Genomic DNA, 56585 nt, shown 5'->3' with positions numbered 1-56585 from the left:
CCGACCGCCGGCTGCCTGAGGCAACCGGCGGTCAGGCCGCCCGCAGGTCACGACTACCGGTGCACCGGCCGCACGCCGGACCGGCCGCGGACCGACCGTCAGTCGGTGGCCGCAACCGCCTCGTCGACCGTGGTGTGAATCGGGAACACCTTGGTCAGACCAGTGATCCGGAAGATCTTGAGAATGCGCTCCTGGTTGCAGACCAGGCGCAACGAGCCCTCATGGGCCCGGACACGCTTCAGGCCGCCCACGAGCACGCCGAGGCCGGTGGAGTCGAGGAAGTCGACGCCTTCCATGTCGACAACCAGGTGGTAGCTGCCGTCATTCACCAACTCGACCAACTGCTCGCGCAGCTTGGGCGCGGTATACACATCAATCTCGCCACCGACCTCGACGACCGTACGGTCGCCACCAGGGCCGGACACATTGCGAGTCGACAAGGACAGGTCCACGGATCCTCCAGCACCTTGCTATCGAGCGGTCGCCCCTCGGTCTCCCCGGCGGAGCCAGGGGACGGATCGCCAGCCGCGATGGCATTCAATCACTTACCAGCAGCCATGCACGACGCCTTGGGACCATTGTCCGTCACGCCAGTGACACACTCGGTGCCGATGGCCAAGAATCACCGCCCCAGTCGACCACCCGAGAACAGGGACTCCCGCCCCTCTCCCGCCATGGTCCTCGACCGGCTCGCCGCAGCGGCGGGCCGGTCCGCGCGCATCACTCATACGGAGCACTTGCCCCCGCGTACGGGAACCCATGCCATCTGGCCCGATCGCATCCGGCCAGAAGTGATCGCCGCGATCCAAAAGGCCGGAATCGACCACCCTTGGGCGCACCAGGCGGCCGCCGCCGAGCACGCCCTGGACGGCGAATCCGTGGTCATCGCCACCGGCACGGCGTCCGGCAAGTCGCTCGCCTACCTCGCCCCGGTGCTCACCGCACTGCTCGACGGCTCCGAGGCCCCGAACGGCCGTGGCGCGACCGCCCTGTATCTCGCCCCCACCAAGGCCCTGGCCGCCGATCAGAGGCGTGCGGTGAAGAAACTTGCGGCACCGCTCGGCACCGCCATCAGGCCCGCGGTCTACGACGGCGACACCCCGGTCGAGGAACGCGAATGGGTGCGCCAGTACGCCAACTACGTCCTGACCAACCCCGACATGCTGCACCGCGGGATACTCCCTTCCCACCCCCGCTGGTCCTCCTTCCTACGCGCCCTGCGCTTCGTCGTCATCGACGAGTGCCACACCTACCGGGGTGTCTTCGGCTCCCACGTCGCCCAGGTGGTGCGCCGACTACGCCGTCTGTGCGCCCGCTACGGAGCGGATCCGGTCTTCCTCCTCGCCTCGGCCACCGCGGCGGAGCCCTCCGTCGCGGCGGGCCGCCTCACCGGTCTCCCGGTCAAGGAGGTCGCCGACGACGCCTCTCCGCGCGGCGAAATGGTCTTCGCCCTGTGGGAGCCGCCCCTTACCGAGCTGCACGGCGAGAAGGGCGCGCCCGTGCGCCGTACCGCCACTGCCGAGACAGCCGACCTCCTCGCCGATCTGACCGTCCAGGGCGTCCGCTCGGTCGCCTTCGTCCGCTCCCGGCGCGGCGCCGAACTGATCTCCGTCATCGCCAAGGAACGCCTCGCCGAGGTGGACCGTTCCCTGCCCGCCCGGGTCGCCGCCTACCGCGGGGGTTATCTCCCCGAGGAACGCCGCGCCCTGGAGCGCGCCCTGCACTCTGGTCGGCTGCTCGGCCTGGCCGCCACCACCGCCCTCGAACTCGGCGTCGATGTCTCCGGCCTGGACGCCGTCGTCATCGCGGGCTATCCCGGCACCAGGGCATCGCTGTGGCAGCAGGCGGGCCGCGCCGGACGCTCCGGCCAGGGCGCCCTGGCCATCCTGGTGGCCCGCGACGACCCGCTGGACACCTTCCTCGTCCACCATCCCGAGGCGCTCTTCCAGCAGCCCGTGGAGTCGACCGTCCTCGACCCGGACAACCCGTACGTCCTCGCCCCGCACCTGTGTGCCGCCGCTGCGGAGCTCCCGCTCACCGAGCCCGATCTGGAGCTCTTCGGCCCGGCCGTGGCCGAACTGCTGCCGCAGCTGGAAGCCGCGAAGCTGCTGCGCAAACGCGCATCGGGCTGGCACTGGACCCGCCGCGAGCGCGCCGTCGATCTCACCGACATCCGCGGCGAGGGCGGCCGCCCCGTCCAGATCGTCGAGGAGGGCACCGGTCGGCTGCTGGGCACCGTCGACGAATCGGCCGCGCACACCGCCGTCCACGAAGGCGCCGTCCACCTCCACCAGGGCCGCACCTATCTGGTCCGGAAGCTGGACCTGGAGGACTCGGTGGCCCTGGTCGAGGAGGCCAACCCGCCGTACTCGACGACCGCACGCGACACCACCGCCATCGCCGTCCTGGATACCGACACCGAGATCCCGTGGGGTGACGGGCGGCTCTGCTACGGCTCCGTGGAAGTCACCAACCAGGTCGTCTCCTTCCTGCGTCGCAAACTGATCACCGGCGAGGTCCTCGGCGAGACCAAACTGGATCTGCCGCCCCGCACTCTGCGCACGCGCGCCGTGTGGTGGACGGTCACGCAGGACCAGCTCGACGCCGCCCGTATCAACCCGGAGATCCTGGGCGGCGCCCTGCACGCCGCGGAGCACGCATCGATCGGGATGCTGCCGCTCTTCGCCACCTGCGACCGATGGGACATCGGTGGCGTCTCCGTGCCGTTGCACCCGGACACCCTGCTGCCCACGGTCTTCGTGTACGACGGTCATCCGGGCGGTGCCGGATTCGCCGAGCGGGCCTTCCACACCGCCCGTACGTGGCTGACCGCGACCCGCCAGGCCATCGCGTCCTGCGAATGCGAGGCGGGCTGCCCGTCCTGCATCCAGTCCCCCAAGTGCGGCAACGGCAACGATCCGCTGCACAAGCGGGGCGCTGTGCGCCTCCTCAACGAACTTCTCCGGTCCGCGCCGCCGGACCCGGGGGAGCCGGGCCCTCCGGAACTGTCGGAGGCAACGGATCCAGGGAGCCGGGAGCAGCCGCCGGAGGGCCGGCCCGGGACCTGACCGCCGGTTCGTACGGCCCGAAACTCACCCGGGCCGTCACATCGGCGATCTCTCCACGCACAGTGCACCGCACCACCACCGCCCCCTGTGCCGCGGCCACATCCTCGGCCGCCCCGCACGCCTCCCCGGGCCACTGCAGGGCCCGGTCGGCCGCAGCCAGGGCTGCCAGGTCCGCCGCGCCGCCGGCCCGGTGCCGGGCGACCACCACCTGTCCGAGTGCCAGCACGACCGCGAACACCGCGCACAACGTGGCCGTGGTCATAGCCACCCACACCGTCGCCAGGCCTCTGTCCCGGTCCGGGGCCCGACCTCGATTCCGACCGTGATCCCCCCTCCTGTGCAGCCACCCGAGGACGGCCTTCCGGGCTCCCCCTCCTGTCCCGGTCACGGCGTCACCCCCACCGTGTCCTCTGCAAGTGCTGCCGCCTCCGCACGGAGCTTGAGGGCCAGTGGACCGGGTCCGGGCATCGGCGCCGCCACTCGTACCCGCCACAGCTCCCCGGCCCGCTCCATCGCGACTTCCGCCCCGTCGGGTGCCGCCGAACGAGTGGCTTCCAGCACCTGCGCCTCGGGTTCCGAGCGGGCCGCCGCCCTCGCCCCGGCCCGGGCCGCGTCCACGCAGCGGATCTGGGCGGAGGCGGCCATCAGCGCCCAGACCAGCGCCAGGGCGAACACCGCCAGCACCGGAATCGCCATAGACGCTTCCGCCGTCACCGCCCCCCGGTCTCCGCCCCCGCACACGGTCCTGGAACGACCTCCGGCGCACGCCCCGGAACTGCTCCTAGAACTTCGCATCGAGCGCGTCCTTGAGCAGCGACTGCAGTGCGGACATGACCGGCTGGCTGGTGACCACCTTGTAGAGCACCGCCGCGAACGCACAGGCCGCGATTGTCCCCACCGCATATTCGGATGTCGTCATTCCGTTGTCCGACCGGACTCGGCGCACCATGCTCCGCACCCAGCCCCTGATTCGCTGCGCCATTTCAACCCCCACGAAATACATAATTCACATTGAATAGATACTTACTAGTATTTTTCTTTCACCCGCTGTGAAGCAGGCCGGTTGCCAGACCGATCACCACCGGCGCCACTCCGACCGCCAGGAAGGCGGGCAGAAAGCAGAGCCCGACCGGTGCGGTGATCAGCACGCCTGCCCGCTGGGCGCGCGCCACGGCCGCGCTCGCCCGCTCCGCCCGCATCGCCTCGGCCAGCCGCGCCACCGGCTCTGCCGCCGGAGCCCCGGTCGATCCCGCCCGATCCAGGCAGCGGGACAGCGCACCCGCGCCCGGTATCTCCCCGAACCGCCCCCAGGCCACCGCAGGTTCACCACCGAGCCGAATCTCCGCGGCCGTCCGCGCCAGACGCACGCCGACCGGTCCGCCCAGCGACTCCCCCACCGCCTCCGCTGCCTCTCGGGGCCCGGCTCCGGCAGAGATGCAGGCCGCCAAGAGGTCTGCTGCCAACGGGAGTTGACGTGAGACCTGCGCCGCTTCCACAGCACCGACCCCCGATTCGCGGCTACGCCGGGCCCGCTGCCACCTCCAGGCGCCGTACACCCCTGCCAGCCCGGCCGCGAACCCTGGCAGGCCGCCGATCATGACCACGCCTGTCGCCAAAGCACCCAGTGGCGCGATCCATTCCTTCACCCGGGGGCCGGAAACCGTCCGCCCGCGCCGACGCCTCTCCGGGCCGATGGCCAGCAGCACCACACCTCGACGGTGTACCGTCCGCCTCCGCCGCCGTCTCGCCAGGGCGAGGGCCAGATACGCGACCGTGCTCAGAACCGCCCACACTGCCGCCGCCCGGTGGACGACTTCGCCGGTGACCCCGTTCACGCCGCCTCCCCCGCCCGCACGATCCGGCCGGCCCAACAGAGCCCGGCCGCCTCCAGCAACCCACCCGCCACCAGACAGACCAACCCGGCCGGCGTGTGCAGCAGCACCCTCAGTGGATCGGCCCCTAGCGCCGCCCCCAGCCCCAGACCCAGCACCGGCAGCAGCGCCAGCACGGCCACCGTCGACCAGGCACCGGCCAGTTGGGCCCGTAACTCCTCCCGTCTGCGTCGCTCCGCCCGCAGCGCACCCTCCAGGCGGTCCAGGCCTGCCGCGAGCCCGGTCCCGCCGTCCACCGCCACCCGCCAGCAGGCCGCCACCCCGGCAAGCCCGTCCAGACCCGGCTCCCGAGCCGCCTGCCCCAGCGCCCCCGGCACATCGCCGCCGAACAGCGCGGCAGCGGACACAGCGGCCTCCGCCGTTCCCATCACCCCGGTCCCGCGGACAGCGACGAGCAACGCCTGCCCCGGCTCGCGCCCGGCCCGCAGCTCACCCACGACGGCGCCGCACAGCGCCACCACCCCATCGGCCCGGCGTTCGCGCTCCTGCGTCAGGGCCCGTCTCCGCAGCCACCGCCGCACCAGCGGCACCGCCACCGCCACCGCCAGCACCGGCAGCACGGATTTCCCCAGCACGGCGATGGCCAGCGCCACCGGCAGGCAGAGCCACTCCCGCCGCACCCGCAACCGCTCCTGGAACCAAGCCCGAATCCGCTCCCAGCGCTCACGGAGCGGCGACTCCATCACCCCGTCGAACAACAACACCCGCGCTCGCCGACGCCCCTGGTCCTGCACCACCACCAGCCAGGCCGCCACCCCGACGCACAAGACCGCTGCACAGCTCGCGCCGGGGGCCAGAACCGCCGTCGCGCCACCGCTCACAGCGCACCCCCGGTCATCGACCGCAGCCGTTCCCAGCCTCGCTCCTGCGTAAATCCGTCGGTGCCCCAGCGCAGTGCCGGCACAGTCACCACCAGCCCAGCCGCATCCCGCTCCAGGACCTGCACCTCGGCGATCCGCCGCTGCCCGGCCCGGTCCCGTACGAGATGGACCACCACCGACAGCGCGGCCGCCAACTGGCTGTGAAGTGCCGTCCGGTCCAGTCCCGCCGCCGTCCCCAATGCCTCAAGGCGGGCCGGGACATGCTCGGCTGCATTAGCATGAACCGTCCCGCAGCCGCCCTCGTGGCCAGTGTTCAGCGCGGCCAGTAGTTCGGTGACCTCGGCGCCCCGCACCTCCCCGACCACCAGCCGGTCGGGCCGCATCCGCAGTGCCTGCCGCACCAGGTCCCTCAGGGTCACTCGCCCCGCCCCCTCCTGGTTGGCAGGGCGCGACTCCAGGCGCACCACATGCGGATGGTCCGGCCGCAGCTCCGCCGAGTCCTCGGCGAGCACGATTCGCTCACGCTCCCCGACCGCACCCAGCAGACTCGACAAGAGGGTCGTCTTCCCGGCCCCCGTCCCCCCACTGATCAGATACGAGACCCTGGCTTCCACCAACGCCCTCAGTACCCGGTCACCGCCCGGCGGCACGGTCCCCGCCGCGACCAGCTCCGTCAGCGAGAAGGCCCTGGGCCGCACCACCCGCAGTGACAGACACGTCGAGCCGACGGACACCGGCGGCAGTACGGCATGCATACGGGTACCATCCGGCAGCCGCGCATCTACCCAGGGCCGGGCGTCGTCCAGCCGCCGACCCGCGACGGCCGCCAGCCGCTGTGCCAGTCTGCGCACCGCCGCGGCGTCCGGAAAGGTCACCCCGGTGAGTTCGAGCCCGCCGCCCCGGTCCACCCACACCCGGTCCGGCGCGGATACCAGGACATCCGTCACGGCCGGGTCGGCGAGCAGCGGTTCCAGCACCCCGGTGCCGACCAGTTCGCCGCGCAACTCATCGGCCGCGCCGAGCACTTCGGCATCTCCGAGCAGCCGCCCCTGGGCCCGAAGAGCTGCCGCGACCCCGGCCGGGGTCGGCGCCGCGCCGCTCTGTGCCAGCCGCTGCCGTACGGCGTCGAGCAGCGTCTCCGTCATGACGCACCCCCACCGGTGCGTCCCCCTGCAGCCTCCGGGGCGAGTGCCCGCTCCCAGAACGCCGCGCAGAACCTGGCCAGTGGACCGCGCGCACTGCCTCCGGGCGGTGCGCCGCCGTCCTGGGTGGTCAGCAGCCCGGATTCGAGCGGGAGTTCACCGGCAAGCGGCAGCCCCAGCGCCTGCGCCACCCACCGCTCGTCGAGGCCCGCCGCGTACGGGCCACGGGCCACCACCCGCAGGTCATCCAGCACCATCCCGGCCATCGACGCCACCCGCTTCGCCGCCGCGACTGCGCGAAGTTCTCCGGGAACCACCAACAGCCCCAGGTCCAGCTGTGCGAGCGCCTCGGCGACCGACTCGTCGACCCGGCGGGGCAGATCGACGACCACCACCCCGCCGAGCCTGCGCGCGGCGGCCAGCACGGCCTGTATGGCCTGTGGCGGGATGACCACCCAGTCGTCGCGGCCCCAGCTGAGCACCCGCAGACCGTGCAGTGCGGGCAGCGACTCCTCCAGTGCGCCTCCGCCGACCCGCCCTTTGGAATGGGCGAAATCCGGCCACCTCATTCCCTCGGCCCGTTCGCCGCCGAGCAGCACATCGATGCCCCCGCCGAGCGGGTCACCGTCGATCAACATGGTCCGCCGTCCGGCCCTGGCCGCGGTCACCGCGAGGGCGCAGGCCAGTGTGGATGCGCCGGATCCGCCCCGTCCGCCGATCACCCCGACGGTGAGTGCCGGCCGGCCCACACCTTCCGCCGCGTTGGCGATCTGATCGACGAGCCAGCCCTCCGAATCGGGCAGCCTCAGTACATATTCGGCCCCGATCTCCACGGCGCGGCGCCAGACATCCGGGGCGTCCTGGTCTCGGCCTACGAGCATCACACCGCGCCTGCGTGCTGCTCCGCGGCACCGCTGGGCGGCATCGTCCCCCACGAGAACCATCGGGGCCTGCTCCCAGCCGCCTCTGCGTTCGGGCAACGAGTGATGAACTTCTGGCTCCGCTCCGGCGGCCGCGCACAGCCGCAGCAGATCGTCGAGAAGTTCCACATCCTCGGTCACGATCAACGGTCCGCTCCGTCGTACCCCGACGGTCGGCAGACGATCCCGTGCGATGGATTCAGCCACGATCTCAGCCCCTTCTCACTGCACCTTCATCGCGGTTCGCGGTGATCTCGGAGCGTTCCGAGATCGGCGATTCCGCAAGCCGCGGACTTCGCGGCTGGAATCACCGTGCAGCGCTTCGGGAAATCGTGTGGATCTTGCTCAAAAACTGTGGACAACTCCGCCGTTGTGAATATCTCTGTCGCTCATACCGGCGACTTCCGGAGAGCAGTACTTCCGCTACGCACCGTGACGAGTCAAGATGGTGAGGGACGGAACGAGAAGCGGGTCATCGCGGCCGAAATGGAGGCAGAATGCTTGATTCCGAACGGCAGAAACGCGTCCGGACATGCGACGACCCCCGCCGGGGGGGAGAGCGGGGGTCGTCCCCACGGCCGACTCGGGGGGGGAGGAGCCGGACCGGGTTAGCACGGTCGCGAACGATCCGTGACTTCCATGGTGTACCCGAGAGCCTTCTCAGGCAAACCCACGCGCCAGAGTTTACGCCGAATGGTGGGCCCCTATGCTCAGCCTTGTGGAAAACCGCTTCTTGCCGCGCACAGCAGCCTTCTTCGACCTGGACAAGACGGTCATTGCGAAGTCTTCGACGCTGACCTTCAGCAAGTCCTTCTACCAAGGCGGACTGATCAACCGCCGCGCTGTACTGCGCACTGCGTACGCACAGTTCGTGTTCCTTGCCGGGGGTGCAGATCACGACCAGATGGAGCGGATGCGGGAATATCTCTCCGCGCTCTGCAAGGGTTGGAACGTCCAGCAAGTGAAGGAAATCGTCGCCGAGACCCTGCACGATCTGATCGACCCGATCATCTACGACGAAGCGGCGACGCTCATCGAGGAGCATCACACCGCCGGACGCGATGTGGTGATCGTCTCGACCTCGGGCGCCGAGGTCGTCGAGCCGATCGGCGAGCTGCTCGGCGCCGACCGAGTCGTCGCCACCCGGATGGTCGTCGGTGACGACGGCTGCTTCACCGGCGAAGTGGAGTACTACGCGTACGGGCCGACGAAGGCCGAGGCGGTCAAGGCGCTCGCAGTGTCGGAGGGATACGACCTGTCGCGCTGCTACGCCTACAGCGATTCCGCGACCGATGTACCGATGCTGGAGTCGGTCGGCCACCCGCACGCAGTGAATCCGGACCGCGCTCTGCGGCGCGAAGCGACCCTTCGCGAATGGCCGATTCTCGCCTTTGAGCGACCGGTCCGACTCAAGCAGCGACTGCCGACGTTCTCGATGCCGCCACGCCCGGCGCTGGTCGCTGTGGCAGCCCTGGGCGCAGCCGCCGTCACAGCGGGACTGGTCTGGTACACCTCCCGCCGCCGCACCACCACAACCTCCGCCTGATGTATGAGCCGGGCGGCGGCGCACCTACGCACCCCCCTGGGCCCCGCCGCCCGGCCCGATCAATGGGATCAAGCAGGGCGACCGATCAGTCCAATTCATCCGGCCGAACCGATTTGTCCAACTCGCCCGTAATTGAACCTAAAAGTAAAGAAGTGTGGCCAGCACTACCGCTCGCCCCGGCTCTGGAGTACAAAGGACTCAACGGCCCGCGAGACCAAGGACATCCGAGAGGATTACCTGATAACGCAGAGAAGGCCCCACGGACCGAGCATGAAAACCGAGCACCCACGCGACGTCGACCCGTCGATTACGGGCCAGCCGCACCAGGGAACGGGCAAAGCCCCCGACCTGATGGGCACATATCGAGGACGCATGGTAACTGGGTAGACATGCCAGCGGCGGTACCGAGGACGGTACCGCCGCAACCCTTTTACCGGGCAGTGAAGTTACGGCAGTGGAGTTACCGCGCTGGAGTTGCCGCGGTGAAGTCATCGATTGGCCGCACCCGCTTGTCACGCCCAGCCCGCGGAACCGACCTTAGTCATGCCCAGCCCGCGGAACTGACGCACCCTGCTACGCAGCGCCGCGCTGCAGCGCCTCGCACACCGCCGTCGATTCCCTGACGCCCAGCTCCACGGCGCGCCCGCAGTGCGCGATCCAGGCCGCCATACCCTCCGGCGTCCCCGACAGGTAGCCCTCGAACGAAGCGATGTACGCCGCCCGCCCCTGCTCGGCATGGCCCACCTCGGCGGGGCAGATCGATTTGGGGTCGAGGCCGCTCCCGATCAACACGATCCGCTCGGCGGTACGCGCGACGAGGCCGTTGTACGCACCGAAGGGACGCAGGGCCAGCAGTTCACCGTGCACGACCGCCGCCGTCACCAGCGCGGGCGCTGCAGTACCCGAAAGGATCAATCCGGAGAGCCCTTCCAGCCGCCCCGCCACTTCCTCGGCGTCCGGCAGCGGCGCTTCGATCAGCGGCTCGTCCACGGGTTCGCCTGCCAGCCGTGGCCGGCCGACAGCGTCCTCGGGCGCCGCACCACCGGCCGCAACCAGATGCAGCCGCGCCAGGACACGCAGCGGCGACTGCCGCCAGATGGAGAGCAGTTGACCCGCTTCGGCGGTGAGCCTCAGGGCCGCTCCGATCACATGCGCCTCACCGTCACCGCTGAAGTCGGTACGCCGACGCACCTCCTCCAGATTCCAGTCGGCACCGGACAGCGCCGCCGAGCCACGGGCGCCGCGCAGCGCCGCTTCGGCGGTGACCTCGTTGCTGCGTCGCCGCATGACGCGGTGACCGTAGACCCGGTCGACGGCCTTGCGTACGGAGTCCACCGCGTCAGCGACCCCCGGCAGGGTGCCCAGGGTGGCGAGCGGATCAGAGGCAGTCGTACTCATAAGTAGCGAGGCTACGCGCCCCCTACACCGATACCGCCCGAGAGTGGCCTTCTTCACGAAGCGCGACAACAGAAAGCAATCGCACCGCTACCCTAGGTGAACATGAAGATCGCTTTCGTAGGGAAGGGCGGCAGCGGCAAGACCACGCTGTCCTCGCTCTTCATCCGCCACCTTGCCGCCAATGAAGCCCATGTCGTCGCGGTGGACGCCGACATCAACCAGCACCTCGGGGCCGCGCTCGGCCTCGACGACCAAGAGGCTGCAGCGCTGCCCGCCATGGGAGCCCAGCTGCCTCTGATCAAGGAGTATCTGCGCGGCAGCAATCCCCGTATCGCCTCCGTCGAGACGATGATCAAGACGACTCCACCCGGCGAGGGCTCGCGGCTGCTGCGGGTCCGCGAGAACAACCCGATCTACGACGCGTGCGCCCGCACGGTCCGGCTCGACGACGGGGAGATCCAGCTGATGGCCACCGGGCCATTCACCGAGTCGGATCTGGGTGTGGCCTGCTACCACTCCAAGGTCGGTGCGGTCGAGCTCTGCCTCAACCATCTCGTCGACGGCCCCGACGACTATGTCGTCGTTGACATGACAGCAGGTTCGGACTCCTTCGCTTCCGGGATGTTCACCCGCTTCGACACGACGTTCCTGGTCGCCGAGCCCACCCGTAAGGGCGTCTCGGTCTACCGCCAGTACAAGGAGTACGCCCGGGACTTCGGGGTCGCGCTGAAGGTCATCGGCAACAAGGTGCAGGGCGAGGACGATCTGGGCTTCCTGCGTGCCGAGGTGGGCGACGATCTGCTGGTCAGTGTCGGGCACTCCGACTGGGTACGGGCCATGGAGAAGGGCAGGCCGGCCCGCTTCGAGCTGCTGGAGGCGGACAACCGGATGGCCCTGCAGGCGCTGCAGAACGCCGCGGAGGATTCGTACGAGCAGCGGGACTGGGAGCGCTACACGCGGCAGATGGTGCACTTCCATCTGAAGAACGCGGAGAGCTGGGGCAATGAGAAGACGGGCGCCGACCTGGCCGCCCAGGTCGACCCCGCCTTTGTGCTCGACGAGCGGTACGTGCAGGACGGCGCCACTCAGCCCGCCTGATCCGTCGGCGCCCGCGCCGGGAGGATGCCCTCGTTCCGGCCGGGCGCCATGGTGCCCTCACGCGGCAGTCGCAGCCGAAGGGCGTGCAGCTCGGCGGCCGAGCACCGTCGCCGAGCGCGGTCACGAGTTGCGGTCACCGAGCCAGCGACCGGCCCGATCCGCGCCGGACCCGGCATGAGCTTTGCCGGCCCCCGACGCCCGGTCCGCGTCCGCACCGTGGTCGCGGCTTCGTCGAGCAAGTCCGTCCAGCCCTTCGCCGGGGCCTGGCCGACATCGAGCGTGCCGAGCTTCGCCAGCGTTGCCGGGTCCTGTGCGTCCAGCCAGTCGGCCAGCCGCCGGAAGGACACGCAGCGGACGCCCTCCGTGGTGCAGACCGTCGCGATGGTCTGCACGATGGCCCGCATGTACGTGCCGCCGTTCCAGGACTCGAAGTGATTGCCGATGATCAGCGGGCACGGTTCCCGTCGTACGCGCGGTCGAGGGCCTGGATCATGCCGTCGCACATCTGGTTGCCCCAGTATTCGTGTCGGCCCGGATCACCCTGCGTCGTACCGGACTGGTTGAACATGAAGTTGTAGTCCATCGACAGGGCCTCGAACTCGCGCCCCGGAACCGGGACGAGCTGCATCGAAACATCTCAGATGCCGTCCTTCAAGAAGTGGCCGTTGAAGTGCGTGCCGATCTCGTCGCCGTCCTCCCAGGCGCCGCGAACCTGGGTGATGGTATTCCGGATTCCCTCGGTGTCGTTGAAGCCGATGCCAGAGCTGCCGGCGCTGTGCTTCGGCGGGTCGTAGAGCTCCCGCTTGCCCTCGGACAGCAGATACACGCCGCTGAGGAAGTACGTCATGTTCGCGTGGTATCTCTTGCCCACCTCACGGAAGTGCGAGAACAGCTTCTGACTGTCCTCTCCGGCGCCGTCCCACGAGAACACCACGAACTGCGGGGCTCCTGACCAGGCGCCAGGCGCTGTGCCACGGGCTGCTTCGGCTGACTGCCCGTGAAGGCGGTGGAGTCGTCGCCGATGAGGCGGAACATGCTTTCGGGTGCGGCTCGGAGGACGTTCTTCTTCGCTCCGGCGTCTCGCTTCGTGGGCGCCCGTCATCCGCCCGCCCTCTTCCTTGCGGGAAATTTGCGTCGAAGCGCAGACGCGGCGAGGCCAAGGTCAAGGTCACACGCGGCGATGCCGGAATTAGCATGACAAGCCGAATGAAAAGATGCTTATTCACTTGAGCGAGTGATTGAGTGGGCCATTTGATCGCAAGCATGGACAAAGATCTTTACTCTCCATTACGATCTATTTACTGAAAGTTGAGAAATCCCGCCGCTGCACGCCGTGACCCACGGCCGCGTCCCCCACGTTCCGCGACCGCGCTGCCCCGGAGGAGACGGGAACATGTCTGCTTGCGTCCCCACTCGTCATGACCGCACATCCCGCAGTTCGCGCCCACCCCGCGCCTCGGGAATCAAACCACCGCACAGCCCGCCACCGCCGCCGCGCGGCGGTGGATTCCGCATCGCGGGCGCCGACCTGTCCTCATCGATCACGGTCTTCCTGCTCGCCGTCCCCATGTCGCTCGGCCTCGCCGTCGCCATGGACGCCCCGCTGGAGGCCGGCCTCATCTCCGCCGCGATCGGCGGAATCGTCGCCGGACTGCTCGGCGGCACACCCCTCCAGGTCAGCGGCCCGTCCGCCGGACTGACCGTGGTCACAGCCGAGTTGATCCAGATCTACGGCTGGCGCACCACCTGCGCGATCACCATCGGCGCGGGACTTCTGCAGATCCTGCTGGGCTCGTTGCGGGCGGCGCGCAGCGCCCTCGCCGTCAGCCCCGCCATCGTGCACGGCACCCTCGCCGGCATCGGCGTGGCCATCGCACTCGCCCAGCTGCACATCGTGCTCGGCGGCTCGCCTCAGAGTTCGGCCGTCGCCAACACCCTCGCCCTTCCGGAACTGTTGGGGCGGGTGAGTCCGGCCGCCCCGCTGATCGGCGTGCTGACCATCGCCGTCCTGCTCCTGTGGCCGCGGATTCCGGGACGGATCGGCCGGGTGGTACGGCGGATTCCGGCTGCCCTCGCCGCGGTGGTGACCGCGACGGCGGTGGCCGCGATCACGGCGCCCGGAATCGCCCGGGTCGATCTGCCGTCCTGGCGCTCGCACGCACTGCCGGAGATGCCGCACGGCCCGGTACTCGCTCTGGCCACCGCTGCGTTAACAGTGATGTTGGTGGCCAGTCTGGAGTCGTTGCTTGCCGCGGTCGCCGTGGACAAGCTGTCGGCCGACCGTGCCGGCGGGCAAGCGGCCGCCCGGTCCAAAGCCGACTTGACGTCGTCCTCGTCCTCGTCCTCGGGTCCGGCTTCGGTTTCGGTTTCGGTTTCAGCCTCGGCCCAGGGCCCGGGCCCGTCCTCTTCGTCCCCGCCGGACCCGCCGGACCCGCCCGTCAGACGCTCCGATCTCGACCGTGAGCTGCGTGCCCAGGGCATCGCCAACACCCTGTCCGGGCTTGTCGGCGGGCTGGCGGTGTCCGGCGGTGCGGTGCGCAGTTCGGCGAATGTGCGGGCCGGAGCGACGGGCCGCGCCTCCACCGTGCTGCACGGCGTCTGGGTGGTGCTCGCCGCAGGGCTGCTGGTCACCGCCCTGGAGCAGATCCCGCTGGCCGCGCTCGCCGCGCTGGTCATGATGGTCGGCGTCCAGATGGTGAGCTTCGCCCACATCCGCAATGTCCATAAGCACCGAGAATTCCTGGTGTACGGGGCGACGATCACCGGCGTGCTCCTCTTCGGTGTGCTCAAGGGTGTAGCGATTGGCATCGCGGTGGCGGTGGCCGTCGCCCTGCACCGGCTGGCCCGGACCAGGATCACCGTGACCGAACAGGGCGGCCAGCACCTGGTGGTCGTACAGGGCCAGTTGACGTTTCTCGCGGTGCCCCGGCTCAGCCGGGCGCTCGCCCGGCTGCCCCAGGACGGGAATGCCGTCGTCGAGCTGGACGGCTTTTTCATGGACCATGCGGCGTACGAGACGATCCAGGACTGGAGCATTGCCCAGACGGCCCACGGCGGCCGGGTCGTCTTCACCGGCAGGTCCGGCGGCCGGATCGCCGAGCCCGCCTCGGCGGCGCATTCCTGTTGCCGCCCCTGGACGCCGTGGCGCAACCATCACTGCCACGACCGGCCCGGCCGGACGCCCGAGACCCACCACGCCCGCTTCGGCACGGGCCCCGTCCGCGACTTCGGATCCGGTTCCATCGAGGACCACTCCCCCGGGCACCACACGTCCCACAACGCCCCTGAAGCCCACAGCACCCCCGGCCCGGCCGACTCACCCACCGCCGCCCCGCGCCGGACCGGCGGCAACCGCCTGTTCAGCGGCCTGAGTTCGTTCCAGCGGAACACCGCTCCGCTGGTGCGCGAGGAGCTGGCCCGGTTGGCCCGCGAGGGTCAGCACCCCTCCCAGCTCTTCATCACCTGCGCCGACTCCCGCCTGGTCACCAGCATGATCACGGCGAGCGGCCCGGGCGACCTGTTCACCGTACGGAACATCGGCAATCTGGTGCCCCCGCCGGACGCCGAGTCGAGTGACGACTCGGTGGGCGCCGCGATCGAGTACGCGGTGGATGTGCTGAAGGTGGAGTCCATCACCGTCTGCGGACACTCCGGCTGCGGCGCGATGCAGGCCCTGCTCGACTCCAAGCCGGATCCGGACACTCCGCTGACGTCCCTGTGGCGCTGGCTGAGACACGGGCTGCCGAGCCTGGAGCGGATGGCGTCCCGGCATCATGCCTGGGCCCGGATCTCCGGCCGTCTTCCGGCCGATGCGGTGGAGCAGCTCTGCCTCACCAACGTGGTCCAGCAGTTGGACCATCTGCGGGCCCATGGATCGGTGGCGCGGCGGCTCGCCGAGGGCACGCTCCAACTGCACGGGATGTACTTCCACGTGGGCGAGGCACAGGCCTATCTGCTGGCCGAGGGCGCGAGCGCCGGGCTCGCGCTCGACGAGGTATTCGACCGCGTGGACCCTGGCGACGCCCACGCCTCGTCCGATTCCCACACCCCGGCCGATCCCCATGCCCTGGCCGACTCCCGCTCCCCCGGCGACGCCGACACCCCCAAGCCCGCCGCTGCGGGTGATCCAGCCGGTTCCGGCGAGTTGGAACGTACCGGCGTCTGAACCACATTCGCCCCCGGTCCGTGAGAACTTGTGGTCCCGCCTCCGTGTCGCTCCATACCGCTCCGTGTCGCTGCGCCCCGCACTGTGGTGCACCGCGCCGCGCCGCACCGGACCGCATGTGGAGGCGGGACTGTGTCTCCATACACGAGACACAGGTCTAAACCAATTCCGGGCAGACACTTGTCACCCGGCCTTTGGCCTGATGAGCTATGCCCCGGGACACAACGGACACCCTGGGAATGGGAGATGTCGTGAGCAACGAAAGCCTGGCCGATCTGCTCAAGGAGGAGACGGGAGCATGAGCGAACCTTCCTCCCTCTCCAACCTGCTCAAGGAGGAGCGGCGGTTTGCACCGCCTGCCGATCTGGCCGCCAATGCCAACGTCAAAGCGGAGGCGTACGAGCAGGCCGAGGCGGACCGGCTGGGCTTCTGGGCCGAGCAGGCCCGTCGCCTGACCTGGGCCACGGAGCCGACCGAGACGCTCGACTGGAGCAACCCGCCCTTCGCGAAGTGGTTCGCGGACGGCAAGCTCAACGTCGCGTACAACTGCGTGGACCGCCATGTCGAGGCCGGCCATGGTGACCGGGTCGCCATCCACTTCGAGGGCGAGCCCGGCGACAGCCGCGCCATCACCTACGCCGACCTGAAGGACGAGGTCTCCCGCACAGCGAACGCCCTCACCGAGCTCGGTGTCGGCAAGGGCGACCGGGTCGCCGTCTATCTGCCGATGATCCCCGAAGCTGCCATCGCGATGCTGGCCTGCGCCCGCATCGGCGCGGCGCACTCTGTGGTCTTCGGCGGCTTCTCCGCCGACGCCATCGCCGCCCGTATCCAGGACGCGGACGCCAAGGTCGTCATCACCGCCGACGGTGGCTACCGCCGCGGCAAGCCGTCCGCACTCAAGCCCGCCGTGGACGACGCCGTCTCCCGTTTCGACAGCGTCGAGCATGTCCTCGTCGTGCGGCGCACCGGCCAGGACACCGCGTGGACCGAGGGCCGCGATGTCTGGTGGCACGAGATCACCGGTCGGCAGTCCGCCGAGCACACCCCCGAGGCGTTCGAGGCGGAGCAGCCGCTCTTCATCCTCTACACCTCCGGCACCACGGGTAAGCCGAAGGGCATCCTGCACACCTCCGGTGGCTACCTCACGCAGGCTGCGTACACCCACAACGCGGTCTTCGATCTCAAGCCGGAGACCGACGTCTTCTGGTGCACCGCCGACATCGGCTGGGTGACCGGCCACTCGTACATCGTCTACGGCCCGCTGGCCAACGGCGCGACGCAGGTCATGTACGAGGGCACGCCCGACTCCCCGCACCAGGGGCGTTTCTGGGAGATCGTGCAGAAGTACGGCGTCACGATCCTGTACACCGCGCCGACCGCGATCCGTACGTTCATGAAGTGGGGTGACGACATCCCCGCCAAGTTCGACCTGAGCAGTCTTCGGGTCCTCGGTTCGGTCGGTGAGCCGATCAACCCCGAGGCGTGGATGTGGTACCGCAAGCACATCGGCGCCGACAAGTGCCCGATCGTGGACACCTGGTGGCAGACCGAGACCGGCGCAATGATGATTTCGCCGCTGCCGGGCGTCACGGAGACCAAGCCGGGAAGCGCCCAGCGCGCCTTGCCCGGTATCTCCGCCACGGTCGTCGACGACGAGGCCAACGAGGTTCCGAACGGCGGGGGCGGCTATCTTGTCCTCACCGAGCCGTGGCCGTCGATGCTCCGCACCATCTGGGGCGACGACCAGCGCTTCATCGACACGTACTGGTCGCGCTTCGAGGGCAAGTACTTCGCGGGCGACGGCGCCAAGAAGGACGAGGACGGCGACATCTGGCTGCTCGGCCGGGTCGACGACGTGATGCTCGTGTCCGGGCACAACATCTCGACCACCGAGGTCGAGTCGGCGCTCGTGTCGCACCTCTCGGTCGCCGAGGCTGCCGTGGTCGGCGCCGCCGACGAGACGACCGGCCAGGCCATCGTCGCCTTCGTGATACTGCGCGGTACGGCTGCCGCCTCGGACGAGCTCGTCGCGGAGCTGCGCAACCACGTCGGCGCCACGCTCGGCCCGATCGCCAAGCCGAAGCGGATCCTGCCGGTCGCCGAGCTGCCGAAGACCCGCTCCGGCAAGATCATGCGGCGTCTGCTGCGTGACGTCGCCGAGAACCGCGAGCTGGGCGACGTCACGACGCTCACCGACTCGTCGGTGATGGACCTCATCCAGACCCAGCTGCCGTCCTCCCCCTCATCCGAGGACTGACCGAGGCGAGTACGTCCCCGAGGGGCATCCGGCAACGCGCCGGGTGCCCCTCGGGCATTTAAGGTGAAGATCACCGGATACCGCCCCGCGCACCCCGGGTACAGTGGCAGCCGCGTCAACAAAGCAATAAGAAATCTCCACAGGGTGTGCCGGGAAGTCTGGTCGGCAAGTGCATCAGCCATGCCATCGCTGCCGTACCGACCCGGAGGTCCTCACTCGTGGCCACGCCCACCCCCACACCATCTTCCTCCCGCCGCACCTTTCTGGCGCGCCTGTCCCTCCCCGAGCGGAACTACCTCGCGGACGCCCTTCGCACGGAGACCGTCGGCGGAGTCATCCTGCTGGTGGCCGCGATAGCCGCCCTGGTGTGGGCGAACACCTCCGGTTCCAGTTACGCGGGCGTCAGCGACTTCCACTTCGGTCCCGGGTCGCTGGGCCTCAACCTCTCCGTCGAGCACTGGGCGGCGGACGGGCTGCTCGCGGTCTTCTTCTTCGTCGCGGGCGTCGAACTCAAGCGGGAACTGGTCGCGGGCGAATTGCGCGACCCCAGGGCGGCCGCCCTCCCGGTCGTCGCCGCGCTGTGCGGAATGGCGGTTCCGGCCGTCGTCTACACACTCGTGGCTGTGACCGGCGGGGGTTCCACGCACGGCTGGGCCGTCCCCACCGCCACCGATATCGCCTTCGCGCTCGCCGTCCTCGCGGTCATCGGCACCTCGCTGCCGAACGCGCTGCGCGCCTTCCTGCTGACGCTCGCCGTCGTCGACGACCTCTTCGCGATCCTGATCATCGCGGTCTTCTTCACCGAGCAGATCAACTTCATGGCGCTGACCGGCGCCTTCATCGGTCTCGCCGTCTTCTATCTGCTGCTGCGCAGAAATGTGCGCGGCTGGTACATCTACGTACCGCTCGCCCTGGTCATCTGGGGCCTGATGTACAACAGCGGCATCCACGCCACCATCGCCGGTGTCGCCATGGGCCTGATGCTCCGCTGCACCCGGCGGGACGGCGAGACCCACTCCCCCGGCGAGCACATCGAGCACCTGATCCGCCCGCTGTCGGCCGGTATCGCCGTGCCGCTGTTCGCCCTCTTCTCAGCAGGTGTCTCCCTCTCCGGCGGCGCGCTGGCGGGCGTCTTCACCCGGCCCGAGACGCTCGGTGTCGTCCTGGGGCTCGTCGTCGGCAAGACGATAGGCATCTTCGGCGGTACATGGCTGGCGACCCGCTTCACGAAGGCGGAGCTGAACAAGGACCTGGCCTGGGCGGATGTCTTCGCGGTCGCCTCGCTCGCCGGGATCGGCTTCACCGTCTCGCTGCTCATCGGTGAACTGGCCTTCGCCGGCGACAAGGGCATGATCAACGAGATCAAGGCCGCCGTGCTGCTCGGCTCGCTGACAGCCGCCGTACTCTCCGGTGTACTGCTCAAACTCCGGGTACGCAGATACCGGACGCTGTGCGAGGCGGAGGAGCTCGACGAGGACGAGGACGGCGTGCCCGACATCTACGAGCAGGACGACCCGGAGTACCACCTGCGGATGGCCGCGATCTACGAGAAGAAAGCGGCCGAGCATCGCCACCTTGCCCAACTGGCGGGGGCAGCGAGCAGCAAGCCGGACAGTCCGGCATGATCTGACACCAGATGTGTTGAGCAGGAGAGCAGGAGAGGGAGTCAGGGATGAGCGACCCCGGCAACAACGCGGGCAGTGCCGACCGCAGTCTCGGGCAGCTGGTCGCCGCGGCGACGGCCGAGATGTCCGCACTGGTGCACGACGAGATCGCCCTGGCCAAGGCCGAAGTGCGGCAGGACGTCAAGCGTGGCGTGACCGGGAGCGTGGCGTTCATCATCGCGGGCGTGCTGGTTCTGTTCGCGATCCCGGTGCTGAGCTTCGCGGCGGCGTACGGAATCCACCACCTGGGGCTCGGCCTCGCCGTGTCGTTCACGGTCGTGGGCGCCGCCTTCATCGTGCTGGGTGTGTTGCTCGCACTGTTCGCCATCGCCAAGCTCAAAAAGGTGAAGCCGCCGGAGAAGTCCATCGCTTCGGCCAAGCAGACAGCGGCCGTACTGCAGGGCGTCAAGCCGCACCCGCGGCCCGCTGTCACGGCGGGGGCGAGCCGTCCCGCCGCCGTGGGCAGCACGCCGGCGGACAAGGCCCTGGAGAAGCCTTCGGTCCAGAACAAGGCGTCCGCTGTGGCACGCTCGTCCACATGACGGTCCCCGATTCCAGTGCATCCGGCCCAGTAGGCCCGGAAGGTCAGGTAGGCCCGGAAGGCCGGGTAAGCCCGAACGGCCAGGCGGGCCCGGACGGCTCCTCGGGCTCGACCGGCCGCTCAGGACCCCCGGGCCCCTCCGGCCTGCCGAGTTCCCCCGGCCCGGCCGGCTCCGGTGGGCCCGTACGGCTCGACGGGCCGTGGACCCACCGGGACGTGGCGGCCAATGGCGCCCGCTTCCACATCGCCGAGCTCGGCGAGGGGCCGCTGGTGCTGCTGCTGCACGGCTTCCCGCAGTTCTGGTGGACCTGGCGCCATCAGCTCACCGCGCTGGCCGACGCCGGTTTCCGGGCCGTGGCGATGGATCTGCGCGGGGTCGGCGGCAGTGACCGTACGCCCCGGGGCTACGACCCCGCCAACCTGGCGCTCGACATCACCGGTCTGATCCGCTCGCTCGGCGAACCGGACGCCGCCCTGGTCGGCCACGACATGGGTGGCTACCTCGCCTGGACGGCCGCGGTGATGCGGCCGAAGCTGGTGCGCCGCCTCGTGGTCTCCTCGATGCCGCATCCGCGCCGCTGGCGTTCCTCGATGCTCTCCGACTTCGCGCAGTCCCGCGCGGGCTCGTACATCTGGGGCTTCCAGCGCCCGTGGGTGCCGGAGCGTCAGCTCGTCGCGGACGACGCGGCGTTGGTGGGCCGGCTGATCCGTGACTGGGCGGGCCCCCGGACCCCTGATTTCCCCGACGATGCCGCGGTCGACGTCTACCGGCGTGCGATGTGCATCCCGTCGACGGCGCACTGCTCGATCGAGCCGTACCGCTGGATGGTGCGCTCCCTGGCCCGCCCGGACGGAATCCAGTTCAACCGGCGCATGAAGCGGCCGGTGCGGGTACCCACACTGCACCTTCACGGTTCACTCGATCCGGCGATCCGTACGCGGAGCGCGGCGGGGTCCGGCGAGTACGTCGAAGCGCCGTACCGTTGGCGACTTTTCGACGGTCTGGGGCACTTCCCCCACGAGGAGGATCCAGACGGGTTCTCGGCCGAACTCATCAACTGGCTCAAGGATCCCGAGCCCGACCGGTAGCCGTACGGGCACAGTTGTCCGACGAACAGCCAATTGCCCGGCGCATAGGCCAATTGGCTGGCGGATGGGCGGTTACCGACCATGAGGCACGGGCAGACGTCGGGGTATGGGCTGGACGCACGACTTCGGTGACGCAGCACGCAACCGTCGCTCGACCGCCACGGCGAGTCCGAGCACTCATGAGGGGGGCGGCCCCCAGGGCCGGGTGCACGATATGCATGTTCTGCATGATCCCCGGCTCGGTATTCCGCGCATCCTGCGCCGTCGGGCCCGCTGGGTCTCGGCGCGGCTGCGCCATCCACGCGGATGATGTCCGCCCCGGCCGACCGGTGAGCGTCCACCGGCCGGGCGGGACTTCCACGACTGTCCCGACTGCCACGGGCAGCACGCCCAGGGCCTGTCCGGCGGATCAGGGCCGGAGAGGCTCTAGAGGGCGCACGCCTGGCTGTCGACCTGCTGGTTGGCGGTGCGGCCGTGCGCGATGTCCTGGCGGATCTCGTCGGCCGTCAGCGCATAGCCGGTGTCGGGGTCGTCGAGCGACTTCGCGAAGACGACTCCGTACACCTTGCCGTCGGGGGTCAGCAGCGGTCCGCCGGAGTTGCCCTGACGGACGGTCGCGAAGAGCGAGTACACATCGCGGCGGACGGTGCCCCGGTGGTAGATGTCCGGTCCTTTGGCATCGATACGGCCCCGGACGCGCGCGGCCCGTACGTCGTACGAGCCGTTCTCCGGGAAGCCCGCGACGATGGCGCTGTTCCCGGTGTCGGCGTCGTGATCGGTGTCGGTGAACTTCAGCGGCTTCGCGACGAGGTCCGGTACGTCGAGTACGGCGATGTCGCGCTGCCAGTCGTAGAGGACGACCTTCGCGTCGTACAGCCGCCCTTGGCCGCCGATCTGGACGGTCGGCTCGTCGACGCCGCCGACGACATGGGCGTTGGTCATCACCCGGCGGTCGGAGAAGACAAAACCGGTGCCTTCGAGGACCTTGCCGCAGCTCGGGGCCGTACCGACGACCTTGACGATGGACTTCTTGGCGACGGCTGCCACGGGGCTGCCGACCAGCGCCGGGTCCGGGGCCCGGACCTCGGTGATCGGCTCGTTGGCGAAGGGGCTGAAGACCTGCGGGAAGCCGTTCTGCGCAAGGACCGAGGAAAAGTCCGTGAACCAGGTGGAGGCCTGGGCCGGCATCACCCGGGAGATGCCGAGCAGGACCGACGAGCTGCGGACCTCCTTGCCCAGCGTAGGCAGTGAGGTACCGGCCAGTGCGGAGCCGATCAGCCAGGCGACCAGCAGCATCGCGACCACATTGACCAGGGCACCGCCAGTGGCATCGAGAGCGCGCGCGGGCGACCACGTGATGTACCGGCGGAGCTTGTTTCCGAGATGGGTGGTGAACGCCTGGCCCACCGAGGCACAGACGATCACGAGGACGACGGCGACGATGGCTGCCGTCGATGAGACTTCGGAGCCGTTCGTCAGCTGGTCCCACAGGAGTGGCAGCAGATAGACGGCTACGAGACCGCCGCCCAGGAACCCGATCACCGACAGGATGCCGACGACGAACCCCTGGCGATAGCCGATGACCGCGAACCACACGGCGCCGGCCAGCAGCAGGATGTCCAGCACGTTCACCGTCTGTAGCCTCGCAGATTCGTCGCCGGGCCTGTTCCTTGACTGGGTCCGGGCAGGGCCGGACAGCGCAGCACGGGAGTCAGCCTGTCATGCGCGCCAGTCGAGCGGCACCTGCTTGGCGGTGTCCCACGGGCGCTCCCAGCCCGCGAAGTGCAGAATCCGGTCGATCACTCCGGCCGTGAAACCCCAGACCAAGGCGGATTCGACCAGAAACGCCGGGCCTCGGTGACCGCTCGGATGGACCGTGGTCGCGCGATTGGCCGGGTCCGTGAGATCCGCCACGGGGACGGTGAAGACCCGGGCTGTCTCACCCGGATCGACGACGCCGACCGGGCTCGGCGACCGCCACCAGCCGAGGACCGGTGTCACGACGAAACCGCTCACGGGGATGTAGAGCCGGGGCAGCACTCCGAAGAGCTGCACTCCGCGCGGATCGAGGCCGGTCTCCTCCCGGGCTTCCCGCAGAGCGGCCCTGAGCGGCCCTGTAGTGGCTTGGTCGCCGTCCTCCGGGTCCAGAGCACCGCCGGGGAAGGACGGCTGCCCAGCGTGGGAACGCAGGCTTCCGGATCGCTCCATGAGGAGCAGCTCGGGACCGCGCTCACCCTCCCCGAACAGTACGAGTACGGCGGACTGCCGCCCGGCGCCGCTCTCCGGCGGCAGGAAGCGGCTGAGCTGATCCGGCTCGATCGTCCGCGCGGCACGAGCCACAGGGTCGAGCCAGTCCGGCAGGCCCTCGGTCGTGACGGTGACGGCTCCGTCGTGACCTGCGCCTGCCGTGGTGGCGGCGGCCGCTGCGACCGCCGCCGCGGGGCTCACGGCCGCCGGGCTGACCGCCGCGGGCGCGGCTGCCGCTTCCGCACTCTGTTCGTGCGTGCTCTGCTCGTGCGTCTTCATAGGCACCCCTCGTCTCACAACGCCTGTCATCACGCATTTCGTTCCGGAGCGAGCGCCGGGCGTCAGTCGGCCCCCAGGGCCGGCGCCGGCTTGCCCGGGTAGTCCGCCGGCGGGCTCAGCCGCTGACCGGGCTGACCGCCCATCTCGTACTTCAGCAGCTTCCTGGCCTTCTCCGGGTCCGTCTCGCCCTCCCCGTACGCCGGGCAGAGCGGGGCGATCGGACAGGCGCCGCAGGCGGGCTTACGGGCATGGCAGATGCGGCGGCCGTGAAAGACGACGCGGTGCGAGAGCATCGTCCACTCGCTCTTGGGGAAGATCGCGGCGATCTCGGCCTCGACCTTCTCCGGGTCCTCCTGCTCCGTCCACTTCCAGCGGCGGACCAGGCGCCCGAAATGGGTGTCGACCGTGATGCCCGGCACGCCGAAGGCATTCCCGAGCACGACATTGGCGGTCTTGCGGCCGACTCCCGGAAGCGTGACGAGATCGGCGAGCCGGCCCGGCACCTCGCCGCCGAACCTGTCCCTGAGAGCCACGGAGAGGCCTATCAGCGACTTGGTCTTGGCCCGGAAGAAGCCGGTCGGCCGAATGAGCTCTTCCAATTCCTCCGGGACGGCCGCAGCCATGTCCTCGGGGGTGGGGTAGGCGGCGAAGAGAGCGGGGGTGGTCTGGTTGACCCTCAGATCAGTGGTCTGGGCGGAGAGGACCGTGGCGACGAGAAGCTCGAAGGGATTCCTGAAGTCCAGCTCGGGGTGGGCATACGGGTAGAGCTCGGCGAGCTCACGGTTGATCCTGCGGGCACGGCGGACCATCGCCAGATGCGATTCCGGTTTCGCACCGGGCTTTGCTCCGGATTTCGCGGGTTTCGCCGTGGCCTTCGCGGTGGACTTGGCTGCGGCCGGTGCAGCGGACTTCGACACGGGCTCCGCCACAGTCTTCGCTCCGGCCCTCCGGACCCGTTCACCCATAGGGCGTTTTGTCTCTTTTGTCGGGCGACTCGCAGCCTGTTCGCCCACAGCGGAATCACGGCCTTCCGACACCCCATCAGCCCCCTTGGCCTGCGCTCTCACCGGCGATTTGGACACCCGGCCAGCCTAGAGCCACGCGCTGACATCCGCCCCGGTCACCGCGTATCCACCCCCGATCGGCCCCCTGCCTCACGGTTCGGCACGCCCGTGCGTCAAACTGGTTTGTGATTGATCGCACTGTTTTACCGTCCGGCATGATGGGGACCACGGTTCCCTGAACAGGCCGACAAGGAGAGAACTCGTGGACGACGTTCTGCGGCGCGCCCCGCTTTTCGCGGCGCTCGATGATGAGCAGGCCGCGGAGCTCCGCGCCTCGATGAGTGAGGTGACCCTCGCACGCGGCGACGCGCTCTTCCACGAGGGTGACCCGGGCGACCGCCTCTATGTGGTCACCGAGGGCAAGGTGAAGCTCCACCGCACCTCCCCCGACGGGCGCGAGAACATGCTGGCGGTCCTCGGCCCCGGCGAGCTGATCGGTGAGCTGTCGCTCTTCGACCCGGGCCCGCGCACCGCCACCGCGACCGCGCTGACCGAGGTCAAGCTCCTCGGTCTCGGCCACGGTGACCTCCAGCCCTGGCTGAACGCCCGCCCCGAGGTGGCCACGGCCCTGCTGCGCGCCGTCGCCCGCCGACTGCGCAAGACCAACGACCAGATGTCCGATCTGGTCTTCTCGGACGTACCGGGCCGTGTCGCCCGCGCCCTCCTCGACCTGTCGCGCCGCTTCGGCGTCCAGTCCGAGGAAGGCATCCATGTCGTCCACGACCTGACCCAGGAAGAGCTGGCCCAGCTGGTCGGTGCCTCCCGCGAGACGGTCAACAAGGCGCTCGCCGACTTCGCGGGACGCGGCTGGCTGCGCCTGGAGGCGCGCGCCGTGATCCTGCTGGACGTGGAGCGCCTGGCCAAGCGGTCCCGCTAGCCGGCCCGCCCCGACCGGACGCCATCTCCGTACGCAAGGCCCTGCCGCACGGCGGGGCCTTGTGCTCTGCGTTCCGGCCTAGATCAGTCCGTGCTCGCTCAGGTACTCCAGCTGCGCCAGAACCGAGAGTTCCGCCGCGGGCCACAGCGACCGGTCCACATCCGCGTACACCTGCGCCACCACCTCCGATGCCGTCCGGTGTCCGGCCTCGACCGCGGTCTCCACCTGGGCCAGCCGGTGCGCGCGGTGTGCGAGGTAGAACTCGACCGCGCCCTGCGCGTCCTCCAGCACCGGGCCGTGCCCCGGCAGCACCGTGCGCACGCCGTCGTCGACCGTCAGCGAACGCAGCCTCCGCAGCGAGTCGAGGTAGTCGCCGAGCCGCCCGTCCGGATGCGCGACGACCGTGGTGCCGCGTCCGAGGATCGTGTCCCCCGTCAGCACCGCCCGGTCGGCGGGCAGATGGAAGGAGAGCGAGTCCGCGGTGTGCCCGGGGGTCGGCACGACGTGCAACTCCAGACCCCCGGTGGTGATCACATCGCCCGTGGTCAGGCCCTCGTCGCCGAGGCGCAGCGCCGGGTCCAGGGCGCGCACCTCGGTACGGGTCAGTTCGGCGAAGCGCGCCGCGCCCTCCGCATGGTCCGGGTGCCCGTGGGTGAGCAGGGTGAGCGCGATCCGGCGGCCCGCCCGCTCGGCGGTGTCGATGACGGCCCGCAGATGTGTGTCGTCCAGCGGGCCCGGGTCGATGACGACCGCGAGGTCGGAGTCGGGCTCGGCGACGATCCAGGTGTTGGTGCCGTCCAGCGTCATCGCCGAGGCGTTGGGGGCGAGGACGTTGACGGTACGGGTGGTGGCGGGCCCGGACAGCACCCCGCCGCGTGGCTGGCCGGGCAGCGCGGCCGCGTCGCTCATACGGCTTCACCTCCCGCGCCACCTGCACCTGTCGGCCCGCTCGGGATGTGCTTGGTGAACTCGTCGTGTCCCGGCCAGCTCAGCACCAACTCGTCACCCTCCAGCCGCGCCTGTGCCAGTACGGGGGTGAGGTCCTGGGAATCCGCCGCCTTCAGGGCCTCGGCGGCTGTCCCGTACGGCCTGAGCGTCCGCAGCGTCGACACGGTCGGCGGCATCATCAGCAGCTCGCCCCTGTCGTACCCGTCGGCGGCCTCTCCGGGCGCTGTCCACACCGTGCGGTCGGCCTCCGTGGAGGCGTTGCGGGTGCGCTGGCCCTCGGGGAGCGCGGCGACGAAGAACCAGGTGTCGTAGCGGCGCGGTTCGAACTCGGGGGTGATCCAGCGCGCCCAGGCACCCAGCAGATCGGAGCGCAGCACCAGACCACGCCGGTCCAGGAACTCGGCGAAGGAAAGCTCGCGGGCGACCAGTGCCTCGCGGTCGGCCTCCCAGTCGGCGCCGGTGGTGTCGCTGACGACCGTGTCGGCGGTCGGGCCGGCGAGGAGGACGCCCGCCTCCTCGTACGTCTCACGAACCGCAGCGCAGACGATGGCCTGCGCCTCGGCCGGTGTACCGACGCCGAGCCGCTCGGCCCAGCTCTCCAGCGCGGGTCCGGCCCAGCCGACGAGCCGGTCGTCGTCGCGCGGGTCGACCCCGCCACCCGGATAGGCGTACGCCCCGCCGGCAAAGGCCATGGAGGCGCGGCGGCGCAGCATGTGGACGGCGGGGCCGCCCCCGGTGCCGGCGGCAGGATCCCGGAGCAGCATCACGGTGGCGGCCCGCTTCGGAGTCGCGGCCGTCAGCTCGCCTGCGGCGAGTGCCCGGATCCGGTCGGGCCATTCCGGTGGGTACCACTGACCATTGGACATGGCCGGAGGCTATCCGGAACCGCGACGATGTTCGAGAGGCACGTTGATCCGTACATGCCCCGTACACACATGATCCCGCCCGGTCATCACGACCGGACGGGATCAGGGAATCGACAGCGGACGGCGAGCGGACGGCAGCGACCGTCCAAGGACCACGGCGGGCGTACGGCTCAGGCCCTGAGGGCCGCAGCAGCCCCAACGGCGGCGACCGCGCGCCCCGCGGGAGACGCGCGGCTCGGGCCCCGACAGACCACCCGCAGCAGACCTACGGCTCAGGCCCCGACCAGCTCGACCTGGACCTCGACCTCCACCGGCGCGTCCAGCGGCAGCACCGCGACGCCCACCGCGCTGCGCGCATGCACGCCCTTGTCGCCGAGGACCGCGCCCAGCAGCTCGCTGGCGCCGTTGATCACGGCGGGCTGCCCGGTGAAGTCGGATGCCGAGGCGACGAAGCCCACGACCTTCACGACTCGCGCGATCCGGTCCAGGTCGCCCGCGACGGACTTCACGGCGGCCAGCGCGTTGAGAGCGCAGGTCTTCGCCAGTTCCTTGGCCTCGTCGGGCGTGACCTCCGCACCGACCTTGCCGGTGACGGCGAGCTTGCCGTCCACCATCGGGAGCTGGCCGGAGGTGTACACGTACACCCCCGACTGCACGGCCGGCTGGTACGAGGCCAGCGGCGGCACGACGTCCGGCAGCGTCAGCCCGAGCTCGGCGAGCTTCGCCTCGACGGCGCCCGCCACTACGCCTTCTCCCGCTTCAGGTAGGCCACGAGCTGCTCGGGGTTGTTCGGGCCGGGAACGACCTGGACCAGCTCCCAGCCGTCCTCGCCCCAGGTGTCCAGAATCTGCTTGGTCGCGTGCACGAGAAGGGGCACGGTCGCGTATTCCCACTTGGTCATGGCCCGACTGTAATGCCTGGCACGCGCAGCCTCGTGCGTAGCCCGCGGCCCGACTGGTTAGGCTCGAATACGTGAGCAGGTTCCAGGTCGTCAGCGGCAAGGGTGGTACCGGTAAGACCACGGTCGCCGCCGCCCTCGCGCTCGCCCTCGCGACCGAGGGCAGGCGGACCCTCCTCGTGGAGGTCGAGGGCAGGCAGGGCATCGCCCAGCTCTTCGAGACGGAGCCCCTTCCGTACGAGGAGCGCAAGATCGCCGTCGCGTCGGGCGGCGGCGAGGTGTACGCCCTCGCGATCGACGCCGAACGCGCCCTTCTCGACTACCTCCAGATGTTCTACAAGCTCGGCAGCGCGGGCCGGGCGCTCAAGAAGCTCGGAGCGATCGACTTCGCCACCACGATCGCGCCCGGTGTACGGGACGTGCTGCTGACCGGCAAGGCCTGCGAAGCCGTACGCCGCAAGGACAAGCAGAACCGGTACGTCTACGACTACGTGATCATGGACGCCCCGCCCACCGGGCGCATCACCCGCTTCCTCAATGTGAACGACGAGGTGGCGGGGCTGGCCCGGATCGGCCCGATACACAATCAGGCGCAGGCCGTGATGCGGGTGCTGAAGTCCCCGGAAACGGCTGTCCATCTGGTGACACTGCTTGAGGAGATGCCGGTCCAGGAGACCGCGGACGGCATCGCGGAGCTGCGGGCCGCCGAACTGCCGGTCGGCCGGGTCATCGTGAACATGGTGCGACCGCATCTGCTGGACGAGGACGCACTGCGCACCGCCGCGGGCGGCCGCCGCAGGGAGATCGCCAAGGCGCTGACCCGGGCGGGCGTGACCGGCTCCGCGGGGCTCGTACGCCCCCTGGTCGAGCAGGCGGCCGAGCATGCCCAGCGGGTCGAGCTGGAGCGCGAGCAGCGCGAGGTGCTCGCGGGCCTGGAGCTGCCGGGGTACGAACTCCCGCTGATCGGCGAGGGCATGGACCCGGCCGGGCTCTACGACCTGGCGACCGAACTCCGCAAGCAGGGCGTGGGCGAAGGGGTGGGACAAGGGGTGGATACATGACACAGGGCACGGACGCGGCCACAGACACGGCCCCGGCCGCAGGCAGGGTCACCGCAACCACAACCGCACCCGCACCCGCGCTGGACACCGACGCACTGCTCGACGACCCCGGCATCCGGATCGTCGTGTGCTGCGGTTCGGGCGGGGTCGGCAAGACCACGACCGCCGCGGCGCTGGGCGTACGGGCGGCCGAGCGCGGCCGTAAGGTCGTCGTCCTCACCATCGACCCGGCGCGCAGGCTCGCCCAGTCCATGGGCATCGACTCGCTGGACAACATCCCGCGCCGGGTGTCGGGCATCGATGTCGAGGGTGCCGGGGAACTGCACGCCATGATGCTCGACATGAAGCGGACCTTCGACGAGATCGTCGAGGCGCACGCGGACGGCGAACGGGCCCGCGCGATCCTGGAGAACCCCTTCTACCAGTCCCTGTCGGCCGGTTTCGCGGGCACCCAGGAGTACATGGCGATGGAGAAGCTCGGGCAGCTGCGCGCGCGCAACGAGTGGGATCTGATCATCGTCGACACCCCGCCGTCGCGCTCCGCGCTGGACTTCCTGGACGCACCGAAGCGGCTCGGTTCGTTCCTCGACGGAAAGTTCATCAAGCTGCTGATGGCCCCGGCGAAGATGGGCGGCCGGGCAGGGATGAAGTTCCTCAACGTGGGCATGTCGATGATGACCGGCACTCTCGGCAAGTTGCTCGGCGGTCAGTTTCTGCGCGACGTACAGACCTTCGTGGCGGCGATGGACACCATGTTCGGCGGCTTCCGCACCCGGGCCGATGCCACGTACAAACTGCTGCAGGCGCCCGGTACGGCGTTCCTCGTCGTCGCGACACCGGAGCGTGATGCGCTGCGCGAGGCGGCGTACTTCGTGGAACGGCTGGCCGCGGAGGAAATGCCGCTGGCCGGTCTGGTGCTCAACCGTGTCCACGGCAGCGACGCCGCCCGGCTCTCCGCCGAGCTCGCACTTGCGGCCGCAGAAAATCTTGACGGGGTCGGCATTGTGGATCAGACGGCCGGGAAGGCTGGACTTCGTGACCCGGCCGACTGGTCGGTCGCCTATCCCGAAGCCGTTGCCGACCCTTCCGAGCACGAGGCCACCGAAGACCGCGAGCCAGATCCCGAACCGGCTCCCGAAGCCGCAACCAATACCGAGACCGTGACCGAGGCCGCTTCCGTCGAGCAGCTGACCGCAGGTCTGTTGCGGCTGCACGCGGAACGGATGCAGGTGGTCGCGCGCGAACAGCGCACACGCGACCGCTTCACCGCCCTGCACCCCGAGGTCGCCCTGACCCAAGTGGCCGCGCTGCCCGGTGACGTACATGACCTCGCGGGGCTTCGGGCCATCGGGGACCGGCTCGCGACCGGTTCCGCCCCGGCCGGAGCTGTGTAGCCGCCCGTCCGCTCTACCCCACCGCGGCGTACCTCTCGTGCAGTTCGTCGTCGTCCAGTTCGATCGCCACGGGCAGGATGCCCGTGGACTGCTCGTACTCGCTGCGCGCGGTCTCCAGCAGTCGGCGCCAGGACGTGACGGTGGGCCGCCTGCGCAGCAGTGCGCGGCGCTCCCGCTCCGTCATTCCGCCCCATACGCCGAATTCGACGCGATTGTCCAGCGCATCGGCCAGGCACTCGGTCCGCACCGGGCATCCGGTGCACACCGCCTTGGCCCTGTTCTGCGCTGCCCCTTGTACGAACAGTTCATCCGGATCGGTAGTGCGGCAGGCTGCCTGCGCACTCCAGTCGGTTACCCAGCCCATCACGGCGCCGTCCTCTCCCGAATCGAGGCTCCCCCACGGCGGTAGCGGCATATTCACCGCTGCCAGTTGAGGACGTTACGGAAGGCAGCGACAGCACAACACCCCCTTCGGGCCCAATCTTGAATGGCCCGAACGGACTATGCGTATGCGGCAGATCACCCAGGGGAGTGAGGTGAGGACATACCTGAATATCCCAGCAGAATCGGGACAGTTCACCTGGATCACAACGGACGTTCGATGACACAGGAGGCGAATTCGGGAGTGCCCGAACTCGTGGCCGGATCGTGCACGGGGGTTGATACACAACGGGACTGCCGTGACAGTTGGGAGCAGCTTAGGCCAAGGCATATACGTGTGTCCGGTGAATGAGAACGTAGGCTGCCCCCATGCCAAAGAAGCGCTCGGGCGGGGGTCTCACGACGACCCAGCAGGCCGCCAAGTTCCTCGGTGTCGCCGCACTTTCCGGAGTTGTGCTCGCGGGCATCGCGCTGCCGGCCGCCGGAGCACTGGGTCTCGCCACCAAGGGGACGGTCCAGGGATTCGACGAAATCCCGGCCAATCTCCGTACTCCACCGCTGAGCCAGCGCACCACGATCCTGGACAGCAAGGGCGGAATGATCGCCTCCGTCTATTCGCGTGACCGCACGGTGGTCGAGCTGAAGGACATCTCGCCGTACATGCAGAAGGCGATCGTGGCGATCGAGGACGCCCGCTTCTACGAGCACGGGGCGATCGACCTCAAGGGAATCCTGCGCGCACTGAACCGCAATGTGCAGGAGGGCGGAACCGCGCAGGGCGCCTCGACCCTCACACAGCAGTACGTGAAGAACGTCTTCGTCGAGGAGGCCGGCGACGACCCGGACAAGGTCGCGCAGGCCACTCAGCAGACCATGGGCCGCAAGATCCAGGAACTGAAGTACGCGATCCAGGTCGAGGAGAAGCTCGGCAAGAAGCGCATCCTGACGAACTACCTGAACATCACCTTCTTCGGGCAGCAGGCGTACGGCGTCGAGGCCGCCTCGCAGCGCTACTTCTCCAAGCACGCGAAGGACCTGACGCTGGAGGAGTCCGCGCTGCTGGCCGGCATCGTGCAGTCGCCGAGCCGCTACGACCCGGTCAACGACACCGCCGAGGCGACCAAGCGCCGCAACACCGTGCTCCAGCGCATGGCCGACGTCGGTGACATCTCGCAGGCCGAGGCCGACAAGGCGAAGTCGAACCCGATCAAGCTGAAGGTCAAGAAGCCGCAGAACGGCTGCATCACGGCCGTCAGCGGAGCCGGTTTCTTCTGCGACTACGTACGCCAGGTCTTTCTCTCCGACCCGGTCTTCGGCAAGACCAAGGAGGACCGGGCCAAGCTCTGGAACCGGGGCGGTCTGACAGTCCGGACGACGCTCGACCCGCAGTCCCAGCAGTCGGTGCAGAGCTCGATCAAGAGCCACGTCTACAAGTCGGACAAGGTCGCGACCGCCGTGACGCTGGTCCAGCCGGGCACCGGCAAGATCATGGGAATGGGCCAGTCCAAGCCGTACGGCTTCGGGCCCAACGAGACCCAGTACAACTACTCGGTCAACAAGAGCATGGGCGGCTCGAACTACGGCTTCCCGACCGGTTCGACGTTCAAGCCGTTCCTCGCCGCCGCGGCCATAGAGGGCGGCAAGCCGGCCACGCAGACCTACCCCTCCCCGTACGAGATGGACTACCCGGACACGGTGCAGTCCTGCGGGAAGCCGTGGGTCAACGACGGCACGCCGAAGTATCACCTGGAGAACGAGAACGAGTCCGAGAGGGGGCCGTACCCGCTGAAGGTGGCGATGGAGAAGTCCGTCAACACCTACTTCGTGCAGATGCTCCAGGACATCGGCATGTGTCCGGTCTCGAAGATGACCGACAAGCTGGGCGTGGTGCAGGGCGACGGCACCAAGCTGCCGCAGAACCCGTCCACACTGACCCTCGGTTCCAATGGCCTGTCGCCGCTGACGATGGCCAGCGCCTACGCCGCCTTCGCCAACCGCGGTACGTACTGCACATCGATCGCCATCGAGTCGGTGAAAACGGCGGACGGCACCTCGCTGCCCGTACCGAAGACCACCTGCTCGCAGGCGATGTCGCAGACGACGGCGGACACCATCAACACCCTGCTGCGCGGCGTGGTCGACTCCGGTACCGGTGCTGAGGCCGGCCTCCAGAGCCGCGACAACGCGGGCAAGACCGGTACGACCGACGCCCGTAAGAACGCCTGGTTCGTCGGCTACACGCCGAACATGTCCGGCGCGGTCTGGGTCGGCAGCCCGTCCCAGAGCGTCGAGATGGAGCGCATCACCATCGGTGGCGTGTACCAGGACAAGGTGTACGGCGGACAGGTCCCCGGACCGATCTGGCGTGACGCGATGACGGGCGCCCTCAATGGAGTGCCCGCCCCCGCCTTCAACACCGTCAACATCCCGGACCCGCCGGAGCAGCACGGCGATGACGGGGACCATGGCAGGCAGGGCCCCGGGGGCAAGAGGCCCGGCAAGAAGCCCGGCGGGAACACCGGCGGGAACACCGGCGGCCGCGGCGGTCAGACCAACGACGGTACGCAGGGTCCCTGACCCTGCGGTTCACGCACATGAAGGTGGGGCGCCCCGGATCGATCCCGATCCCGGGCGCCCCACTTCGTACATCCCTGTCCGTACGTCGCGCGGCCTCAGCCCGCCAGGAGCTTCTTCACCGCGGCGGCCACCCGGCCGCCGTCCGCGCGCCCCGCGACCTTCGGGTTCACGATCTTCATGACGGCGCCCATCGCCCGCGGCCCCTCGGCCCCGGCGGCCTTCGCCTCCTCGACGGCGGACGCCACGATCGCACCCAGCTCGTCGTCGCTCAGCTGCTTCGGCAGGTATGCGTCGAGCAGCTCACCCTCCGCCTTCTCGCGCTCGGCCTGCTCGGTCCGGCCGCCCTGGGCGAAGGCCTCGGCCGCCTCGCGGCGCTTCTTCGCCTCCTTGGCGATCACCTTCTGCACCTCGTCGTCGGAGAGCTCGCGCGCCGTCTTGCCGCTGACCTCCTCCTTCGTGATGGCGGTGAGGGTCAGCCGGAGCGTGGACGAGGTCAGCTCGTCACGCGCCTTCATGGCCGTGGTGAGGTCTTCCTTGAGCTTGGACTTGAGCGTGGTCATGTGCTGATTGTGGCAGGTACGGGGCGCCCACCGCCCGCCGGTTTTCTTTCCGCCGCACCGTGTCTGCGACGATGGGCGCATGCGCGCACGCTACGGAGTACCCCTGAAAGTCACGGCAGTCGGCGCAGCGGTCGGCGCTGTCGGCCTCGCCTACGCCGCCGGGTTCGAGGCCCGCTCGTTCCGCCTGCGACGGGTCACCATCCCCGTACTCCCGTACGGGGCACGACCGTTGCGCGTACTCCAGGTCTCCGACATCCACATGGTGAGCGGCCAGCGCAAGAAGCGCGCCTGGCTGCAGTCGTTGGCCGGCCTGCGCCCGGACTTCGTCGTGAACACCGGCGACAACCTCTCGGACCCCGAGGCCGTACCCGAGCTGCTCGACGCGCTCGGTCCGCTGATGCAGTTCCCGGGTGTGTACGTCTTCGGCTCCAACGACTACTACGGCCCCAAGCTCCGCAACCCTGCCCGCTACCTCTTCGAGAAGGCCCGGGGCAAGCACGGCCTCAACGGGAACGCCCCCGCGGTCGGCGTCGTCCACAACCCGTGGGAGCCGATGCGCGACGCCTTCGACGAGGCGGGCTGGCTGGGCCTGTCCAACACCCGCGGCCGCCTCAAGGTCGACGGCCTGGAGATCGCCTTCACCGGCCTGGACGACCCACACATCAAGCGCGACCGCTACGCGGAGGTGGCGGGCGGCCCCGAGACGGGCGCCGACCTCTCCATCGGCGTGGTCCACGCCCCCTACCTGCGCTCCCTGGACGCCTTCACGGCGGAGGGGTACCCCCTGATCCTGGCCGGTCACACCCACGGCGGCCAGCTCTGCATCCCCTTCTACGGTGCCCTGGTCACCAACTGCGACCTGGACACGGACCGGGTCAAGGGCCTCTCCACCCACTCCGTCGAGGACCACCGCGCCTACCTCCACGTCTCCGCAGGCTGCGGCACCAACCGCTACACCCCGGTCCGCTTCGCCTGCCCGCCCGAGGCGACCCTGCTGACCCTGACGCCCCGGGACTGAGCACCCGCGGCCCCCCTCGCTCTCAGCAGCACATAAACCGGATTTCGTCTGCGGGCGCGGGTGGGCTAAAGTAATCGATGTCGCCGGGATACCGGCGGCGATCGGGGTGTAGCGCAGCTTGGCAGCGCGCTTCGTTCGGGACGAAGAGGTCGTGGGTTCAAATCCCGCCACCCCGACAGCTGAAATACCAGGTCAGGGGCCTGATCCACTAAGTGGATCAGGCCCCTGAGTGGTTTCCGGAGATCGTTTGGGAGAAATCCGGGAGAAGGCCTTGGTCGTGGTCTCCCCGAGGACAGCCTGCGGTCATCTGCGAAGTGAGGCGCTTGAAGGCAGCTGTACGTATGCCATCGCGAAGCCAGTTGCCGCTTTCGCCAACGGCCGAGTGTCGACTCAGCAACCAGCAGGCCAGTGCACTGCCGGCCTCGGTCATGGCGCGGCCACGGCAAGCCATGCGTTGCCGTGGCCGCCGAGTTTCAGGAGGTCCACCACTGCCGCCGTGGCAACGGGCTGCCGCCCGAGCAGAAGACACGGCGGTGGCCCGTTCAACGCCGACGGCCGGCGTTGCACGGGCTGGGCCTGCCGCACCCTCGGCCGACGCTAAGCCCCGGCCACCCGGGAAGGCTCCGCCGACGGAGCGCGCGCGGTCAAGCCGGCCCTGCGGCCCCAGGCCCGCTCTCCGAGCAGGGACATCGCGGCAGGCAGCAGCACACCACGTACAACGGTGGCGTCGATGAGGATGGCCAGTGCCATGCCGAGGCCCAGCATCTTGTACTCGATGGCGGACAAGGTCATGAAGACCGTGAAGACACCGGTCATGATGAGCGCCGCGCTGCTGACGACGCCCGCACTGGCCGCTATGCCTCCGACGACCGCCTCACGCGGCTCCGTGCCCGCGAGCCACCGTTCCCTGATCCGGCTGAGAATGAAGATGTGGTAGTCCATGCTCAGGCCGAACAGGATGATGAACATGAACAGCGGTAGCCAACTCACCACTCCACCGTAGGAGTTGAACCCCAGGAGCGACTCCAGGTTGCCGTCCTGGAAGACCAGGGTCAGCGCCCCGTAAGCAGCGCCGATGGACAGCAGATTGAGCAGGATCGAAGCCAGCGGGATGGTCCATGACCGGAACGTCACCGCGAGCAGGAGGAACGCGAGGCCGAGGATGAACGCGAGGACGATCGGGGTCCGGCTGTTCACCTGCTTCGCGAAGTCGTGCGGCATGGCGGTCTTGCCCGCGACCGCGTAGTCGACACCCTGCACCGTGCCGAGAGTGTTCATGATCCCCGGAGGTAAGGTCGGGGCGCTGATCGGCCGCAAACGCGCGTTCGTGATCGGTTGCAGCATCTACGGCTGCGGATCCCTCATCACGGCGCTCGCGCCCAACCTGCCTGTGTTGCTGCTCGGCTGGTCGTTCCTCGAGGGGGTCGGAGCGGCGCTCATCCTCCCCGCGATCGTGGCGCTCGTGGCCGGCAACTTCGCCACGGAACGTCGTCCTGCGGCCTACGGACTCGTCGCGGCAGCAGGGGCCGTGGCGATCGCGCTCGGGCCGCTCATCGGGGGTGTCGCCACGACGTACTTCTCGTGGCGGTGGGTCTTCGCCGGGGAGGTCTTGGTGGTCCTCGGCATCCTGGTGCTTGCCCGTCGCATCGCTGACGCCGCGAGCGACGAACGCCCGCGCATCGATCTCGTCGGCGCCGTGCTCTGCGCGCTCGGGCTCGGGATCTGCGTCTACGGGGTGCTCCGCTCGGACGAATGGGGCTGGTTCAGGCCGAAGCCCGACGCGCCTTCGTGGCTCGGGGTTTCCCTGGTCGTGTGGTTGATGCCGGCAGGGCTGCTTCTGGTCCGGCTCTTCCTCCGCTGGGAGGCCCGACTCGTGGAGCGGCGCAGGGAGCCGCTCATTCACCCATCCATGTTGGAGAACAAACAGCTCACCGGCGGGCTGACGATGTTCTTCTTCCAGTACCTCGTACAGATGGGCGTGTTCTTCGTCGTACCGCTCTATCTGTCGGTTGCCCTGGGCCTGTCCGCGCTCACGACCGGTGCCCGCCTCCTGCCGCTCTCGATCACGCTGCTGGCTGCCGCGGTCCTGATCCCACGCTTCTTCCCCGGCGTCTCGCCGCGACGCGTGGTGCGGCTCGGGGTTCTCGCGTTGCTCACGGGCGCCGCCGCCCTGATGGCCGCGCTCGATGCAGACGCCGGTGCGGAAATCGTCACCATCCCACTTCTGTTGATCGGGCTCGGCATGGGATCGCTGGCGTCCCAGCTCGGGTCAGTCACCGTGTCCGCAGTGCCGGAGCAACAGAGCGCAGAAGTCGGCGGCGTCCAGAACGCCGTCACCAACCTCGGCGCCTCGATCGGAACCGCACTCGCCGGGTCGATCATGATCGCCGCGCTCACGTCTTCGTTCCTGACCAACGTCGAACAGCATCCGGCGGTCCCGGCCGACGTCAAGAGCAAGGCGACCGTCGAGCTCCGAAGCGAAGCAACCTTCCTGTCGGACGCCCAGCTCAAGACCGCCCTCGAAGAGGCCGGCACAAGCACGGAGGTGACTCGGGCGACGCTCGACGCGAACGCCGAGGCGAGACTCGACGGCCTGCGCGTCGCACTCGCCATCCTCGCCCTCACCGCTCTCCTCGCGATGTTCTTCACCCACCGGATCCCGACGTCCCAACCCCGGTCGACGGAGCCATAGCCGCTGACACAGGTCACCCATCCAGTCGCCCCACCTTGCGCATCAAGCAATGCTGACGACCGTGCCCGCGCTCACCCCTGGTGTGGTACCAGAAGCCGTTGTGCTCAACGCCGAGGAGAACGCCTCGACCAGCCGGCGTGGGGCTCTTCCACGCATGGGTCGGGCCCAGGTGCGTGCCGTAGGCAACGGCGGAATCGTGCATCACAGCTCGCCCAGGATGCGCCGTCACGGCTCTGACCCCGGCTCACCGCGGCCCGGTTGGGGCAGGTCTTCCGCCCTCCCCCGTCGGACGTTTCTACTTCCTTACGGGGCGACGGGCTGTGCTCGTCAGGGCCTACGCCTCGGCGACCTTGGCCGTGAAGGCATCCAGATTGCCCGCCATGCGCTCGAGGCGCTCGTCCAGCGTCAGGGACTCCTCGTACCGCCCGGAACGCAGCTTCGGCTGCCGCTTGCCCCGCAGATACAGGGGGCAGGCGAGGTCCGCGCAGATGTAGACACCGACCGTGTTGCCCTCGCGGCCCTGGGCGCCCGCCAAGGGGGCAGCGAGCAGGGTGACTCCGGAGGAGGCGTGATTTGTCAGACAGATCTGGCACATGCTGGACTTCATGGCACTGGTTCGCCTCACGGAGGGTATGCGCAGAGATATCCCCAGCGGACCCTGTGCCCGTGGCACCACGAGGTGTGCCCGCAGCGGCGCTCCCGGATCCACCCATCCCAGGAAGTCCAGGTCCTCCCAGGGCAGTTCGGCGAAGTCGAGCGGCAGCCGAAGCCTCGCCGCCTCACCCTTGGTGCAATTCACGAAGGATGAGCGGATCTGTTTCTCACTGAGCGGTTCCACGGGCATCGACCCTATGTCCGCCCCGACAGGCCCGCATCTCAATATTCGAGCGGTCCGCCGGACAGGACCCGCATCGCCCATGGGCTTTCTCCCGGACCCGGCGGAGCACGTCCGGCGTGGAGGGGGCGGGTGCTCAAGGCAACAGCACCCGGCCCGCCACCCCGCCCGGCGTGCGGCGGGCCGGCCCGGCCTGGACAGCCACGGCTCACGCACGTACGGCCGGCAGAAGAGCGAGATGATGAGGCCTGCCGACCTCCTCGGAGCACCCGGCAAACCCGAGCAGCGCCTGCGCGAGGCCCTCTCCATCCCCCACGCCACCGCGGAACGCCTGTCCCCGCTCCGGCCGGTGCGCCCAGGGTCGCCGCCCGCCCTCGTCATGCACGGCACCGAGGACCGCGTCGTACCCATCGACCGGGCACGCCGCTTCCGCGACCGGATGACCACCGAGGGCAACCACTGCCGCCTCGTGGAGTACTCGGGAGCGGGCCACGGCTTCTTCAGCTCGGACACGGACGGACGCTACGACGCAACGGTCGAGGAAGCGGTCGGCTTTCTCCTGGGCGGTGCCCCGCCGGCGGATGCCCCTGCAACGCGGATCTGATCCGTGAAGGGACGGATACCCGGCTTGCGGCCGGTCCCTCCCGCCTGCGTCGGCATAAGCGCGCTCGACAGCGAGAGCCCGAGATGCACCGTTCGCACTCAAATGCGAATCTGGTACTGGCCCATCGTCCGATATCCGCTACAGGAGGCACGATCGTGGGCAAGAAGCAGAGTCGGCAGAACCGAGGTGCCCGCACCGGCGGCCACGAACGCAGTGCTGCTCCGGAGACGAAGGAACAGCCGACGCAGCCAAGGGCCGCCCAGGACACGGTGCACTCGATCTCGGAACAGGTCTCCCACCGGAAGCAGCGGAGGTTCGGCCACAACTGACCCTCGTAGATCTACGACAACCGCCCTCTGTGGTGGCAACCCCAACGCGGGGTTGCCACCACAGAGGGCGGTTGTCGTCAGGGCCTACGGTCGGCCGTCCGCCGGCCCGGAGCGGTCCCGGAACAGTCCTTGATGGCTTCTTCACAGGTTCTTCATGGGCGCGGCCCTGCATTCGTCGCCGTCCGGCCGGAGCGGGAGCCGGGCGACGGCCAATGTGCGAGAAAGAGCATGTCCTCCTCCGTGGTGCGTGCCGTGAGCAGCGGGATGGAGACCTGGGATTCGGCGCGCAGGATCCGGCATACGTCGAGGCCGTCGACATTCGGCATCGTCACATCGAGCACGATGAGGTCGGGCCGGGAGGACCTTGACCGGTCGATCGCCGAGCGGCCGTCGGCGACGATCTGGACCTCGTTCCCCTCACGCCCCGGACAGATGCCTGTCAACCGCGCCTGCTTCACGTCGTCCTCGGCAACCAGTACGCGCGCGCTCAACGAGACTCCTCGTCCGGGCTCCGTCGTGACAGGGGTACCAGTATCCGTATGAGCCGCTGACGCGGAGTCGGACTCCGGCAGCGGATCCCGGATCGCGCAGGGCGGATGATGGCATGTCATGCGGCGTCCCTCGCGAGCCTGTTCAGGCGCCGACGACCGGTCGCGCGGGGGCCGGGCCCCGCACCACAGGGGCCGCAGCACGGGGCCCCGCCGCCGCCCGAACACTCAGGTCCCGCACGGAGATTCAGGCACCCCGAGAGGTTTGTCTACGCGCGGAGCCATCGCGACCGAACGATCATTCGGGCATATCAGACCAGTTCTTACGCGGCTATTACCGGCGAGTACCAACAGCTGCTAGAAACGTGGCGCTCAATCAACCCCCCACCCACCCCCCACACTTCGGAGGGCTGACAGCCATGTCAGTACGGAGATTCTGGGCGTCCGCATCCACTCTGGTCCTCGCCGCCGTGGCCGCTCTGGGCGTCGCCCAGCCGGCCTCGGCATCCTCGGCCGCCGCCGGCGGGTACGTCGCACTCGGCGACTCGTACTCGTCCGGCGTCGGCGCGGGGAGCTATCTCTCCGACAGCGGCGACTGCCGTCGCAGCACCAACGCCTACCCCTACCTCTGGGCAGCTGCGAACTCACCTTCCTCTTTCGCCTTCGTCGCCTGTTCGGGCGCCACGACGAGTTCGGTGACCGGCAGCCAGCTGGGCGCACTGAGCTCGTCCACCGGCCTGGTCAGCGTCACGGCGGGCGGCAATGACGTGGGCTTCGCCGATGTCATGCAGGACTGCGTGCTGTCCAGCGAGGCCACCTGCCTGAGCAGCGTGAGCTCGGCCGTGTCGCAGATGCAGAACTCACTTCCGTCCGGCCTGAGTTCGCTCTACGGCTCCATCCGGTCACGGGCCCCGCAGGCACATGTCGTGGTGCTGGGATACCCGCGCTTCTACCAGCTGAGCGGCAGCTGCATCGCCGGGCTCTCGGAGAAGGAGCGGGCGGCCATCAACAGCGCGTCCGACGTCCTGAACGGTGTCATCGCCAAGCAGGCGGCCGACGCCGGGTTCACCTTCTCCAGCGTGGCGGACGAGTTCACCGGGCATGAGCTGTGCTCCGGTGACGCATGGCTCAACAGTGTGACGCTCCCCGTCTACAACTCGTACCACCCCAAGGCCGCCGGACAGTCGGGCGGCTATCTTCCGGCCTTCCGCTCGGCCGCGTAGGACGCGGACGACGGAGGTGCAGAAGCGCGGCGGGCCGCCGGGATGTTCCGGCCGCCCACCGCGCTTCTGTTGCGTTCAGGCGCGGGCATATTGCCTCGGGCGAAGGCGATGTCGCTTCACGCGCGGGCGTGTCGCTTCAGGCGCGGGCAGCGGCGTCCCGCCGGTGCAGGGCGAGGGCGGTCGCAGCGGCGACTACGGCGGTGGCTGCGGCCACCCACCAGCCGTGCCGGAATGCGTCGAGCGCCTCGGCCGGTCCGTCAGGGGCGCCGAGCAGCGTCCCGGCGTTTTCGCTGCCCGGCCGGCCGTGCTCGGCCGCCGCCGCGCTGCATGTGGTGGGTGAGAAACGGGCGCTGCTCGCGGTGCGCGAGATCTTCTTCGGCAACCACCGGTTCGAGGCGATCGCCCGCAACACCGGCGCACCCCGGGACCGCCTCGCGGCCCGGCTGCGCTCACTGGAGCAGGCAGGGGTGGTCGAGCGGCGGCCCTACAACGAACGGCCGCCGCGCTACGAGTACCACCTGACCGAGTCCGGTCGTGATCTCGCGCCGGTGATCCGGGCCCTGCTGGACTGGGGCGACCGGTGGGTGCTGGAGGAGCAGCCGGTGGTCATGATCCATGAACCGGCGGCGGAGGGTGTCCCAGTCGCGGTTGTCGGCCGCCTCCAGTGCGTTTTTACCGCGGTGCGCAGATCAGCAGTCGTGGTCATGGTTCGAGTCTGAACCCCACCACTGACAACGGGCCTTGAGTGTCGGTCTTCGGTCAGGAGCCGGCCGGGCGCGACGCCTTGACCGAGTACATCAGCGGGATGCGCGGACGGTCGGCGGAGAAGCGGTAGAAGCCGTCGCCGTGCCGCTCCAGCGCCGAGAAGCGGGCGAAGAGCGAGACGTCGTGCTCGTGCAGGAACTCGATCCGCAGCCCGGCGGCGGCCAGCGCCGACACCACGTCGCCGATCGGGTGCTGCCATTCGACGCTGCGGTTGTGGACGGTCGGTGCGTCGAAGTCCGCGTAAGTGCCAGGCGTCTCGTCCACCCATGCGTCGCGGCTGAAGTAGTCGTGGACGACCTTCGCGCCGGTCGAGTCGTCGAGGCAGTCCGTGAGCGGATGGAACTCCGCGAGGTAGAGGAAGCCGCCGGGCGCCACGAGCGATGCGGCGGTCTCGGCCCAGCGCCGGGTGTCGGGCAGCCAGTTCAGCGCGCCGACGCCGGTGTAGACGATGTCGTACGACGAGTCCGGGACGGCCTGCGCGGCGTCATGGACATCGGCGGCGACGAACGCTGCCCGGTCCTGGGTGAACCCCAGCTCGCGGGCCAGCCCGCGCGCGGTCTCCACGGCCGGTTCGGAGAAGTCCAGACCGACGACGTGTGCGGCGCCGTGCCGGGCCCAGGAGAGGGTGTCGACCCCGATGTGGCACTGCAGATGCAGCAGCGACTTGCCCGTGACGTCCCCGACCTCGGCGAGTTCGAAGTCGCGCAGGGCATCCTTGCCGGCGCGGAAGGAATCCAGGTCGTAGAAGTCGCTCCCGGCGTGGATGGGGACCCGCTCGTCCCAGTGCGCACGGTTGGCCTCGTGCCAGTCGGCAGGGGTCGGTGCATTCATGCCCGGGAGGTTATCCACAGCCTGCGGGCGATGCGAACGAATTGTCGGCGTTCCGGCGCAGAATGGGGGACATGACTGAGATCACTGACTCGACGGCCCCCACCGCACCGGCGACCGATTCCGTACCGGAGTGGGAGCAGCGTTTCCGGGCGCCACGGGTGTCGTTGCCCGACTGGGCGGAGGATGCGCCGGACCGCGCGCTGTTCGTCTCCAATGCCACGGGGACGTACGAGCTGTACGCATGGGACCGCGAGACCGGCAAGCAGCGCCAGGTGACCGACCGGCCGAACGGGACGACTGACGGTGTGCTGACACCGGACGGCGAGTCGGTCTGGTGGTTCAGCGACACCGACGGGGACGAGTTCGGGGTGTGGATGCGCCAGCCGTTCCACGGCGGCGAGGGCGAGGAGGCGGTGGACGAGCCGGCGGCACCCGGTCTCGGTGCCTCGTACCCGGCCGGGCTCGCGATCGGGCGTGACGGTACGGCGGTGGTCGGCCGTTCGACCGACGAGGACGGGACGACGATCCATGTCGTACGGCCCGGGGCCGCGCCCGTCGAGATCTACCGCCACCGCGAGTCGGCGGGCGTCGGTGACCTGTCGTACGACGGGACGCTGATCGCCCTGGAGCACACCGAGCACGGCGATGCGATGCACTCCGCGCTGCGCGTGGTGCGGCCCGACGGGTCGACGGTCGCCGAGCTGGACGACACCGAGGGCGGTACGAAGGAGCTGGGCCTGTCCGTGCTGGGCTTCGCCCCCGTCGCGGGGGACACGAGGCTGCTGGTCGGGCATCAGCGGCGGGGCCGCTGGGAGCCGATGATCTGGGATCCGATGACGGGCACGGAGACGGACCTCGCGATCGACCTGCCCGGTGATGTGGGCGCCGAGTGGTATCCGGACGCCTCCGCGCTGCTGATCGTGCACGGCTTCGAGGCCCGCAGCGACCTGTGGCGGTACGAGCCTGGGGCGGGCAGCGCCCCCGTCCGGGTGGATACCCCCGCGGGTTCGGTGTCGGGAGCCACGGCCCGGCCCGACGGCACAGTGGAGTACCTGTGGTCGTCGGCGGCGCAGCCGCCCGTCATCCGGTCCACCTCGGGTGCGGTGGTGCTCGATCCGCCCGGCTTGAAGGCTCCGGCGTCCGTGCCGGTGGAGGATGTGTGGGTGGACGGGCCCGGGGGCCGCGTCCACGCTCTCGTGCAGCGGCCGGCCGGCCCGGCGGAGGGCCCGTTTCCCACCGTCTTCGAGATCCACGGCGGCCCTACCTGGCACGACAGCGACGCCTTCGCCTCCGGCCCCGCCGCCTGGGTGGACCACGGCTACGCGGTCGTCCGGGTCAACTACCGCGGCTCCACCGGATACGGCCGCGCCTGGACGGACGCGCTCAAGCACCGGGTCGGTCTGATCGAGCTGGAGGACATCGCCGCGGTACGGAAGTGGGCGGTGAAGTCCGGGCTTGCGGACCCGGCGAAGCTGGTCCTGGCCGGTGGCTCCTGGGGCGGCTATCTGACTTTGCTCGGCCTCGGTACGCAGCCGGACGACTGGGCCCTGGGCCTGGCGGCGGTCCCGGTCGCCGACTACGTCACGGCGTATCACGACGAGATGGAGGACCTGAAGGCGATGGACCGCACCCTGCTGGGCGGCACGCCGGAGGAGGTTCCCGAGCGTTTCGAGGCCTCGTCCCCGCTGACGTACGTCGACGACGTGCGGGCGCCGGTCTACATCTCGGCGGGCGTCAACGACCCGCGCTGCCCGATCCGCCAGGTCGAGAACTACGTGGACCGGCTGAAGGGCCGTGACGCGGTGCACGAGGTCTACCGGTACGACGCGGGACACGGTTCGCTCGTCGTGGAGGAGCGGATCAAGCAAGTCCGGCTGGAACTCGACTTCGCCCAGCGCCACCTGGCCACGGGTAGCGCCCCCGCCTCTTCGAGCCTGTCCGGCGAATAGGGGCGTCTGTCCCTCCTGCACGAATCCCGCGCGAAACCACCGCCACAGGCCATCGTGAGCCTTTCCGGCGATCGAGGACGGACCGCCGACCCGCCCGATCCGCTCGGGCGGGCCGATTCGAGCCCGTCCGGCGATCGAGGACAAAGCGGTGGCCCGGCGAGCAACCCGCGAGGTCGGGATGCCGAGCCGGACGCCGATGACCGGCAGCCCCGTCGGCACTCGGACGCGCCCCACCCGGCACCCCGCTCCGGGCGACCGGAGCGGAGACCGTACCGTGGAGGGGTGTACCGGTTCCTGCTGACCCCGCGATGGTGGGGGATCAACCTCTTCGTCGTGCTGGCCATCCCGTTCTGCATCTTCATGGGCACCTGGCAGCTCGGCCGCTTCGAGGACCGCGTGCAGACGCACGACGCCGCCGAGAAGCAGCCCGCTCCGGGCACGAGGGCGGCCAAGCCGATCGACGACCTCCTGCCCGTCGACACGGTGACCTCGGGCCGCCCCGCCACCGCCACCGGCCGGTACGCCGACCAGTTCCTGGTACCCGGCCGGGAGTTGGACGACAAGAGCGGCTTCTATGTCCTGAACATGCTCCGCACGGACGGCGGCAAGGCCCTGCCGGTGGTGCGCGGCTGGCTGCCCGGCCGGCCCGGCCAGACCGCCGTGCCCGCCGCACCGACCGGCGAGGTCACGGTGACCGGCGACCTCCAGGCGTCCGAGAACGCCGGCACCGCGGGCGTCGACGCGGCGGGTGGGCTCCCGGACGGTCAGCTCGGCATGATCAGCGCCGCGTCCCTGGTCAACCTCGTCCCGTACGACGTCTACGACGCATGGGTGACGCTCCAGGACGCCGGCTCCAGCGGCGCGCTGCGTCCCGTACCGGCCGCCGTACCGCAGGGCACCGGGCTCGATCTGAAGGCCTTCCAGAACCTCGGCTACACCGGCGAGTGGTTCGTCTTCGCCGGGTTCGTGCTCTTCATGTGGTTCCGGTTGGTCCGCCGCGAGGCCGAAGCGACGCGTGACCTGAAGCTGGGCCTCGTCGACGGCGCGGATTCGAATGCGGACACGGATGCAGATGCGGGCAAGGATGCGGGCACGAACACCGGCCCCACCGATCCCGCCGGCTCCAACGTGAGCGCCGGCACGGCCTGAGACAGACACCTGAGACACGCATGCGTGAGGGGGCCCGCCGAATCGACCGGCAGGCCCCCTCACGCATGCGTCGTACGCCGCCGCCCCTGCGTCACGTCGCGGGGGCCAGCACCCCGGTCCGGTAGATCGTGCCCGCGCAGGCGTTGGGGATCTCCGTCTCCGCGACCGGCGCCCCCGCCTCCGGCGTGTGCGTCACGGCAACGCTGCCGTCCAGCGCCCCGCCGCCGTCCTCGCTGCCGAGCTGCGCAGCCGTATCCGAAGTCCCGTCAGTGGTACCGGTACCGGCGGCAGCGGCTCCGCCCGCGCCGCCCGCGCCGCCCGCGCCGTCCGTCGGTGTCGGGCTCGGTGAACCTCCGGAGGTCGGACATGTGTCCTTCGGCACCCAGGCGAACTTCACCTCGTACGCCATGGACGGTTTCAGCAGCACTGTCCCCTGCTCCTGCGAGGGGTCGGGCAGTCCGGCCGCCGCGTCACCCGCGGTGTGCTGGACGATCGTGATCTTGGCCGGGTCGGCCGCGCCCATCGCCTGGAAGCCCACGCTGCCGCTACTGCTCACCGAACAGTCCGTGCCGGAGACATTGGCGATCCGGAACGTGCCGTACACCGTGCCGTCGGCCCCCGCCGCGCCCGTCTCGGCCGAGGCGACACCGAGCTGACCCGGATCGCAGGTCGGCATGGAGGCCACCGCGGAGTTGTCCGGGTCGGCGACCCCGCCGACCAGGTTGCCACCGGCGCCCTGGCCACGGCTGTCGGACGGACTGCTCGTGCTCGTCGGCTGGTTCCTGGCGCCGTCGGCCTGCCCGTCGGCGCTGCCGCCGCTGCTCTTCCCGCCGGCTCCGGAGTCGTTGTCGGTGCCGCTGCCGCCCTGCGCCTGCTCACCGTGTCCGGCTATCGCGGGGTCGGCGGTGCTCGAACCGTCGGAGTTCGCGACATGGACGAAGGCGGGGACCGCCGTGCCGATGAGCAGCGCCGCTGCCGCCATACCGACGACAGCCTGCCGCCGCCTGGCGCGCCGGGTGGGCAACGCGCGGTACAGATGGTCGAGAGTGCCGTCGCGGGGTTCGATGTGCTGGACGGCTCCGCGCAGCATGCGGCGCAACACGGCCTCGTCCATGTCCGGGCCGCCGCCGCCCCCCGAACCGGAACCCGCGCCCGGGCCCTCGCCGAAGAGGCTGCTCAGCCCCCCGAGCTCGGCCGTCTCAGCGGCTGCGTCGCCCTCACAGAGGTCACCCGCGCCTCCCACGGACGCGAGGTCCCGATCCGCGAGGCCCCGATCCGCTTGATCCGTACCCGAGTTCGCGTCCGGCTTCACGTCCGGGTTCACATGCGAGGCGCTCTCCGGCCCGTCGTTCACAATTCCGTTTCCAGTCCGGTCAATCCGATGCTCACGCTCGTGGCTGTTCTCGTTCCTGCGGAAGCGCCGACTCATGCCTGCGCCTCCATCACGACGCGCAGCGCCGCGATCCCACGGGAGCCGTAGGCCTTGACCGAGCCCAGGGATACGCCCAGCGTCTCGGCCACCTGAGCCTCCGTCATGTCCGCGAAGTAACGCAGCACCAGCACCTCCCGCTGGCGCCGTTGCAGCCCCCGCATCGCTTTGATCAGCGCGTCCCGCTCCAACTGGTCGTACGCGCCCTCTTCCGCGCTCGCCATGTCCGGCATGGGCTTGGACAGCAGCTTCAGCCCGAGGATGCGGCGGCGCAGCGCGGAGCGCGACAGATTGACGACGGTCTGGCGCAGATACGCGAGTGTCTTCTCGGGGTCCCGTACCCGGCTGCGCGCCGAGTGCACGCGGATGAACGCCTCCTGCACGACGTCCTCACATGAGGCGGTGTCGTCCAGGAGCAGAGCCGCGAGGCCCAGCAGCGAACGGTAGTGGGCCCGATAGGTCTCGGTGAGATGGTCGACCGTGGTTCCGGCAGCCACGCTGTCCTCAGCGCCCTCGCGCTGTGACGGCAGCCGTGCGGGACGTGCAGCGGGCATGGGCGCAATCACCGGCATACCGCCGGGCGCGCGGGGCCGTCTGAGCGGACGCACCGAAGCGCCGCGCAAGGGGCCCACCACTGTGATATCGAGAACCTCTGCCACGCCAGTTGGACACGTTTCCCCCCGTCAGGGTTGTACGCGCGCGGCACCGCGTTCGCCGCAGTGCGACATGCCCTCATACGTACCTGCTCTTCCACAAATGCCCCGAATATGCGCCCCGCCGTGCAAGAAGTGACCGCATAGACGCGTGCCCTCCGGCCGACGGTTGCACCAGGCCGAAAGGTCATCGTCGGATACCCCGACACCCCAGCTCAAGAGGTTGAGACCTTCAACTTGCTCACAGGGCATTCACAGAGAGTACAAAACAGGTTCGAATCAGACCCGGGGAAATTCGGCAGCCACCGATTCGGCGATCTGCGCCACGTTCAACGCCGCTCCCTTGCGGAGGTTGTCGCCGCAGACGAACAGTTCCAGGCCCCTCGGATCGTCCAGTGACCTGCGCACCCGTCCGACCCAGGTCGGATCGGTGCCGACGACGTCGGACGGTGTCGGGAAGTCCCCCGCCGCCGGGCTGTCGTAGAGCACGACGCCCGGTGCCGTCGCCAGGATCTCGTGGGCCCGGTCGACCGCGATCTCGTTCTCGAACCGTGCGTGCACAGACATCGAGTGCGTCGCGATGACGGGTACGTAGACACAGGTCGCCGCCACCCGCAGGCTCGGCAGGTCCAGGACCTTGCGGCACTCCTCGCGGATCGCCAGTTCCTCCGACGACCAGCCGCCCCCGGCCTCGCTCCCGGCCCAGGGCACCACATTGAGGGCCACCGGCGCGGCAAAGGGGCTGCCTTCCGTGTCCCCCAGGGCCCGGCGTACGTCCCCGGGCTGCGTACCCAGTTCCGTACCGGCCACCATCGACAGTTGTTCGCGCAGCGCCGCGACACCGTCCCGGCCCGCCCCGCTCACCGCCTGGTACGAGGAGACGACCAGTTCCCGTACCCCGAATTCGGCGTGCAGCGCGCCGACCGCGACGATCAGCGAGAGTGTCGTGCAGTTCGGGCTCGCGACGATGCCGCGCGGTCTGATCCGCGCGGCATGCGGATTGATCTCGGGCACGACCAGCGGAACGTCCGGGTCCAGCCGGAACGCGGCGGAGTCGTCGATGACGACCGTGCCCTTGGAGGCGGCGATCGGCGCCCACTGCGCGGAGACGGCGTCGGGCACCAGGAACAGCGCCACGTCGACGTCGTCGAAGACGTCCTCGGTGAGTTCGAGGACTTCGCTCTCCTCGCCGCGCACGACCAGCTTGCGGCCGGCCGAACGCGACGAGGCGATCAGTTTCACCTCGCCCCAGACATCCGCGTGCTGCGAAAGGATCTGGAGCATGACACCGCCGATCGCCCCGGTCGCTCCGACGACCGCGAGCGAAGGACGGCGGGCGGTCATCGGCCGGTGCCCCCGTAGACGACGGCCTCGTCGGAATCGCTGTCGAGACCGAAGGCGGTATGCACGGCGCGCACGGCCTCGTTGACGTCGTCGGCGCGGGTGACCACCGAGATGCGGATCTCGGACGTCGAGATGAGCTCGATGTTCACACCGGCGTCCGACAGCGCCTCGAAGAAGCCCGCCGTGACACCCGGGTTGGTCTTCATGCCGGCGCCGACCAGGGAGATCTTCGCGATCTGGTCGTCGTAGCGCAGCGACTCGAAGCCGATGGTGCCGCGGTTGCGCTCCAGGGCGTCGATGGCCTTGCGGCCCTCGGACTTCGGCAGCGTGAACGAGATGTCGGTCAGACCGGTCGACGCGGCGGAGACGTTCTGCACCACCATGTCGATGTTGACTTCCGCGTTCGCGATGGCGCGGAAGATCGCGGCGGCCTCGCCCGGCTTGTCGGGCACGCCGACGACGGTGATCTTGGCCTCGGAGACGTCATGGGCGACTCCGGAGATGATCGCGTGCTCCACCTTCTGGTCCCCTTGCGGCTCGTTGCTGACCCAGGTTCCGCGCAGTCCGGAGAAGGACGAGCGGACGTGGATCGGGATGTTGTAGCGGCGTGCGTACTCCACGCACCGGTGCAGCAGCACCTTGGAGCCGGACGCGGCCAGCTCCAGCATGTCCTCGAAGGAGATCCAGTCGATCTTCCGGGCCTTCTTCACGACCCGCGGGTCGGCGGTGAAGACACCGTCCACATCGGTGTAGATCTCACAGACCTCGGCATCCAGCGCGGCCGCGAGCGCGACCGCGGTGGTGTCGGACCCGCCGCGGCCGAGGGTGGTGATGTCCTTCTTGTCCTGGGACACACCCTGGAACCCCGCGACGATCGCGATGTTCCCCTCGTCCAGCGCCGTACGGATACGGCCCGGCGTCACATCGATGATGCGCGCTTTGTTGTGGACCGAGTCGGTGATGACGCCTGCCTGGCTACCTGTGAACGACTGGGCCTCGTGGCCCAGGTTTTTGATCGCCATCGCCAGCAGGGCCATGGAGATCCGTTCTCCGGCGGTCAGCAGCATGTCGAACTCGCGCCCGGCAGGGATCGGGGATACCTGCTCGGCGAGATCGATCAACTCGTCCGTCGTGTCGCCCATCGCTGACACCACGACAACCACCTGGTTGCCGTTCTTCTTGGCATCGACGATTCGCTTGGCGACGCGCTTGATGCCTTCGGCATCGGCTACGGAGGAGCCTCCGTACTTCTGCACGACAAGGCCCACGTGCGCTCCTCGCTCAGTCCATTACTGCGGTCGACTCAGTTTAACGAGCAGTCCGGAAACGCCCCGCCGATATCACATGGTGAGATGTCCCGCTCAACACGTGATCATCGGTGTGTCGCCCCGAACTGCTCGTACGGGGCTGCTGCCCGCCGATCGGGCCCTTACTCCCGTATGTGGCCTGGCCCACACGCGCGGCGAGCCGGGTCCGCAATCCATGAGCCACCCACCTCCAGCGTGGACCGGAACCTTACGGTCCGCCCTTCGGGGGCCCCCGCCATGCGTAAGCCACTCCGCGCGCTCCCCGTACTTCCTGGCCCTGTCCGCCGCCCTCCTGGCCGCCACGCCCGCCCACGCGGGCGGTCGCCCCGCTCGCCTCGTCACGGTCGATGTCGGCGCGGCAGGATCGAGCGCTTTCGATCTCGTTCGGCAAGACCCCGGTTGGTGTTGGCGCACCGCCGGGGTCGTCCGTTTTTCGGATTGCGGGTTCCTCAACCCGAACCCGGAACGCGCACACGCTGTGCCGCAAGCGGATCACGGAACGTCACTCGCACGTGTGTGCAAGGGACTTGGGAGGGTGGGTGGGATCGAGCCCGAACGCGCGGTGGCACTGCCACAGACCGGACAACGTGACACTCGGACGTCGAGTGTCACGTTGCCGTGAAGGGTGGGTGGGCGCCGGGCGCTACTGCACCGGTCGCAGCCCCAGCGGTCCCGCGATCTCCTCAGCCATCACGCGTCCCGCCTCCTCGGCCAGCTCGTCGTCGGCGGTCTCCGAGTCCGTGTCCAGGCCGTCCAGCTCCTGGAGGGGCTGGTTGAGGCGGATGTGGGCGATGAGGGACTGGAGGGCGCGCAGAGTGGCGGATGCGGTGGAGCCCCAGTTGGAGAAGTAGGAGAACTGCCACCACCACAGGGCCTCGGTCGTGCGGTCCTCTTCGTAGTGGGCCAGACCGTGGCGCAGGTCGGTGACCAGGTCGGCCAGGTCGTCGGAGATACGGGCCGGCACCGGGGCCTTGCGGGGCTCGTACGGGTCGAAGACCTCGGAGTAGACGTCGATCGGCTCCAGCAGGGCGGCGAACCGCTCGCGCAGGCCGTCGGCGTCCGGCTCGGCGCCCAGATCCGGCTCGTAGCGCTCGTCGGGGACGATGTCCTCGTACGCACCGAGCCTGCCGCCCGCCAGCAGCAGCTGGGAGATCTGGAGCAGCAGGACGGGGACGGCCTCCTCCGGCTCCTCGACCTTGGACACCTCGGTGACCGCGACGATGAACGTCTTGATCTGGTCGGCGATCTGGACGGCGAAGTCGTCCGGGTCCTGCGTGACGGAGTTCAGCGTGGCGTCAGACATCGAGGGGACCTCCCGTGGGCACGGTCGCGAACGGTGAGTAGAACATAGCGTCGCTGAACGTAAAGCCGTCGTGAGCCGATGCAAGAACATCGGACGTCGTCATCGTGGAGGCGTCAGACATCGAGCAGGCGCCTCCCCTCGAAGGCGCGGCCCAGGGTGACCTCGTCCGCGTACTCCAGGTCGCCGCCCACCGGCAGGCCGCTGGCCAGCCTGGTGACCCGCAGGCCCATCGGCTTGACCATCCGCGCCAGGTACGTCGCGGTGGCCTCACCCTCCAGGTTGGGGTCGGTCGCCAGGATCAGCTCCGTGATCGAGCCGTCGGCGAGACGGGCGAGCAGCTCGCGGATACGCAGATCGTCGGGGCCGACGCCCTCGATCGGGCTGATCGCGCCGCCGAGCACGTGGTACCGGCCCCGGAACTCACGGGTCCGCTCGATCGCGACGACATCCTTCGGCTCCTCGACCACACAGATGACCGTCTGGTCGCGGCGCGCGTCGCGGCAGATGTTGCACTGTTCCTGCTGGGCGACATTGCCGCAGACCGAACAGAACCGGACTTTGTCCTTGACCTCCAGGAGGGCATGGGCAAGGCGGCGCACATCGGTCGGCTCGGCCTGCAGGATGTGGAAAGCGATCCGCTGCGCGCTCTTGGGACCGACGCCGGGCAGCCTGCCCAACTCGTCGATGAGGTCCTGAACCACGCCTTCGTACAACGGAACGCCTTCCTGGAATGAGCTATGAATACAACTTACGAGTTCGGATCGCAGGCCAGAAGAGATCTGAAGGATCAGAAGCGTCAGAAGGGGAGGCCGGGCATGCCGCCCAGACCCTGGGCCAGCGGGCCCAGCTTCTGCTGCTGGAGCTGCTGCGCGTTCTCGTTCGCTGCCTGGACTGCGGCGACGACGAGGTCCGCGAGCGTCTCGGTGTCCTCCGGGTCGACGGCCTTGGGGTCGATCACCAGAGCACGGAGCTCGCCGGAGCCGGTCACGGTCGCCTTCACCAGACCGCCACCCGCCTGACCCTCGACCTCGGTCCTGGCCAATTCCTCCTGGGCCGCGGCGAGATCCTGCTGCATCTTCTGGGCCTGCTGCAGCAGCTGCTGCATATTGGGCTGACCACCACCGGGAATCACGGCTACTCCTGGCAATTCGACGACAAAATGTTTCGGTACGCCGAGCCTACGTGGTCACCGCGCAGCGCGCCCCACCCACTGGCGAGCAACTCTTTCGAGTGAGTTTCGGGCAACGTCGGCGAGACTCCTATACCTGATCACAGACCCTGTACACCCGGGAATACCGCGATTTCGACCCCACGGCCCACCATTCGGCGGTAGGAAGGGCATGCGCTCAGGACACACAGGCGCACCGCTCGTCACGCAAGGTTACGTACGCGGGACAGTCGGCCACGCCGGAGAGCAGTGATCAGCCCACCGTCGAACACACCGCCACACATCAGGCGTCGCTACGCAGAATGCAGAGGAGTACCCCGGTGAGTCAGCCGGAGATGCAGCCCGAAGGGCCGCCCCGCAACGAGCCCGGTTCGACCGGCTCGGGCTCCGGCGCACACGGCCGGGGTGCGCGGGGCCGGGATCTGACCGGCACGCCGTTCCCGCTCGGCGACTGGGGCGAACCCGCCGAACGCCTCGACGAGCTGTACCGCTGGGTCGAGGCCGATGCGCTGCACACCGCCGGCTGGTATCTGCGCGACCGGGTGTGGAAGCGGCGCGGGGCCAGGGCGCTGCGGATCGGCACGGCGGCCGGGGCGGTGGCGGGCGCCGCGCTGCCGTTGCTCGATCTCACCGGGGCGCTGGGCGGGGCGGCGGGCTGGGGCTATCTGTCGCTGCTGCTGGGCGCCGCGTGCATGGCGTGCGACCGGTACTTCGGCCTGACCTCGGGCTGGATAAGAAACATCGCCACCGCCCAGGCCGTGCAGCGGCGCCTTCAGGTGCTGCAGTTCGACTGGGCGTCGGAGTGCGTGCGGGAGGTGCTCGGCCCGACCGAGGGGACGGCCAGCGAGGCCGCCGAGCGGTGTCTGGGGGTGCTGCGGCGGTTCTCGGAGGACATCACGGAGCTCGTACGGACCGAGACCGCGGACTGGATGGTGGAGTTCCGGGCCGGGCCCGCGCCGATGGGGATGCAGGCGCTGTCGTCGGGCAGCGGGGGCGGCGGCCGTACGGACCAGGGGGCGCCGCCGGGGCGGTTCCCGATGCAGACGATGGCCAGGCCGAACATGCCGCGGCAGCGGCCTCCGGAGTCCCCCCGGTGATCCCGCCACGGTGACCCTGGAGGCGCGTGACCGTCTTGATGCCTGTACTCGTACCTGTACCGGCACCTGCACGGGAACCGGTACCGGTATCCGATCAGCTGAAGATGATCATGGAACCTTGGGCGAGGCTGCGGGTGGCCGCCGCGTGCAGGCCCAGCCAGACGTGCCGCTCACGGGCGAACGGACTGCCGTCGTACGGAATCGGGCCCGCCGACTCCTCCAGCGAGGTCGGTGCGGCGGGCGGCAGCGGGGCGGCCGGCGGGTTCGCCGGGTCGATGCCGATGGACGGGGCGACGAACGCCAGCTCCCGCAGCAGCCCGTGCGCGGAGCCGAGCGGGCCGCCGCCCTCCAGCAGGTCGTCGTTGGAGAGCGGGACGGCGAAGTCCAGCGGAACGTACGCCCCCGCATGGTCGTAGTGCCAGACCAGGTGGGACTGCTGGGCCGCCGCCCCGAACATCTCCAGCAACTGCTCGTAATCCCCGCCCAGTTCGTCGACGGGCGTGACGGCGAGGCCGCTGAGCTGGAGCAGATAGGCGCGGCGCAGGAAGTGCAGTGCGTCGTAGTCGAAGCCCGCGACCGGGGCGACCTCGCCGTTCAGGCCCGGCATGTAGGCGTACACGGGGACGGGCGGCAGTCCGGCCTCACCCAATGCCTTGTCGTAGACGGCTATCTCTTCGGCGAACGGGTTGTCGGCGCTGTGGCACAGCACATCGACGAGGGGGACCAGCCACAGGTCACAGGCCACGAAGTCTCGCTCTCCCACGGGTACGCATCGGAATATTCACAACGGTCGGGACAGCGTAATGCGGCGGGCTCGTCGCGCACAGTGGCCGGTGGTTACGGGTAGGGGCCGGTCGTGGCCCGAGGCCCCGGCCGACGCGGTCGGCGCGTGGGTGCTGCGGCTCCTGACGCGCGGTCAGCGCGTAGGAGTCTCTGGCTCCTGACGTACGGTCAGCGCGTCGGAAGCTCCGGCTCCGGTGACCCGGGGGGCGGTGCCTGCCCGGTCGGCTGCGGACCGTGGCCCGGGTGCGAGGGGGTTCCGGCCGCGAGCCGGGCCGCCCAGCTCAGCGCGTGTGCGTTGAAGTCGTCAATTACCGCGCGCACCGCGTCGTGGCTGCCGAGCGTGATCGCCGCGACCAGTTCCGGATGGCCGTGCCAGAGCCAGTCCCGGGCGCCCGCGTCATGGCGCAGGTACGGCACCGCGAACACCCAGGCCTGGACGCGCAGCCGGTGCAGGAAATCGTTGATGTACGTGTTGCCCACGAGCGCGCCCAGCTCGCGCCAGAAACGCAGGTCGTAGCCGATGAGGATGTCGAGGTCGCCGCCCTGCGCAGCCCGTGCGGCCTCCTGGGCCCTGCGACGTACGGAGACCAGGCAGTCCGGGTACGTCGCCGTCCGCGCGGACGACAGCGCGGGTCCGTGGAAGATGCCGCGGATGACACCGTCCATGACCAGGGTGCGGGCCTCGACCATCGACCGGTAGTCGGCGACGGTGAACTCACGCACCCGGAAACCGCGGTGCTGATCCGATTCGAGCAGGCCCTGCGCGGAGAGATCGAAGAGCGCCTCGCGTACCGGAGTCGCCGAGACACCGTACTGCTCGGCGATCTGCTTGACGGTGAACTCCCGTCCCGGTTGCAAACGC

The 56585-nt window shown here is 69.4% G+C and carries 52 protein-coding genes, 1 tRNA gene and 3 pseudogenes (1 of these 56 running past the window's edge); 23 read left to right on the top strand and 33 right to left on the bottom strand.

The window, feature by feature from the left end; genetic code table 11:
* Window positions 1-98 precede the first annotated feature (98 nt).
* On the bottom strand, window positions 99-452 hold the full coding sequence (locus tag ACZ7IB_RS20735; RefSeq protein ID WP_003967428.1) for an STAS domain-containing protein: 354 nt from the start codon (window positions 450-452) through the stop codon (window positions 99-101).
* A 78-nt stretch (window positions 453-530) separates the two neighbouring features.
* Between ACZ7IB_RS20735 and ACZ7IB_RS20730 the strand changes: the two genes are divergently transcribed.
* A complete protein-coding gene (locus tag ACZ7IB_RS20730; protein ID WP_470914312.1) occupies window positions 531-3068 on the top strand; it encodes a DEAD/DEAH box helicase in 2538 nt (845 codons plus the stop codon).
* Here ACZ7IB_RS20730 and ACZ7IB_RS20725 read toward each other — a convergent pair.
* The 7 genes from ACZ7IB_RS20725 to ssd all read right to left on the bottom strand — a co-directional run bounded on the left by ACZ7IB_RS20725 (window position 2950) and on the right by ssd (window position 7984).
* Window positions 2950-3330: an Rv3654c family TadE-like protein gene (locus tag ACZ7IB_RS20725; protein WP_470914310.1), complete on the bottom strand. Its 381-nt coding sequence runs from the start codon at window positions 3328-3330 to the stop codon at window positions 2950-2952. The genes ACZ7IB_RS20730 and ACZ7IB_RS20725 overlap by 119 nt on opposite strands.
* A 122-nt stretch (window positions 3331-3452) precedes the next feature.
* A complete protein-coding gene (locus tag ACZ7IB_RS20720) occupies window positions 3453-3863 on the bottom strand; it encodes a TadE family type IV pilus minor pilin (protein ID WP_470914308.1) in 411 nt (136 codons plus the stop codon).
* Window positions 3850-4050, bottom strand: coding sequence for a DUF4244 domain-containing protein (locus tag ACZ7IB_RS20715; RefSeq protein WP_327274451.1), 201 nt, complete (start codon window positions 4048-4050; stop codon window positions 3850-3852). Before ACZ7IB_RS20715 ends, ACZ7IB_RS20720 begins: the two co-directional genes overlap by 14 nt.
* 58 nt (window positions 4051-4108) lie before the next feature.
* Window positions 4109-4903, bottom strand: coding sequence for a type II secretion system F family protein (locus tag ACZ7IB_RS20710; protein WP_470914305.1), 795 nt, complete (start codon window positions 4901-4903; stop codon window positions 4109-4111).
* A complete protein-coding gene (locus ACZ7IB_RS20705) occupies window positions 4900-5781 on the bottom strand; it encodes a type II secretion system F family protein (RefSeq protein ID WP_470914303.1) in 882 nt (293 codons plus the stop codon). The genes ACZ7IB_RS20710 and ACZ7IB_RS20705 overlap by 4 nt, the downstream gene beginning before the upstream one ends.
* Window positions 5778-6926 (bottom strand): TadA family conjugal transfer-associated ATPase, encoded by a 1149-nt coding sequence (locus ACZ7IB_RS20700; RefSeq protein WP_470914301.1) that lies wholly within the window; start codon window positions 6924-6926, stop codon window positions 5778-5780. The genes ACZ7IB_RS20705 and ACZ7IB_RS20700 overlap by 4 nt, the downstream gene beginning before the upstream one ends.
* Window positions 6923-7984, bottom strand: a complete 1062-nt coding sequence (gene ssd, locus ACZ7IB_RS20695) for a septum site-determining protein Ssd (RefSeq protein WP_470914500.1) — start codon at window positions 7982-7984, stop codon at window positions 6923-6925. Before ssd ends, ACZ7IB_RS20700 begins: the two co-directional genes overlap by 4 nt.
* A 565-nt stretch (window positions 7985-8549) precedes the next feature.
* On the opposite strand from ssd, the gene ACZ7IB_RS20690 reads away from it, so the two are divergent.
* Window positions 8550-9389 carry an HAD family hydrolase gene (locus tag ACZ7IB_RS20690; RefSeq protein WP_470914299.1) on the top strand — a complete coding sequence of 280 codons (840 nt, stop codon included), beginning with the start codon at window positions 8550-8552 and terminating at the stop codon, window positions 9387-9389.
* A 573-nt stretch (window positions 9390-9962) separates the two neighbouring features.
* On the opposite strand, the gene ACZ7IB_RS20685 is transcribed toward ACZ7IB_RS20690, so the two are convergent.
* Window positions 9963-10787: a Fic family protein gene (locus ACZ7IB_RS20685; RefSeq protein WP_470914297.1), complete on the bottom strand. Its 825-nt coding sequence runs from the start codon at window positions 10785-10787 to the stop codon at window positions 9963-9965.
* Between the two features lie 102 nt (window positions 10788-10889).
* Here ACZ7IB_RS20685 and ACZ7IB_RS20680 point away from each other — a divergent pair, with 102 nt between their 5' ends.
* Window positions 10890-11885: an ATP-binding protein gene (locus ACZ7IB_RS20680; RefSeq protein WP_470914295.1), complete on the top strand. Its 996-nt coding sequence runs from the start codon at window positions 10890-10892 to the stop codon at window positions 11883-11885.
* Here the strand turns inward: ACZ7IB_RS20680 and ACZ7IB_RS20675 are convergent.
* Window positions 11873-12959: pseudogene (locus ACZ7IB_RS20675) on the bottom strand (polysaccharide deacetylase family protein); the annotation flags it as partial. The gene ACZ7IB_RS20680 and the pseudogene ACZ7IB_RS20675 sit on opposite strands and share 13 nt — an antisense overlap.
* Window positions 12960-13278: 319 nt before the next feature.
* On the opposite strand from ACZ7IB_RS20675, the gene ACZ7IB_RS20670 reads away from it, so the two are divergent.
* From ACZ7IB_RS20670 to ACZ7IB_RS20645, 6 genes are all read left to right on the top strand, one after another.
* Complete coding sequence (locus ACZ7IB_RS20670) at window positions 13279-16050, top strand: bifunctional SulP family inorganic anion transporter/carbonic anhydrase (RefSeq protein WP_470914293.1); 2772 nt, start codon at window positions 13279-13281, stop codon at window positions 16048-16050.
* A gap of 298 nt (window positions 16051-16348) precedes the next feature.
* Window positions 16349-18310 carry an acetate--CoA ligase gene (gene acs / locus ACZ7IB_RS20665; RefSeq protein ID WP_470914290.1) on the top strand — a complete coding sequence of 654 codons (1962 nt, stop codon included), beginning with the start codon at window positions 16349-16351 and terminating at the stop codon, window positions 18308-18310.
* A gap of 218 nt (window positions 18311-18528) precedes the next feature.
* Window positions 18529-19935 (top strand): Na+/H+ antiporter NhaA, encoded by a 1407-nt coding sequence (gene nhaA / locus ACZ7IB_RS20660; RefSeq protein ID WP_470914286.1) that lies wholly within the window; start codon window positions 18529-18531, stop codon window positions 19933-19935.
* Between the two features lie 47 nt (window positions 19936-19982).
* On the top strand, window positions 19983-20516 hold the full coding sequence (locus ACZ7IB_RS20655) for a phage holin family protein (protein WP_470914284.1): 534 nt from the start codon (window positions 19983-19985) through the stop codon (window positions 20514-20516).
* Complete coding sequence (locus tag ACZ7IB_RS20650; RefSeq protein ID WP_470914283.1) at window positions 20513-21604, top strand: alpha/beta fold hydrolase; 1092 nt, start codon at window positions 20513-20515, stop codon at window positions 21602-21604. Before ACZ7IB_RS20655 ends, ACZ7IB_RS20650 begins: the two co-directional genes overlap by 4 nt.
* Before the next feature lie 106 nt (window positions 21605-21710).
* Window positions 21711-21914: a hypothetical protein gene (locus ACZ7IB_RS20645; RefSeq protein ID WP_229845996.1), complete on the top strand. Its 204-nt coding sequence runs from the start codon at window positions 21711-21713 to the stop codon at window positions 21912-21914.
* Window positions 21915-22030: 116 nt separating this feature from the next.
* Here ACZ7IB_RS20645 and ACZ7IB_RS20640 read toward each other — a convergent pair whose 3' ends face one another.
* The 3 genes from ACZ7IB_RS20640 to nth all read right to left on the bottom strand — a co-directional run bounded on the left by ACZ7IB_RS20640 (window position 22031) and on the right by nth (window position 25095).
* Window positions 22031-23236 (bottom strand): MarP family serine protease, encoded by a 1206-nt coding sequence (locus ACZ7IB_RS20640; RefSeq protein ID WP_470914278.1) that lies wholly within the window; start codon window positions 23234-23236, stop codon window positions 22031-22033.
* 87 nt (window positions 23237-23323) lie between these two features.
* The gene (locus ACZ7IB_RS20635; RefSeq protein ID WP_470914275.1) at window positions 23324-24130 is read right to left on the bottom strand and encodes an NUDIX hydrolase; all 807 of its coding nucleotides are present in this window, start codon (window positions 24128-24130) and stop codon (window positions 23324-23326) included.
* A gap of 62 nt (window positions 24131-24192) precedes the next feature.
* Window positions 24193-25095 carry an endonuclease III gene (gene nth / locus ACZ7IB_RS20630; protein WP_470914272.1) on the bottom strand — a complete coding sequence of 301 codons (903 nt, stop codon included), beginning with the start codon at window positions 25093-25095 and terminating at the stop codon, window positions 24193-24195.
* Between the two features lie 301 nt (window positions 25096-25396).
* Between nth and ACZ7IB_RS20625 the strand changes: the two genes are divergently transcribed.
* Window positions 25397-26071, top strand: coding sequence for a Crp/Fnr family transcriptional regulator (locus ACZ7IB_RS20625; protein ID WP_014046869.1), 675 nt, complete (start codon window positions 25397-25399; stop codon window positions 26069-26071).
* A 78-nt stretch (window positions 26072-26149) separates the two neighbouring features.
* On the opposite strand, the gene ACZ7IB_RS20620 is transcribed toward ACZ7IB_RS20625, so the two are convergent.
* The 4 genes from ACZ7IB_RS20620 to ACZ7IB_RS20605 form a co-directional block, all read right to left on the bottom strand.
* Window positions 26150-26980 (bottom strand): MBL fold metallo-hydrolase, encoded by an 831-nt coding sequence (locus ACZ7IB_RS20620; protein ID WP_470914270.1) that lies wholly within the window; start codon window positions 26978-26980, stop codon window positions 26150-26152.
* The gene (locus ACZ7IB_RS20615; protein ID WP_470914269.1) at window positions 26977-27885 is read right to left on the bottom strand and encodes an NUDIX hydrolase; all 909 of its coding nucleotides are present in this window, start codon (window positions 27883-27885) and stop codon (window positions 26977-26979) included. Before ACZ7IB_RS20615 ends, ACZ7IB_RS20620 begins: the two co-directional genes overlap by 4 nt.
* Window positions 27886-28157: 272 nt before the next feature.
* Entirely contained in the window at window positions 28158-28628 is a 471-nt protein-coding gene (locus tag ACZ7IB_RS20610) for a RidA family protein (RefSeq protein WP_114245273.1), read from the bottom strand.
* Window positions 28628-28786 carry a DUF4177 domain-containing protein gene (locus ACZ7IB_RS20605; RefSeq protein ID WP_003967454.1) on the bottom strand — a complete coding sequence of 53 codons (159 nt, stop codon included), beginning with the start codon at window positions 28784-28786 and terminating at the stop codon, window positions 28628-28630. The genes ACZ7IB_RS20610 and ACZ7IB_RS20605 overlap by 1 nt, the downstream gene beginning before the upstream one ends.
* A 71-nt stretch (window positions 28787-28857) precedes the next feature.
* On the opposite strand from ACZ7IB_RS20605, the gene bagA reads away from it, so the two are divergent.
* Both bagA and bagB read left to right on the top strand, forming a co-directional pair.
* Window positions 28858-29844 (top strand): ATPase BagA, encoded by a 987-nt coding sequence (bagA, locus tag ACZ7IB_RS20600; RefSeq protein ID WP_470914267.1) that lies wholly within the window; start codon window positions 28858-28860, stop codon window positions 29842-29844.
* The gene (gene bagB, locus ACZ7IB_RS20595) at window positions 29841-31238 is read left to right on the top strand and encodes an ATPase BagB (RefSeq protein ID WP_470914266.1); all 1398 of its coding nucleotides are present in this window, start codon (window positions 29841-29843) and stop codon (window positions 31236-31238) included. Before bagA ends, bagB begins: the two co-directional genes overlap by 4 nt.
* A gap of 13 nt (window positions 31239-31251) precedes the next feature.
* Here the strand turns inward: bagB and ACZ7IB_RS20590 are convergent, their stop codons facing one another.
* Window positions 31252-31602 (bottom strand): WhiB family transcriptional regulator, encoded by a 351-nt coding sequence (locus ACZ7IB_RS20590; protein WP_383958543.1) that lies wholly within the window; start codon window positions 31600-31602, stop codon window positions 31252-31254.
* Between the two features lie 386 nt (window positions 31603-31988).
* Between ACZ7IB_RS20590 and ACZ7IB_RS20585 the strand changes: the two genes are divergently transcribed.
* A complete protein-coding gene (locus ACZ7IB_RS20585) occupies window positions 31989-34196 on the top strand; it encodes a transglycosylase domain-containing protein (protein WP_470914264.1) in 2208 nt (735 codons plus the stop codon).
* 95 nt (window positions 34197-34291) lie between these two features.
* Here the strand turns inward: ACZ7IB_RS20585 and ACZ7IB_RS20580 are convergent, their stop codons facing one another.
* Complete coding sequence (locus ACZ7IB_RS20580; protein ID WP_114245277.1) at window positions 34292-34756, bottom strand: GatB/YqeY domain-containing protein; 465 nt, start codon at window positions 34754-34756, stop codon at window positions 34292-34294.
* Window positions 34757-34835: 79 nt separating this feature from the next.
* Between ACZ7IB_RS20580 and ACZ7IB_RS20575 the strand changes: the two genes are divergently transcribed.
* Window positions 34836-35774, top strand: coding sequence for a metallophosphoesterase (locus ACZ7IB_RS20575; protein ID WP_470914260.1), 939 nt, complete (start codon window positions 34836-34838; stop codon window positions 35772-35774).
* 102 nt (window positions 35775-35876) lie between these two features.
* Window positions 35877-35950, top strand: a tRNA-Pro gene (locus ACZ7IB_RS20570).
* Between the two features lie 421 nt (window positions 35951-36371).
* Here the strand turns inward: ACZ7IB_RS20570 and ACZ7IB_RS20565 are convergent.
* Window positions 36372-37052, bottom strand: coding sequence for an MMPL family transporter (locus tag ACZ7IB_RS20565; protein ID WP_470914259.1), 681 nt, complete (start codon window positions 37050-37052; stop codon window positions 36372-36374).
* Between ACZ7IB_RS20565 and ACZ7IB_RS20560 the strand changes: the two are divergent.
* Window positions 37036-38466: pseudogene (locus ACZ7IB_RS20560) on the top strand (MFS transporter); the annotation flags it as partial. The gene ACZ7IB_RS20565 and the pseudogene ACZ7IB_RS20560 overlap by 17 nt on opposite strands.
* Window positions 38467-38800: 334 nt before the next feature.
* Here ACZ7IB_RS20560 and ACZ7IB_RS20555 read toward each other — a convergent pair.
* Window positions 38801-39304, bottom strand: coding sequence for an FBP domain-containing protein (locus ACZ7IB_RS20555; RefSeq protein WP_470914257.1), 504 nt, complete (start codon window positions 39302-39304; stop codon window positions 38801-38803).
* A 235-nt stretch (window positions 39305-39539) separates the two neighbouring features.
* On the opposite strand from ACZ7IB_RS20555, the gene ACZ7IB_RS20550 reads away from it, so the two are divergent.
* Together ACZ7IB_RS20550 and ACZ7IB_RS20545 are read left to right on the top strand one after the other, a co-directional pair.
* Window positions 39540-39905, top strand: a complete 366-nt coding sequence (locus ACZ7IB_RS20550) for an alpha/beta hydrolase (RefSeq protein WP_470914255.1) — start codon at window positions 39540-39542, stop codon at window positions 39903-39905.
* A 155-nt stretch (window positions 39906-40060) separates the two neighbouring features.
* A complete protein-coding gene (locus ACZ7IB_RS20545) occupies window positions 40061-40234 on the top strand; it encodes a hypothetical protein (RefSeq protein ID WP_470914253.1) in 174 nt (57 codons plus the stop codon).
* A 224-nt stretch (window positions 40235-40458) separates the two neighbouring features.
* Here ACZ7IB_RS20545 and ACZ7IB_RS20540 read toward each other — a convergent pair.
* Window positions 40459-40725 (bottom strand): annotated as a pseudogene (locus ACZ7IB_RS20540) (response regulator); the annotation flags it as partial.
* A 416-nt stretch (window positions 40726-41141) separates the two neighbouring features.
* Here ACZ7IB_RS20540 and ACZ7IB_RS20535 point away from each other — a divergent pair.
* Window positions 41142-41945, top strand: coding sequence for an SGNH/GDSL hydrolase family protein (locus ACZ7IB_RS20535; protein WP_470914251.1), 804 nt, complete (start codon window positions 41142-41144; stop codon window positions 41943-41945).
* 136 nt (window positions 41946-42081) lie between these two features.
* Here the strand turns inward: ACZ7IB_RS20535 and ACZ7IB_RS20530 are convergent, their stop codons facing one another.
* Window positions 42082-42327, bottom strand: a complete 246-nt coding sequence (locus ACZ7IB_RS20530; RefSeq protein ID WP_470914249.1) for a hypothetical protein — start codon at window positions 42325-42327, stop codon at window positions 42082-42084.
* Here ACZ7IB_RS20530 and ACZ7IB_RS20525 point away from each other — a divergent pair.
* Window positions 42305-42664, top strand: a complete 360-nt coding sequence (locus ACZ7IB_RS20525; protein WP_470914245.1) for a winged helix-turn-helix transcriptional regulator — start codon at window positions 42305-42307, stop codon at window positions 42662-42664. The genes ACZ7IB_RS20530 and ACZ7IB_RS20525 overlap by 23 nt on opposite strands.
* 40 nt (window positions 42665-42704) lie before the next feature.
* Here ACZ7IB_RS20525 and ACZ7IB_RS20520 read toward each other — a convergent pair whose 3' ends face one another.
* Window positions 42705-43541 carry a class I SAM-dependent methyltransferase gene (locus tag ACZ7IB_RS20520; RefSeq protein WP_470914242.1) on the bottom strand — a complete coding sequence of 279 codons (837 nt, stop codon included), beginning with the start codon at window positions 43539-43541 and terminating at the stop codon, window positions 42705-42707.
* A gap of 71 nt (window positions 43542-43612) precedes the next feature.
* Here ACZ7IB_RS20520 and ACZ7IB_RS20515 point away from each other — a divergent pair, with 71 nt between their 5' ends.
* Together ACZ7IB_RS20515 and ACZ7IB_RS20510 are read left to right on the top strand one after the other, a co-directional pair.
* Complete coding sequence (locus tag ACZ7IB_RS20515; RefSeq protein ID WP_470914240.1) at window positions 43613-45490, top strand: S9 family peptidase; 1878 nt, start codon at window positions 43613-43615, stop codon at window positions 45488-45490.
* A gap of 282 nt (window positions 45491-45772) precedes the next feature.
* Window positions 45773-46639, top strand: coding sequence for an SURF1 family protein (locus tag ACZ7IB_RS20510; protein WP_470914237.1), 867 nt, complete (start codon window positions 45773-45775; stop codon window positions 46637-46639).
* A 91-nt stretch (window positions 46640-46730) separates the two neighbouring features.
* Here the strand turns inward: ACZ7IB_RS20510 and ACZ7IB_RS20505 are convergent, their stop codons facing one another.
* The 7 genes from ACZ7IB_RS20505 to ACZ7IB_RS20475 form a co-directional block, all read right to left on the bottom strand.
* Entirely contained in the window at window positions 46731-48068 is a 1338-nt protein-coding gene (locus ACZ7IB_RS20505) for a hypothetical protein (protein ID WP_470914234.1), read from the bottom strand.
* A complete protein-coding gene (locus ACZ7IB_RS20500) occupies window positions 48065-48640 on the bottom strand; it encodes a SigE family RNA polymerase sigma factor (RefSeq protein WP_470914232.1) in 576 nt (191 codons plus the stop codon). The genes ACZ7IB_RS20505 and ACZ7IB_RS20500 overlap by 4 nt, the downstream gene beginning before the upstream one ends.
* Window positions 48641-49000: 360 nt before the next feature.
* Window positions 49001-50065 carry an aspartate-semialdehyde dehydrogenase gene (locus ACZ7IB_RS20495; RefSeq protein WP_470914231.1) on the bottom strand — a complete coding sequence of 355 codons (1065 nt, stop codon included), beginning with the start codon at window positions 50063-50065 and terminating at the stop codon, window positions 49001-49003.
* Complete coding sequence (locus ACZ7IB_RS20490) at window positions 50062-51333, bottom strand: aspartate kinase (RefSeq protein WP_266360279.1); 1272 nt, start codon at window positions 51331-51333, stop codon at window positions 50062-50064. The genes ACZ7IB_RS20495 and ACZ7IB_RS20490 overlap by 4 nt, the downstream gene beginning before the upstream one ends.
* A gap of 682 nt (window positions 51334-52015) precedes the next feature.
* Complete coding sequence (locus ACZ7IB_RS20485) at window positions 52016-52675, bottom strand: DUF5063 domain-containing protein (RefSeq protein ID WP_093899341.1); 660 nt, start codon at window positions 52673-52675, stop codon at window positions 52016-52018.
* Window positions 52676-52788: 113 nt separating this feature from the next.
* Window positions 52789-53388, bottom strand: coding sequence for a recombination mediator RecR (gene recR / locus ACZ7IB_RS20480; RefSeq protein ID WP_093899342.1), 600 nt, complete (start codon window positions 53386-53388; stop codon window positions 52789-52791).
* A gap of 83 nt (window positions 53389-53471) precedes the next feature.
* Complete coding sequence (locus ACZ7IB_RS20475) at window positions 53472-53807, bottom strand: YbaB/EbfC family nucleoid-associated protein (protein ID WP_266365457.1); 336 nt, start codon at window positions 53805-53807, stop codon at window positions 53472-53474.
* A 356-nt stretch (window positions 53808-54163) separates the two neighbouring features.
* On the opposite strand from ACZ7IB_RS20475, the gene ACZ7IB_RS20470 reads away from it, so the two are divergent.
* Window positions 54164-54940: an SLATT domain-containing protein gene (locus ACZ7IB_RS20470; RefSeq protein ID WP_470914227.1), complete on the top strand. Its 777-nt coding sequence runs from the start codon at window positions 54164-54166 to the stop codon at window positions 54938-54940.
* A gap of 94 nt (window positions 54941-55034) precedes the next feature.
* Here the strand turns inward: ACZ7IB_RS20470 and ACZ7IB_RS20465 are convergent, their stop codons facing one another.
* Complete coding sequence (locus ACZ7IB_RS20465; RefSeq protein ID WP_470914498.1) at window positions 55035-55685, bottom strand: hypothetical protein; 651 nt, start codon at window positions 55683-55685, stop codon at window positions 55035-55037.
* Window positions 55686-55891: 206 nt separating this feature from the next.
* Window positions 55892-56585, bottom strand: the 3' portion of a protein-coding gene (locus tag ACZ7IB_RS20460; protein ID WP_470914225.1) for a GntR family transcriptional regulator. It continues 80 nt past the right edge of the window; 694 of the gene's 774 nt are visible here — the last part of the coding sequence; its start codon lies beyond the right edge, outside the window — the gene reads right to left on this strand; it ends in the stop codon at window positions 55892-55894.

This window comes from Streptomyces sp. NPDC037301 (assembly GCF_055602785.1).
Note: the sequence above shows the minus strand (reverse complement) of the source record. Positions and strands in the feature narration are given on the sequence as shown.

Bases quoted from the DNA above. Each gene is read 5' to 3' on its own strand.
- ACZ7IB_RS20670 (WP_470914293.1), top strand. From the start codon at position 13,279: ATGTCTGCTTGCGTCCCCACTCGTCATGACCGCACATCCCGCAGTTCG.
- ACZ7IB_RS20500 (WP_470914232.1), bottom strand. From the start codon at position 48,640: ATGCCGGTGATTGCGCCCATGCCCGCTGCACGTCCCGCACGGCTGCCG.
- ACZ7IB_RS20505 (WP_470914234.1), bottom strand. From the start codon at position 48,068: ATGAGTCGGCGCTTCCGCAGGAACGAGAACAGCCACGAGCGTGAGCAT.
- ACZ7IB_RS20550 (WP_470914255.1), top strand. From the start codon at position 39,540: ATGATGAGGCCTGCCGACCTCCTCGGAGCACCCGGCAAACCCGAGCAG.
- ACZ7IB_RS20565 (WP_470914259.1), bottom strand. From the start codon at position 37,052: ATGAACACTCTCGGCACGGTGCAGGGTGTCGACTACGCGGTCGCGGGC.
- ACZ7IB_RS20620 (WP_470914270.1), bottom strand. From the start codon at position 26,980: ATGAGCGACGCGGCCGCGCTGCCCGGCCAGCCACGCGGCGGGGTGCTG.
- ACZ7IB_RS20585 (WP_470914264.1), top strand. From the start codon at position 31,989: ATGCCAAAGAAGCGCTCGGGCGGGGGTCTCACGACGACCCAGCAGGCC.
- ACZ7IB_RS20690 (WP_470914299.1), top strand. From the start codon at position 8,550: ATGCTCAGCCTTGTGGAAAACCGCTTCTTGCCGCGCACAGCAGCCTTC.
- ACZ7IB_RS20635 (WP_470914275.1), bottom strand. From the start codon at position 24,130: ATGAAGACGCACGAGCAGAGCACGCACGAACAGAGTGCGGAAGCGGCA.
- ACZ7IB_RS20720 (WP_470914308.1), bottom strand. From the start codon at position 3,863: ATGCGAAGTTCTAGGAGCAGTTCCGGGGCGTGCGCCGGAGGTCGTTCC.
- ACZ7IB_RS20575 (WP_470914260.1), top strand. From the start codon at position 34,836: ATGCGCGCACGCTACGGAGTACCCCTGAAAGTCACGGCAGTCGGCGCA.
- ACZ7IB_RS20520 (WP_470914242.1), bottom strand. From the start codon at position 43,541: ATGAATGCACCGACCCCTGCCGACTGGCACGAGGCCAACCGTGCGCAC.
- nth (WP_470914272.1), bottom strand. From the start codon at position 25,095: ATGGGTGAACGGGTCCGGAGGGCCGGAGCGAAGACTGTGGCGGAGCCC.
- ACZ7IB_RS20645 (WP_229845996.1), top strand. From the start codon at position 21,711: ATGGGCTGGACGCACGACTTCGGTGACGCAGCACGCAACCGTCGCTCG.
- ACZ7IB_RS20485 (WP_093899341.1), bottom strand. From the start codon at position 52,675: ATGTCTGACGCCACGCTGAACTCCGTCACGCAGGACCCGGACGACTTC.
- ACZ7IB_RS20680 (WP_470914295.1), top strand. From the start codon at position 10,890: ATGAAGATCGCTTTCGTAGGGAAGGGCGGCAGCGGCAAGACCACGCTG.
- ACZ7IB_RS20515 (WP_470914240.1), top strand. From the start codon at position 43,613: ATGACTGAGATCACTGACTCGACGGCCCCCACCGCACCGGCGACCGAT.
- acs (WP_470914290.1), top strand. From the start codon at position 16,349: ATGAGCGAACCTTCCTCCCTCTCCAACCTGCTCAAGGAGGAGCGGCGG.
- ACZ7IB_RS20590 (WP_383958543.1), bottom strand. From the start codon at position 31,602: ATGGGCTGGGTAACCGACTGGAGTGCGCAGGCAGCCTGCCGCACTACC.
- ACZ7IB_RS20715 (WP_327274451.1), bottom strand. From the start codon at position 4,050: ATGGCGCAGCGAATCAGGGGCTGGGTGCGGAGCATGGTGCGCCGAGTC.
- bagB (WP_470914266.1), top strand. From the start codon at position 29,841: ATGACACAGGGCACGGACGCGGCCACAGACACGGCCCCGGCCGCAGGC.
- ACZ7IB_RS20535 (WP_470914251.1), top strand. From the start codon at position 41,142: ATGTCAGTACGGAGATTCTGGGCGTCCGCATCCACTCTGGTCCTCGCC.
- ACZ7IB_RS20725 (WP_470914310.1), bottom strand. From the start codon at position 3,330: ATGACCACGGCCACGTTGTGCGCGGTGTTCGCGGTCGTGCTGGCACTC.
- ACZ7IB_RS20605 (WP_003967454.1), bottom strand. From the start codon at position 28,786: ATGACCAAGTGGGAATACGCGACCGTGCCCCTTCTCGTGCACGCGACC.
- ACZ7IB_RS20615 (WP_470914269.1), bottom strand. From the start codon at position 27,885: ATGTCCAATGGTCAGTGGTACCCACCGGAATGGCCCGACCGGATCCGG.
- ACZ7IB_RS20730 (WP_470914312.1), top strand. From the start codon at position 531: ATGGCATTCAATCACTTACCAGCAGCCATGCACGACGCCTTGGGACCA.
- ACZ7IB_RS20580 (WP_114245277.1), bottom strand. From the start codon at position 34,756: ATGACCACGCTCAAGTCCAAGCTCAAGGAAGACCTCACCACGGCCATG.
- ACZ7IB_RS20655 (WP_470914284.1), top strand. From the start codon at position 19,983: ATGAGCGACCCCGGCAACAACGCGGGCAGTGCCGACCGCAGTCTCGGG.
- ACZ7IB_RS20685 (WP_470914297.1), bottom strand. From the start codon at position 10,787: ATGAGTACGACTGCCTCTGATCCGCTCGCCACCCTGGGCACCCTGCCG.
- ACZ7IB_RS20700 (WP_470914301.1), bottom strand. From the start codon at position 6,926: ATGACGGAGACGCTGCTCGACGCCGTACGGCAGCGGCTGGCACAGAGC.
- ACZ7IB_RS20495 (WP_470914231.1), bottom strand. From the start codon at position 50,065: ATGACCGCCCGCCGTCCTTCGCTCGCGGTCGTCGGAGCGACCGGGGCG.
- ACZ7IB_RS20650 (WP_470914283.1), top strand. From the start codon at position 20,513: ATGACGGTCCCCGATTCCAGTGCATCCGGCCCAGTAGGCCCGGAAGGT.